The organism is Microcoleus sp. PH2017_09_SFU_O_A (assembly GCF_020738625.1).
Taxonomy (GTDB): Bacteria; Cyanobacteriota; Cyanobacteriia; order Cyanobacteriales; family Microcoleaceae; genus Microcoleus.
Genome location: NZ_JAEQCF010000036.1, coordinates 1 through 52,690 on the forward strand (window position 1 = coordinate 1; position 52,690 = coordinate 52,690).

The following is a 52,690-nucleotide window of genomic DNA, read 5'->3' on the forward strand; positions in this document are numbered from 1 at the left end:
TATTCCTGTAGTTTTAGGACTGTGGACTAAAATTACTAACGTAGATGTCTAACATTGACTACTTTTGGGTAGCTTTGTCCAGGTTTTTACGAGCGGTTGGTTAACCAATATCTTCGATTGACATCCAGATATTTGTAAGCCAACCCTTCCCACGCGCTAGATCGAGTGCTTGTGGCTCACCCGGAGCAACTCAAAACTATCGATACTATCCGTTCAAATACTCGTCCACTTCTTGAGCCCGCTCAAAACCTCTCCGCACGCAATCTCCCAAAGCCACACCGCCAAAGTAGTTGGTGCACAAATACAGCCCCGGCAAAGATTTTAAGCCCCGATCGATCTGTTGCAGGCGATCGAAATGACCCAAATTGTACTGAGGAATCGCCCGCTTCCAAATTTTCACAGTCAACACTTTCGGCTGCGCCGCCTCCGGCTTCAGCAAAATCTGAGACAAATCTCGGTGCACCTCCCCAACAATTTGTTCGGCGTCAAGATTGCCAATTCCCGAATCAGTAGCCCCGCCGATATAACTGGTGAGAGTTTGCCAGCCCGCAGGCGCGCGATCGGCAAATAAACTCGATGTCCAAATCGTCCCCAGAGTGCGAATTCCCTGCCCCCTCGGAATTAAATTTCCAAATCCCACTAATTTACCCTTGAGATCCGACATCGGATATGCCAATACAACGGAGGCAACCGTAGGATAAGTAAAAGCTTGTAAAGCGCTGCTAACGGACGGTTGCAGAGGCTCCAACAACTCGGCTGTAACATAGGCCGGTGTTGTCAAAACTACGGTTCGGGCCTCAACTTCCTGCTGTCCGTCGGGCGTAGAAAATACAGCTATGTAAGTGTCGCGTTCCGTGCGATCGAGTCGAGTCAGGTGCCAGTTGAGTTTCAGTCGATCGCCCAAGTTCGCAGCGATCGCCTCTGGCAGAGCCTGCAACCCCCCTTTAAACGAGCCCAACTCCCCCGGCTTAGTCTTCGGAATATTCGGGTCTGCAACAGTCTTTAGCCCCCCCTTGGTAAGGGGGGGTTGGGGGGGTCTTTTCCTAGCAGAAAGCAGCGCCCCCGCCACCAGCCCGCCACCCGCATCAGCCATCTTTGTTACCCGGCCAAAAGCAGCCGCCGCGCTAAGTTGTTGGGGATCCCCCGCATAAACCCCAGACACAAAAGGTTCCACCAAGCGCTGCATCACTTCCTTTCCCAGATGACGGCGGAAAAATTGAGAAACAGTTTCCTCATCACCCTGCTGCGAAAGTTGAGAACCCATTGCCGGCCCCACAAACCCCAAAGCCCCGAACAGCGCCCGCAGTTTCCCCGGAAAACTCAGCAACTGAGACTGAATCATCGCCCCAGGAGTCATCGGCACCGGTTGCAGCTTCTTTTCCCAATAAACAAAACGAGGCAATTTGCGATCGGCAAAAATCAACTCCTGCTTCAAGCCGACATCCACAGCCAACTTCAGCAACTCCGGCGTCGGCGAAAAACTATTCGGGCCCTCCTCCCAGAGAAACCCCTCCCCTGTCGCAGTCGTGATATTCCCGCCCACACGTCCCTGACTCTCAGCCACCAAAATCGCCCGTGGCGATGCACTCGTTGCTTCTTTTTGAAGTGCGTGCGCCAAACTCAAACCGCTAATCCCCGCACCCACAATCAAGGTATCTAAAACTTCCATGTTACATATATAAAAATATCGCAATCTTTATGTTACATGGGTTTGCACGGCTTTCGCTCTTTGCTGGGCATACCGCAAAACCGCTTGCAGATTAACGAATTGGGAATTGGGAATCGGGAATTGGGAATTGGGAATCGGGAATCGGGAATCGGGAATCGGGAATCGGGAATTGGGAATCGGGAATCGGGAATTGGGAATTGGGAATCGGGAATTGGGAATTGGGAATCGGGAATTGAAAATCGGTAAATTCTCCCGTATTTCTAAAGCATTTTTCTCAAAAATTGTCGATTAATCTTCCCCTCTCCCCCTCTCCCCCTCTCCCTCTCTTTAACTAAAAAGGACTTACATTATTGCTGTGCAAGTCTTGAGGCGATTGAAACAGAGTTTCCAGATAAACCCTGGCAGCTTGGCGGTAGCTGCGGGAAGCTTCCGGCGTACCGCTATCGGCATTCTGCAACAAAAACAGCGACAGGGAGGCGGAGAATACTCGATCGAGATCCCATTCGGGATGAGTTTCCAGGTAAATTTTGAGAGAATCGTGCAGCGTTTCGGGAATTTCGGCAAAAATACTGACTGTTGGGTTCATCATTTTTTAGTCTCGCTAATAAATTGAAAATAGAACCCCCTTTTCGGCCGGATACAGGTACAGGCACAGCCGAAATCAGAGCGCTTTTTTTAGGTCGGTCGCATCATTGTGCGTATCAATAGGTGGGTTTGTCAATGTTGCAAAATATTACAAACTCCTTTATGTAAAAAAAAGATTTACGCAAAAATAAGCCTTTTGAGGCTTTTTTGTTACATAAGTTTACATATGAGAGGTTTATATCAGGGATTTGGCAAGAGGTTAACGAAATCCCCAATTCCGCAGCAAGATCCGACCGTACCGTTAATTTCTGTGGAAAACTTTTTGAAATCTGTGGAAAACCTCAGACTTGCCTGTGGAAACGCTGTGGAATGTTGAGGGAAAAGTCAGGGAAAAAATAAGAATTGCAAAGGCGATTAATGGGTCATGGGTCATGGGTCATGGGTCATGGGTCATTGGTCTTTTCAGGCATTTTCGCCCGATCGAGCCCGATCGAACTTGCACCCCCGACCCGACAATATAGCCTTTCTCAAAAAGATGAGGTACATAAGGCATAGGCCTGGAGTGGCTTCCGTGGGCATACTTTACTTTTTCGAGAACCGCCATAGCCTTTCGAGCGCCAAACGCCAACAGTCATTTTATTTTTGAATCTGAAATTTATCTTTTACTTGGACTGATGGCTGATTGTCAATTAAGGAAATTAATTCGGCTGACTGAGCGCCACTAAAAACAATAAAAGTTTATAGATTTTCAGGTTTTTCTTTGAATTTACTAGAACATAGCATTGATTTCCAAAGATAGGGACACCGACCAGCAAATTTAAAATTAATGTCGGTATATCCTTCTGTAGTCAATAATTTAGTCAGGGTCTTTACTGAAAAGAATTTAATGTGTCCGTTGTCCCAAAGCACGGTAAAATGTTTTTCTAACTTGCCGGAAATAGCTAATATCAGGTTTTTAAAATAGCCGTGATAGGGTGTGGAAATAATTAGCATCCCTCCCGGCTTTAGACATAATTTGGCATTTTTAGCCAGTTCTTTCGGATAAAGTAAGTGTTCGATTACTTCAATGGCTAAGACAACATCAAATGAGTTCAGCATATCGGTATCGGGGAGTTCATAAATATCTGCTTGGATAAACTGACACTCTGGGAAACTTTGACGGGAGATGGCAATTCCGGGTGCAGAAGTGTCAACGCCGACAACTTCGCAGCCGTACTCTGCGATGACGTGACTGAGGCTGCCATTGCCACAGCCGAGATCCAAAACTCGGAGTTTTGTCGGGCTGGCATCCTGAAGTGTCGCCAGCATTTCTAGAAGGGGAGATACCAAATAAGCGTGATGATATCTGGGACGGTTGTTTGTGTAATAATACGTATAATTGGTGGAGTTTTTTTTCATCGCTCTATGAGACTATTGTCGAGGTCGCAAATTGACGTGGCGTGGATGCACTGTTTGGGCTAATGTTCGTCAGAATTACGGTTGTGAGAGTCGATCGGCGACTCGATCGTCTCATTGTTTGACAGGTAAATTATTGTTACCGCATCAATCCTATGTCACAAAAAATCTTTCCCAGGGTGCAAAATCTCGCATCGCCCATTTGATGGGGTATCCCTCGAAGGCATTCGCGACCCAAAGTGCGATCGAGCCAGAAGTCTCTCTCGATCGCTAGCCCGAGACACAAGTTTTTGCCTCTTACCTTCGGTCGCAACCGTGCATCTATGCCATTCTACCTTCAACCCACTGCCGTCTGTCAGCCTGAAAGATTTTACCCCTGGGCGATCGGCTGCAAATCGAGCCGAGAATTGAAAATGGAAGTGTGATTCAAATCACAGCCATTTGCCCAACAAATTGCTGAGCATCTTTAAGTAAAGACTGGTCACCAGACGTGCAAAATTTCTGCCTAAATCCCTCAAATCTCCGTATCTCGCTCCCATTATTGCAGCCATTCATCCAATTTTTGTCTCAGACGGTTGTGCCAATCCCCTCTCGCCTTTATTTTCGATCTCACACCTACTTTTACATTGGCTTGTAGTGGAATTTTATCAAATGGTTCTTCATTGTGTGGGAGGAAACCTAATCTATTGTGCCTTTTGAAAGTCATTGACATTTTCTATTAGCTGTTGATATATTTGCAGATATACCTGCAAATAGGGTAAAACAATGTACAGTCTGAAACAAGAGCTAAAACTGAATAATAAAGAACGCTCTTTGCTAGATGGCTGTGCAAGTTTGGCGAGGCTTGTTTATAACTTGCGATTATCCATACTAACCCAGTCATGGCAATTTGAAGAAATCAAAGCCAGTGATTCTCAACAATTAGCTGATATTCAGAAAGTCTTTACCAATCAGGTAAAAATCAAGCCTGAGTATGCTTGGATAAAAGGCTATCCATTAGCTATCTATCCATCAGCACTGAATAATTTAGGTAAAGCTATCCAAGGGTGGCGACTAGGTAAATCAGGCTTGACTCGATTCAAATTTAAAAAGAAAGGTGATAGTTTCACCAGCAAAAACAAATCAGGAGTATATCCTGCAAAGGGTGAAGCAATGATGCCATTTACTAATCGCCAAGTCCGACTCAAGAGGAAGCAAAGCACAATCCCTGGTTTGGAAAAATTCAGACTCAAGCAACCAATAGCATTTGTGAGTTATAGCAAAACATTCACTATCTCTAGGGCAGCAGACAAAGGGTTGGTCTCCTGGAATCTGCCTGTTGATGACAAAAATTTACACAGAGTGCATCAAGTTCAGACTGTTGGTGTTGACTTAGGTGTCAAATGCTTTGCCACGTTGTCAGATGGCTTATTCACGATCGCACCACAAATCCTGAAAATATCAAAAATCAAGTCGATCAAGAATCGGTGGTACAACCGCAACCAGAAATCAGGGAACCGTACTCAAACAATTAGAGCATCTAACAATGGCTGGAAATACTACCAAAAATTACCAATAAAACCCGCAGATATTGCTAACCTCAGACGAATTTTGGGGCAAAAAAAAATAACAACTGATATTATCAGCCGAAAATACTACCAGATTCGGATTGAAGACCTCAATATCTCTGGCACGATCGCTAATCAAAAATTAGCGATCGACCTGGAGAGCTTAGGTATTGATGAATTCCGCAGAATTTTGACCTACAAAGTGGCATTTTGGGGAACCAAGGTAGAACTGGTTGACAGGTGGTCTCCTTCGTCTAAAACCTGTTCTTGCTGTGGCAATATTCAGCAAATGCCTCTCAAGGAACCTGTATATAGCTGCGATCGATGTGGTGTTTCCCTCAATTGCAATCTAAATGCAGCAATAATTCTGGAAAATGCCCGCCAGAGCATTGTACCTGAGGCAAGCGCCCAATTAAGGCCTGCGAACAACAAGATGCCGTCATCCTTGGTTGAAGCAGGAAGCAAACGTCAATTTAAGCCAAATGCTTGATTTGAGTAAGTTTTGTGTTGCACACTTAGAATCGAGATTACTACAGTGGCTTCTATAATTGTGTTTAAATGTTGTTTTGAAGCTGTGTTGTCTGGTCAGCAGGGCACCCTAGACCGATTCGCGCTTTCCGTCTGGTTGATTGCACTATGGTCGCTGTTGGTGTTGCACCTTAATTTTGATATGTCCTATGGTTAAGTTAGGTCAATCCTCCTTTCGCCGTATTTTACTGTCGCGGATTTTGTTGCTCAGCGTACCTGTTCTACTGGTGGGGGAGTATGTTACCTATCGCAAGGCACGCTCGACGCTTCTGGAAACTGCTCGTCTAAACTTGACAGAAAGTGCAGTCAGAAAAGCAGAAACTATTGAACAGTGGTCGAAATCGCTGAAGTCCAATCTGATCGGCGCTTCGGAAAACTCAATGTTGCAGTCTGTAGAGCCGAAGGATTATCAAAAGTTTATCGCGCAATTAGGGCAGCGGTTGCCAGCCCAGGTTGATTGCTTGCAATTGACTAATGTACAGACAAATCAAGTGATAGCTAGCACTTGCGGGCAGCAGCCGATTCAGTCGCTACCTGCCAAGTTTTGGCCGCCTGTGCAGCAGCAGCAAACTCTGCTGGATGACAAGAGCGTTTACATCAGTCTGTCGTGGCCTCTCCAGCGACAGGGAAAAGCCAGCAGCAAGAAGGTGGCTTCGGGTGGTGAGGATTTTCCAGATGCGAGTAAAGAAGCTCGCGACAGCCAAGTTAGTTTGGTGCTGAGCGCTCCAGTTTACACTCGTCGGGGCAACACCCGGCAGTTGAGTTATGCTTTGAGTTTGCAGTCGGCCCTGCCGGTGCAAACCAGTGCTCCGAAGGGTTCTCTAGCTGGCTATACGGTGGCGATCGACCAAGATGGGACGATTTTGGCGCATCCGAATATCAACCGCGTGGGCCGCAATATCGATGCTGAGGCAGATGCCGATCGACTAAAAAGTATTCTCAGAAGGGCGATGGCTGGCGGACAGGCTTTTCTCCACCTATTTTCCTTTGAAAGAAATGGCGTAGAGTTGCTAGCAGGATACGCTGCTATCCCGAGTCCTTCAACTAGAAAGGAGAACAGCAAGTGGATTATTTTAGCTGTCTCTCGTTTAGATTATGCTCTGTCAGGTTTGGAAGAAATTCAGCAAGTTTTATTTAATTTAATTGTGGGTTTGGTTGCTGCTAGTATCATCGCGACTTTATATCTGTCTCGCGACTTAGCGCGTCCTTTGGAAAAACTGAGAGACTACGCGCAGACAGTGGATACAGCAGAAGCGCCCCTAGCAGTGCCGGAAAATTTTCAAATTAGAGAATTTAATCAACTATCAGAAGCTCTCAACAGCATGGTGCAGCGCCTCAGAACCTGGGCAGGAGAATTGGAAATCGCAACCAAGGAAGCGCAAGTTGCCAATCAGTTAAAAAATGAATTTTTGGGAAATATTTCTCACGAATTGAGAACGCCACTCAACGGAATTATTGGTTTTATTCAAATTGTGCGTGACGGCTACTGCGATGACCGAGATGAAGAGATGGAGTTCTTGCAGCGCGCCCATGACTCTTCAATGCAATTGCTCAATATTATTAATGATATTTTGGACATTGCTAAAATAGAATCCGGCACTTTCTCCCTGATGTTAGAAGTAGTTGATATTACTCAGGTACTTGAAGACGCGATTGATTTGCAAGCGGCTCAAATTGAGGAAAAAGGTTTAAAATTAAACTTGCCACCTGCTCACGATCCGATTATTGTTCATGCGGATCCGGAGAAGCTAAAACAGGTATTTTTAAACGTGTTGAGCAATGCCGTTAAGTTTACAGAGTCGGGCAGCATTAGTATATCTGTGCGGTTAGAAGCCAGGACTAATTCTGGTAGTTTTAACGGGAGTGTGCCGGAAAATGCGTTAGCGCAGCCCTCGGAGAGGATCGCCAACAACACCCAAAGCGATTGGGTTGTGGTGACAATTAAAGATACCGGAGTTGGTATAGATCCCGAGCAGCAGCAGAAATTGTTTCAACCTTTTGTGATGGCGGATGGTTCTACAACTCGCAAGTTTGGCGGTAACGGTTTGGGCTTGGCTATCTCCCGAAGGATCATGGAATCTATGATCGGAAGCATTACCCTGCACAGCGCGGGTGTGGATCAAGGTACTGCGGTGATGATTTCTTTGCCTGTCAATCAGCAGTCAAGTTTTTATTTTCACAGCCCGGACTTGGTAAAGGAAAAGGGAAATTTCAAAAGTTATGACTGATATTATGTCTGGTGAATTACAAAAAATGTTGGTAGTGAGGAATGGGAGTCCTCGGATTTTTATGAGGACTCGCATTCCTCACTACAAACCAATTTTAGGGCGATCGTTCCAACGGACATATAGCCTTTCTCAAAAAGATGAGGTATGACTGACATCTTGTATAACCACTAAACTAAGAGGGCTGAAGCCCAACAACGTACCTCATCTTTCTGAGAACCGCTATAATATAATTTTCTTAATCTAAAATCTAAAATCTAAAATCTAAAATGGTATCAGGGGCTGTCCGCCAAGTTCGAGGGATTTGCTCAAAGTGCTGAGAATGCGGATTAATTCGACGGAAGCCGCACCGGAAGAGCTAGGACAAGGGGTATTTGTTTGCACGCAGTTGAGGAAACGATCGCACACTCGCCGCAGTGGCTCTGCTGGTTCTAAATTTAACACTTCCCGGTACCTGAGATTTGTGGGTGGCGACGCGATCCTCTTCGTTGGCGTAGCCCCCGTAGGGGCGGGCTTCGCTAACGCACTTTCGCCAAAATTATCCTCATCGCCCCCCCGATTTGAACCACCACGCTGCAAAATTAGAGGAGTTTCCGGCGACATTTCATCAAAAATCAAAGTTCCCAAACTGCCAACAACTGTTAAGCGCCGCTGTTTGTCGGGATTTAGCCAGCACAGGTGAATGAATGCTTGAAATCCGTCGGGATAAGTCAGCGTTACCCAAACTAAATCTGCTAATCCTTCTGCTTGATTTATTGCTTCTTCCCCCTGACTTTTGACTTCTGACTTCGGAAATACAGTACCAGTCGCCCTGACTTGAATAGGGGTTTGTTCCAGCCAAGTATTGAAAATAGCGATATCGTGAACGGCCAAATCCCAAAGGGCATCAACATCATGCCGCACGGGTTCAAAATGGGTGCGCTGGGCGTAACCGTAGCGCAAGGTTCCGAGTTGATGCTGCTGAATAATCGTTTGGCCGCGATCGACTGCGGGATGAAACAGATAAGTGTGATCGACGAAGAGTTGTCGCTGCTGTTTTTGGGCTAATTTACAGAGTTCTATTGCTTCACTGAGGTTGAGGGCGAGGGGTTTTTCTACTAAGACGTGGTAGCCTTGTTGCAGCGTGGCGGTTGCGAGGGTGTAGTGTGTGGAGGCTGGAGTGGCGATCGCCACAGCATCTAGTCCCGGCAATGCTTCTATTTGTGACCAATCGGTAGCTAGAATCACCGAGGGATGCAGATGAAACTGTTTTTGGACAGCCACCAATGAATCTCGATTCGGGTCTACCACCGCTAAAACTTCGCTGTTGGGATGTTCGAGAAAGTTGCGAATTAGGTTAACTCCCCAGCGTCCGGCACCCAATACAGCTATTCCGATTTTCATTGATGATAATTTCAAGAATCGCACACCCATTATAGCATTATTGGTAATAATTGGATCTCTTTGAATCCTAAAAAATGCCAATTCCAATCCCCAATCCCCAAGGGTGCATCTGGTTTTTGAAGAGGGTGAAGCATGACCGCATATAATTTATTAGTTATAATCTCATATTGACGGAGGTCATGCGATCGCCCCTACAAACATATTTGCTTGCACAAGCCGCTGCACCCAATCCCCAATTACCAATTACCAATTACCAATTACCAATTACCAATTACCAATTACCAATTACCAATTACCAATTACCAATTACCAATCCCCAATCCCCAATTACAACTGTCAACTGTCAACTGTCAACTGTCAACTCACTACTGACTAATTTATTGAAAGCTGCCTGAGCCGCTGCTTGTTCGGCCGCTTTGATCGATCGACCTTTTCCCTCTGCTACCAACTCTCCCTGAATGTGAACCTCGGCGGTAAAACGATCCTCGCCGCCCTGTACTGTCCCGGTTTCTCGCACGCTATATTTGGGCAAAGTTTTATATTTGCCTTGAGTCAACTCCTGGAGGGCAGCTTTGTAGTTTTGGCGGGCGGGATCGCTGCGAATTTCCGCCGCTAGGCGCTGAAAGTGAGGATCGAGCCAAGGGCGAACTAATTCTAACGTCTGGGCACTCAAATAAAGGGCGGCTAGCAAGGCTTCCAAAGAATCTGCCAGCCTGGGCACTGCGCCTGTTTTGTCCGAGGCGGCGCTGCTGGAAACGATTAAATAGCGATCGAACCCGTAACTGTCAGCGATTTTAGCAAGGATGCGATCGCTCACCAAGATCGATCGAATAGCAGCAAATTCCCCCACCGCACAGTCAGGATAAATTTCAAACAACAATTCCGAAGCCGCCAGCCGCACCACAGCATCGCCGACAAACTCTAATTGCTCGTAATTTGCCTTAGCAGACGCACTAGCATGAGTCAAAGCTAAATCTACAAGATGCCATTTGATCGAAGCATCCTTCGGTAGCCCCAATTTTTCAATTAATATTTCAAGTTGCTTTTGGCGACCTGGATAAATCATACGATTTTAGATTTTAGATTTTAGATTTTAGATTTTAGATTTAGGATTTAGGATTGGGGATTGGGGATTGGGGATTGGGGATTGGGGTGCATCTGGGTTTTGCAAATATGTTTGTAGGGGCGAAGCATGACCGCAGTAAATATGAGATTATAACTAATAATTTATATGCGGTCATGCTTCGCCCTCTTGAAAAACCAGATGCACCCTAGGATTGGGGATTTAGGATTGGGGATTGGGGATTGGGGATTGGGCATTTAGGATTTTATTATAATTGCGAATTTCCTTTGCTGATGACTATCCAGGTTTAGAGCTTGTATAAAGTAGCATGAATTGTTGAAAAGAATATCAAATTCATTTTAAGAAAAAAGCTTGTCATTACAAAACCAAATGTTCCGTTACCCAAATATTTGTGCGGGTGCTGATGGGCGAACCTTACCGAAAAATTGGAGGGGAAAAAGTCGGACATAAGCCGGGTTCTGTTCTCTCAACTGCAAGCAGTTTTCGAGGGCAGTTATCTATCTGGGACGCCTGTTACCAGACGCCTCAAGCGGTACCAAAGAACGGAACCGGTAAAAAACCAACCATAGTCCCTCCGACCTTGCTCCCAACCGGGGTTTACCTAGCCAGCACCTCTCGATGCTGCTGGTGCGCTCTTACCGCACCTTTGCACCCTTACCCCTAACACTTTGCGATTTTTGACGATCGATTTTTGATGCAATCTCCAATCTCCAATCTGCAATCTCTAAATGGGGGGCGGTATCTTTCTGTGGCACTATCCTCACGATCGCTCGCACTGGGCGTTACCCAGCAAGTTTGGTTTTTCGGGAGCCCGGACTTTCCTCAGACTAGCTTTCGCTAATCCGCAACCGCCTGCGCCTACTTTTTCCCCAGATTTATTGTACCTGAACCGAAGCATCTCCCATTAAAATAAATCAGAGCTAACAAACATATCAACACCCTCTCCCGAAAAATGTCCTGGGTGGCGATCGCATTCTATCGAATTCCTGGGTTCAGTCATCCTTAAGAGTAGAAAAATTCTCAAACCATCCGCGCCGCCAAAAGAAGTAAACTAAAGTAGAGGCGATCGCTAGCATCAGCCCCCAACAAAGTGGATAGCCAAAATACCAATTCAGTTCCGGCATATTCAACGGTGATTTCTCTGTATTGAAATTCATCCCGTATACTCCCGCCACAAAAGTAAGAGGAATAAAGATACTCGAAATCACCGTCAGCAATTTCATGATTTCATTCATTTTATTCCCCACTGAAGACAAGTAAACGTCCATCAAACCCGAAGACAACTCCCGATAAGTTTCCACCATATCCATCACCTGCACCGTGTGATCGTAACAATCGCGCAGATAAATTCGCACCTCAGGACTAATCAAATCGCTGCTATCGCGAATCAAAACATTAATTGCATCCCGCTGCGGCCAAATGGCGCGGCGCAGCGTCAGCAATTCTCGCCGGATTTTATAAATTTTTTCAAGAGTTTTTCGCGTTGGGCGCACCACCACTTCATCCTCTAACTCTTCAATCCGCTCTCCGTAAACTTCTAATACAGGGAAAAATCCATCTATAATCGAATCTAGGAGAGTATAAGCCAGATAATCTGCTTTGTGCTTGCGAATAGTTCCTTGTCCTTTGCGAATGCGAACTCGCACCGGGTCAAAACAATCATAATCCGGTTCTTCTTGAACAGTTAGTAGGTAATGCTTGCCCAAAATAAAACTTACTTGTTCTTTATGAAAATTATCTGAATTTGGTTTAATCATCACCATCCAAGCAATGATTAAAAGGTGTTCTTCATAGTCTACAACTTTCGGTCGTTGAGGAACATTAACTACATCTTCCTGAGCCATAACGTGCAAATTAAATACTTCGCCCATTTGTCTCCAGGTTTCTTTGTTTCCCAATCCCAACATATCCACCCAAGAAACAGATTCTGTATCTAAATAGGCAGCAGCTTCTCTAGGATTTGCCAATTGGACTCGGGTAGCTCCTGTCTCGCAATAGTCAATTAATACAATCTCAGGAGGTGGCGCATCGGGTTCTAAATCGAGAGTTCCCGGTAGCGCTCCCGGATCGTCATAAAAATAGTCAACGTAGGAATCATCATCATCTTTAATTGGTTTGGTGACGGCACTAGAAGTATGTATGCTTTTGTATACCATGTTGATATTCCTTACTTTTAGTATCTTTAATTAGGTTATCATTTTTTTTGGATAATTACCAATTAAATCTGGCATGAATAAGTTTGAAAGTGACTTATTAGGGAGGTATCGAAAACCAGTTTTTTTTGTATAATTATCGCAGCCAAATAAATGTTTTATAATAAATCTGTTGTTTTGCCTCCGCTATATTAAATAACCAATCACCAATCACCAATCACCAATCACCAATCACGGGTGCATCTGGTTTTGGAAGAGGAAGAGGGCGAAGCATGACCGCATATAAGTTATTAGTTATCATCTCATATTGATTGCGGTCATGCTTCGCCCCTACGGATATATTCGCCTTGCGCCAGATGCACCCCCAATTACCAATTACCAATTACCAATTACCAATTACCAATTACCAATTACCAATTACCAATTACCAATTACCAATTACCAATTACCAATTACCAATTACAATTACCAATTACCAATTACCAATTACCAATTACCTTTGCTTAATAGGAATCTCGATCGCAAATTCAGTGCCACCACCGGGCGCGGAAATACAGTCCAGCTTGCCCCTGTGTCTTTCCACCACAATCTGATAGGAGATGGACAGTCCCAAACCAGTACCTTTACCGACGGGTTTAGTAGTAAAAAACGGGTCAAATATCCGAGATTTAACAGACTCTGCCATTCCCGACCCGTTATCCGAAATTGCGATCGCCACTCGATTGTTATCCAACACCTCCGTGCGAATCCGAATCAAAGGAAATGCGTCACAAGCCAAAGGTAAAGTAGGAAAGTTTTGCCGTTCCCCATCCGTTGCACTCGCGAATTCCAATTTTCTATTTCTAACATTTGCCAAAGCATCAATTGCATTACTTAGTATATTCATAAACACTTGATTTAACTGTCCGACATAGCACTGTATCGGTGGCAGTATTCCATATTCTTTGACTATTTCAATCTGGCGATTTTTACCATTTTCTTTGATTTTGTGTTGCAAAATTAACAGCGCGCTGTCAATTCCTTCGTGAATATCAACACGCTTAATATCAGATTCTTCCAGCCGGGAAAAATTTCGCAAAGACAGAACAATTTCGCGAATGCGATCGGCTCCATTTTCAATTGAATTCAGCAGGTTCGGGAAATCCTCTTGCATAAATTCTACTTCTATTTCTTGAGCAAAATTCGCGATTTCCGTCACTGGTTGCGGGTAATTTTTTTGATACAAACTACACAGTTGCAGCAAATTTTTTGCATACTCGTTAGCGTGAATAATATTGCCGTAAATAAAACTAACAGGATTATTGATTTCGTGAGCAATTCCGGCTACTAGCTGTCCCAAACTCGACATTTTTTCTGCTTGAATTAATTGAGCTTGAGTCCGGCCTAATTGTTCCAAGGTTTGCTCTAGTTCGCGATTTTTATCTTTTAATTCTGATTCGGCTTGTTTGCGCTTGGTAATATTGCGGGCGATAACTATTGCCTGATTCGAGTTAAAAGGTAGCAATCTCGCTTCATAGGTTTCTTCCCCAGACGGCATGGATAGGGAATACTCTAGACTAACTGGAGTTCTATTTTTGGCAACTTCCAGTAGAGCCTGTTCTAGCTGGCTAGCGGCGGTTGTTGGCAATATATCGGTCACTTGTTTGCCAAGAAAAGAGTCGGAATTCAGGTACAAATCCCCTGAATTTCCTGACAAATAATCCAAAATAATGCCGTCAGCATTGAGGCGGAAATACAGATCCGGCAATGCTAGAAAAACAGATTCCAACTCAGAAGTTTTTTGGCGCAATGCTTCTTGGGCGTAGTAGCGATCGCTAATATCCAAAATTACCCCATCCAAACAGGAAACGCTCCCATCGGCGTCGAACACTGGAGAACCTTTATCCCACACCCATTTAACGGTGCTGTCTGCTGCTAGCAAGCGGTATTCTAAATTATAAGACTGTTTATTTTCTATTCCTTGCCGAATAGTTGCTTCTACTTTTGCCAAATCTTCGGGGTAAATAATGCTAGCAAAAGTTCTGCCTTTGCTGTCCAAACGCGAAATAAAATCCCCAGCCGGGTAGCCCGCTATTAAGTAAATTGCCTCGCTAATAAAACTTGTTGAAAAATCGCACTGCCAGCGATAAACCACCCCGGGAATATTAGCAACCAAAGACCTAAATCTGGCTTCACTCCTACGCAAAGCTGCTTCCGATTCATGGCGTTTTGTAATATCGTTAGTAAAACCTAGCACTGCAAATATATTACCTTCAGTATCGCGCAGAGGGACTTTTTTGGTATCTAAAATATGTATTGAACCATCAGCAACTGTTGCGGCATCGCAGGGATTGTGGATGATTTCGCCTGCCAGTACAGCAGAGTCGTCTGTGCGAAATCCTCGGATATTTTGTGCGGAATTTCCAAATACTAGCTCTTCTGAGAATCCTAATTCTAAATCTGATTTGCCAATTATTTCTTCGACTGTTTTACCGATCGCTTCGGCTAAACTGTTGTTGGCCAAAATGTAGCGAAATTGTTTATTCTTGGCAAAAATCCAGTCACTGGTTTTGTCGATTACCGTCCGCAGAAGTTGTTCCGAACGTTCGGTTTGTGCCAATGCTACTTGCAGTTCTACTTCCAGGCACTTGCGATCTGTAATGTTTTCAAATGCCACGCCTACGGAGTTGTTAGGTAACGGAAAAGCTTTAATAGAAAAAGCACGAGTTATTTTTCCCGATTCGTCGCTGTCAATATCTTCAACTTCTACAGCTTTTTGGTTGCGAATTACTTCAGCAAATGCTTGGGGAATGTTTTTCGATCGCAAATGCGGAAAAATCTCGTCGATTGTCATGCCCAAAACGTCGGCCATTTCTAGCCCGGTAAACCGCGTAGCAGCGGGATTCGAGGCGATCGCCCTCAAGGTGCTATCATCGTCTATATTTTCCAAATGGTAGACGTACAAACCAATTTGCATATTCTCGACAATTTGGTCGTAGAGGCGCACGCTTTCGTCTACCTGCCTGCGTTCGGTGATATCTTCTGTAATCCCCAAAACGTACTGAGGCTCGCCCTGAGCGTCGAGAATTGGCACTTTGCGGGTGTGCAGTATTCTCATACCTTTGTGGCGAGTTTGGATCGGCTCTTCGGCTATTTCTTTAACCAGAGATTGGTTGTGATGGCTGGTCAATATTTCCCTGTCTTGAGCGGTAAAAACGTCAGCTTGCTCTTTCGGGTAAATATCGTAGTCATTTTTGCCGATCGCCTCTTGAGATGTCACACCTGCGATCGTTTCCCCCGCCTTATTCCACAGCACGAATTTTAGCGAAGAAGCATCTTTAGCAAAAACTCCCAACGGCAGATTTTCTACTACGGAATTGAGGAACCCTCTAGCTGATTTTAATTCAGCTTCTGCACGCTTGCGTTCGATGCCTAAAGCGATGACATCGGCAACGGATCCTAAAGTTTCTTCAAAGGGTACTGTCAGCGACTGGTGGCTGACAATTACCATGACTCCCACTAGCCTTTCTTCGACAATTAAAGGATAGCCGGCGAAGGTAAGAATTTGCTTGGGGATTTGGCAATTTCCCCGATTGTGACTGCTGTCGATAATTGCTAATTGCGAACTGTGTGCTGGCGTGGCTTCCCCGCATTCTTGCTCCTCTAGCCCCAAATGATTCAGTTCAAATCGGCAGTCAAATAGTGGTTTTTGCTGTTCGGCGATCGAGTTAACCTTATTTTGAATAAATCTAGCAACCTCGTCTGTGCGGCTGTAGATTCCAGAGGTTGCTTGCAACTCGCAAATATTGTATTGAGAGTTAAAAGTCCAAATTTCAGCAGAGGCGACATCGAGATTTCGTACCATTGCCTCGCAACAGGGAAGCAGGATATCTTGAGGGTGTTTGGTGAGGGCAATACCGACATCGGCTACCATTGCTGTGAGGCGAGAAGCTTGGGCTTTTTCTGCTTCCAGCCGTTTGCGATCCGTGATATCTTCCACCAAAGAAAGCACTGTAAAAGTGTCGCCGCTGCGAATAATCGAGTTGAACCAACGACACCAAATAACTTGTCCGCATTTGGTTTTATTTTGATTGATTGAAGTATTGCCGTTACCGGAGGCTAGTTCGAGTTCGATCGCACTTACAGCCTCTCGATCGTCCTCGCAAACCAAATCCAAATCGCCGAAATGCTTGCCCAGCATATCATCGGAAGTCCAGCCAAATATTTCTTCAGCACGTTTCGACCACTGAACGATCCGAAAATTCTCATCCCAGCCTACCATTGCCAGGGGACTGTTAGCTGCATTCAACCACAGTAAATGATTCGAGCGACGCAACTGTTGAGTTTTCTGCTGCTGCCAGCGGTAGTGCCTGGTTATATCTCTACCGACACCCAACACCCGCATCTGATTGTTAGCGACATCCAGCGCTGGCGTGTAAGCCGTTTCGTAAATTTTAATCCCGCCATCTGCCGCCGTCACCTCGTGAATTGCCAGCTTTTTTTCCCCTGTGATAAATACTTGTTGCAGGCAGGAATCAATCTGAGAGATTATATTTTTTAGAGCTGTATTATTGGGATATAATTTCAACAATTCCCGATTCGTTTTGTTGACTGCTTCAGCCGGATCCAATCCCATCCAAGCAGCAGCTACAGGATTAATCGATATGTACTTTTGCTGTCGATCGCACTCTAGGAAAGCATCAACAGAGTCAGAGAAAAAAGACTGTAACGAGTTGATAACTTCCTGCATGGGTATTTTTTGATCACTTGCAAGTTAAGCTTTAAATTTTTCCTAAAGTTAGTTTAACTCACTCAAATATTTTTTCGCACTTTACTGCTGGCGTTCCCGGTACAATTTTCGGCCCGTTCCCTATAATACAAAAAATTTCAGGAAATAGTATGTTTTGGAATATAACTTAATTAGAGCATCTGCTCTTTTTTTCAACAAGACGCATCGGATACAAAAGGAGAAGAGGGAGGGGGAGAGGGAGATGGGGAGAGGGGGAGATGGGGAGAGGGGGAGAGAGGGAGAGGGGGAGAGGGGGAGATGGGGAAAGAGGCGTTTGCTTGGAAAAATCTTTAATAGCTTCAGGTGGGCAGTGCGCACCCGAAAGACGCTAGAGACATTTTTGGGATCAAAAGCCAGCAGTCACCAGGCAGTTTTTAGCTGCTAACTGATGACTGATGACTAATAACGTTCGCTCGGGAGCATCTCATTTTTGCAAAAAGCATTTTTTCTTTCAGTGCTGTCCCCGCTCGCGTGCTTTATAAAGCACGCGAGCGGGACAGCACTACAAATGCAAAACCCAGATGCTCCCCGTTCGCTCGGGGGGGGGACGTTCGCACTAATGACTGATGACTAATGACTACATCATGCCCATGCCGCCCATGCCGCCCATGCCGCCCATGCCGCCCATGCCGCCCATGCCGCCCATGCCGCCCATGCCGCCCATGCCGCCCATGTCGCCCATGTCGCCACCAGCTTTTTTCTTCTCGGGTTTTTCGACAATTACAGCTTCAGTGGTCAAAACCATGCCAGCAATGGAACCGGCATTTTGTAAAGCCGATCGCACTACCTTAGCCGGATCGATAATTCCAGCGGCAATCATATCTTCGTAAACGTCGGTGAGAGCGTTGTAGCCAATGTTCAGCTCGCTAGCCCGCACTCGCTCGATCGCGATCGAACCTTCAACACCGGCATTATCAGCGATTTGACGCAAAGGTGCTTCCAAAGCTTTTGCAACCAAATCAGCGCCAATTTGCTCTTCAGCGTCTAAAGTGCTTCTGATGGCATCAATTTTTGTAATCAGGTGAATCAGCGTCGTACCGCCTCCAGCGACGATACCTTCTTCCACAGCAGCTTTAGTAGCGTTGAGGGCGTCTTCAATGCGGAGTTTGCGATCCTTGAGTTCGGTTTCGGTAGCTGCGCCTACTTTAATTACAGCAATACCGCCAGCAAGTTTGGCAATGCGTTCGGTTAATTTTTCCTTATCGTAGTCAGAATCCGTCGCTGCTAGCTGCTTGCGGATTTGCTCGATCCGTGATAACACGTCTGCTTTGTGTTCGTCGCCAGCGACAATGATGGTGTTTTCTTTGTCGATCGTAATTTTGCGGGCGGTACCGAGCATTTCTAGTGTTGCGGTATCAATGCTGAGTCCGACTTCTTCAGAAATCAGTTGACCGCCGGTCAGAACGGCGATATCTTGTAGCATGGCTTTGCGTCGCTCGCCAAAACCAGGAGATTTGGTAGCTGCGATATTCAATACACCGCGTGCTTTGTTGATGACCAAAGTTGCCAAAGCTTCACCTTCAATATCTTCGGCGATAATGATCAGCGGTGAACCGGTGCGGGCAACTTTTTCAAGAAGCGGAATTAGTTCTTGAATGGAGTTAATTTTTTTGTCGGTAATCAGGATGCGAGCGTTTTCGTACTCAACTTCCATGCGATCGTTGTTGGTGACGAAATACGGGGAAAGATATCCGCGATCGTACTGCATCCCTTCGACAACTTCCAATTCTGTCAACAGAGATTTCGACTCTTCAACAGTAATGACGCCATCTTTGGTGACTTTTTCCATTGCTTGAGCAATCATGTCGCCGACTTCTTCGTCGTTACCGGCGGAGACAGTGGCGACCTGAGCAATGGCAGATCCTTCGACTGGTTTCGCTAATTTAGCGATTTCTAGGACTAAATGGGCGATCGTTTTTTCAATCCCGCGGCGCAGTGCGACTGGATTGGCGCCTGCTGCGACATTCTTCAAACCTTCGCGAATGAGGGATTGGGCAATCACGGTAGCGGTGGTGGTGCCGTCGCCTGCGATATCTTTAGTTTTGGAGGCGACTTCTTGAATTAAGCGAGCGCCAGCATTTTCTAGAGGATCTTCGAGTTCGATTTCCCTAGCAACGGTGATACCGTCGTTAACGATTTGGGGAGTGCCGAATTTCTTTTCGAGTAGGACATTCCGGCCTTTGGGGCCCAAGGTAATGCGGACTGCATCGGCGAGTTGATTGACGCCGCGTTCCAGTGCCCGCCGAGATTTGTCGCTAAATGCAACTATTTTGGTCATGTTTGTCTCCTTGCGCTTACATTAGCAAATTTAGCACTCTCTGACTCTGAGTGCTAAGTCGATCGACTTTAGATTGTAGCGTGTCCCTCAGAAGTGTGGGGCTGGCGGGGGCGGATTTGGGGAAAAGGGCGGGCCCCAACGGTGGCCCAGGACACGTCACTGCCGTGTCCCTACATACCCGCTGTAGGGACACGGCACTGCCGTGTCCTCATAGATATAATGTGGTTTGTGACATATCGCCCGATCGGATATTGGAGTGCCCCCTGTCAACTGTCAACTGTCAACTGCTATACGCATCAACGGTTAAATTCGGTACTAACTGTCAACTGTCAACTGTCAACTGTCAACTGTTATACCTATGGCTCGTTATTCTCGACTGCAAAAACTCATTTCTTATATGCGCCCGCACTGGAAACCGACATTCTGGGGCGTTTTTTCCTTATTAATTGTCAATGCTGTGGGCGTTTACATTCCCCTACTGATTCGGAATGCAGTTGACACACTCCAAGTGGCGACTAAATTTGACCAAGTTTTCAACTACGTGATACTGATTCTCGTACTAGCTTCAATCATGTGGGGAATTCGGATGGCATCGCGGATTCTGCTGTTTGGCGTCGGGCGTCAAGTAGAATTTGACCTCAAACAGCAAATATTTAATCATTTATTAACATTAGAACCGTCTTATTTTGCTGCCAATACTGTAGGGGATTTAATTAATCGCGCTACTTCCGACTTGGACAATATTCGCCGCTTGGTGGGTTTTGCAGTGCTGAGTTTGGCGAATACAGCCTTTGCTTATGCTTTGACTTTGCCGGTGATGCTGGGGATTAATGTACGGCTGACGCTGTTGGCGATCGCAGTTTATCCATTAATGCTAGTTTTGGTACAGTTATTTAGCGACAAACTTCGCATCCAGCAACTAGCAGTCCAAGAAGAACTATCGGCGATGAGCGATTTAATTCAAGAGGATATGAGCGGAATGTCCGTAATTAAAATCTATGCTCAAGAAGAAAACGAACGTCGAGCTTTTCGCGATTGTAACGCCAAGTTGCTATCAGCCAATTTGACATTAGCCCAAACTCGAAACTTTATTTTTCCACTGTTAGGCGGTTTAGCCAGCATCAGTTTGTTGGTACTACTTTCAGCAGGTGGCGGAGCAATTGCTAAGGGCGAAATTAGCATCGGCGATTTTGTGGCATTGCTGATTTATGTCGAGCGTTTGGTATTTCCCACGGCGCTGTTGGGTTTCACCATTACTGCTTACCAGCGCGGAGAAGTCAGTGTCGATCGCATAGAATCAATTTTGACTGTGGAACCGCAAATTAAGGATGCTCCCGATGCAGCGGACTTGCCAACTCCTGTCAAAGGTGAAATAGTCGCTCGCAATTTGAATTATACCTATCCAGGCGCTAAGATACCCGCGCTCAAAGATGTCAATTTTACCATCAAACCGGGCGAAACAGTCTCGATTGTTGGGGCGATCGGTTCTGGCAAATCAACCTTGGCTAATGCCCTGCCGCGCTTGCTGAATATCGATGCGGGTGAGTTGTTTGTAGACGGGCAGGATATTACCGAGGTGAAGTTGAGGGAGTTGCGCGGGGCGATCGCCTACGTGCCCCAAGAAAGCTTTCTGTTCGGTACTACCATCAAGAATAACATCCGCTACGGCAATCCTTTAGCAGAAGAACCCCAGATTGAAGCAGCCGCCAAACAGGCACAAATCCACCCCGAAATCCTCAACTTTCCGCAACAGTACAAAACAGTTGTCGGCGAGCGCGGCATTACCTTATCCGGCGGACAAAGGCAGCGAACAGCACTAGCTAGAGCCTTGTTAGTTGACGCTCCCGTGCTAATTTTAGATGACGCTCTTTCCAGCGTGGACAATCAAACTGCTACCGATATTTTGCAGAACTTGGCAACCGGAACCGATCGCAAAACCGTAATTTTCATCTCGCACCAAATGTCAGCAGCCGCGAGTGCCGATCGCATATTCGTCATGGAAAAGGGAGAAATAGTGCAAAGCGGCACTCACGCAGAATTGGTAAAGGAAACAGGGCTTTATCAGTATTTGTGGAACCAGCAAAAACTAGAAGAATTGCTGCATTGACAGGTTCGTAGTGAGGACTTTAGTCCTTCTTCATCCAGGTTCGTAGTGAGGACTTTAGTCCTTCTTCATCCAGGTTCGTAGTGAGGACTTTAGTCCTTCTTCAGACAAAGGGAAAAGGACTGAAGTCCTCACTACAAACTGAAGCGTAGTTAACTTAGTTATTCATCAAAAATTGTCGTGGAAAATCAAAATCCCGATCCTTCAAGCCTCTCCAGCAACACTGATTCACCGGGAAATAGTCCCATCAAAATCATGCCCCTAGGCGACTCAATTACCGATGGATACTTCGTACCAGGAGGATATCGCATCGACTTACAGCCTGCAATGGAGAATCGAGGCTATGCTATTGAGTTTGTCGGTTCCCTAAGCAATGGCCCCGATACCCTACTCTCTCAGCATCACGAGGGACATTCCGGTTGGCTGATCGAAGAAATTTGCGATCGGGTTGTGGAGTGGCTGCAAACCTTCCAACCCGATATTATTTTGCTCCTCATCGGCACCAATAATATCGGACAATGGTATCAAGTACAAACTGCAAGCTATCGCCTCAACCAATTAATCGATCGCATTTTTCAAACTGCACCCAATGTTAAACTCTTTGTCGCTGCAATTCCGCCAATGTCTGAACCCACCTTAAACCAGCGAGTTAAACTATACAATCAAAACAGCGAGGAGTTAGTCAAGGAAAAACAACAAGCAGGGAAGCCCATAGATTTTGTTGATTTATATAATATCCTCAGCCTTGACGATCTCCCCGATGGCGTTCATCCCAACCGAGAAGGATTTCGGAAAATTGCTGGTGCTCTTGAAGCTTGTCTGTCAGCGCACCTAAGTTAACAAATTCCTCGTCTGCGATTCCACGCAGTCTACAATCGTCGTCAAGAAAAATAGTATAATGAATATATCTAGTCCACCCCAATAATCCCCAATCATGCTCGCAGAAGCAAACGCCACACTCTGGCCTAGTCTAATAACTGTTTCAGCATTAATTCTATACTTCGTTGTTACCATCAACGTTGGCAGAGCCAGATTCAAATACAAAGTTTCTCCCCCGCAGATGACAGGAAACCCGGACTTTGAACGAGTAGTGCGAGTTCAGCAAAATACCCTAGAGCAAATGATTCTATTTTTGCCCTCGCTATGGCTGTTTTCGCAATTTGTCAGCCCAATTTGGGCAGCCGGTATCGGTGCAGTTTGGATAGTTGGACGCATTTTGTTTGCTTGGGGTTATTACCAAGCGGCGGAAAAACGAGCCGCAGGATTTGGTATTAGTACCTTAGCTACTTTAACTTTGCTTGGCGGTTCATTGATTGGCATCATCATGTCGCTGGTAAAAGTTTCACAGCTATAACTAATATTAGTAGGGTGCAGCATCAGCACCTTACGACGCAAATACAACTCTTTCAATTACCTTCACGAGTCAATATGTCTGAAACTAACAAACCTGTATTTCAAATTAACCAGCAACTTTTTCAACAGCTTACCGAGTGGCAAGAAAAACTCGCACTAGAAGATGAATTAGCCAGCGAGTCAGAAGACGAGAAACCAATAGAGGTAAAAAGTCCTCCCGATAGTGATGAACAGCATTCTCAAACCAATAATTCCTAGCTTGTGGCTGGCAGTATTCTTTTTTGTATTTCCGGCTGCTGTCTCCGCTCAATCGCTGACAATTAACCCAATTCAACAAGTTAATAGCGGTTTATTTCGTTCTAACTCTCAAGATTTCTTCGAGCAAGGAAATCGCCAACTGGAACGGGAAATCGCAGCTTTGTTGGGAAAAACTGCCACTTCCGAAGGCAAGATTCTGGAGATTGATGAAAAATTGCGCTCTCAGCTTTGTCGGGAAGATTTTTTAATCTCCTCGCGGTATCATGATACAATCAGTGCTGCTGAGATTGCCAGTTTTCAGCCAAAATTAAATGAGATTTGCAGGCAGAAATAAAGTCAAAGTGAGGTCAAGATTAAAGTTTTAGCGTTAATGGATAAAGAAGTAATGACTAAATTGAAACTAGCGCTGCTGGAAGCGAAAACGGTGGCTCAGTTGGCTGCGATTATTATTGATTACACTCATGAGGAAATGATGCTAGTTTTTGATGAGCTGGAATGGGAACAGCAGGCAAAAATTAAGGATATTTGGAAGAGTGTTTGAGGGATGGCCTGTTTATAAAGTTGTAGGTTCCAGCACCGGACACGGCATTGCCGTGTCCCTGCGGATATCGCGTAATGCAGCCCTACTTTTTGGGAAGCGATTCGAGACACAATTGACGGAAATGATCGCCGCGTTGCTCGAAGCTTTGGTATTGATCGAAGCTGGCGCAAGCTGGCGAAAGCAGTACGACTTTAGCTTTGTTTTGTTTGCCTAATTCTGCGGCTCTGGGAATGGCTCTTTCCATTGTTTCGACGATTTCCCAAGCGTTATAATCTGCTTGTTCTAGCCGATCGCTAAAAAGGCCCGCTGCATCCCCAATTAACAGCACTGCAACAGCCTTCGCCTTGATTGTATCAATCCAAGCGTTATCATCGCCCTCTTTGGGATCGCCGCCCGCAATCAAAATCGCCGGCGCGCTGACAGCAGCTAACCCAACTTCCGCCGCATCATAATTAGTCGCTTTGCTGTCGTTGATGAAATCTATGCCTTCCCAGGTGCGGATGTGTTCGAGGCGGTGCGCCACTCCGGGGAATTTCGCGATCGCCCGGGCGATCGCACTTTTATCTATCCCCGCCAAATTAGCAGCCGCCACCGCCATCAACAAATTTTGCAAATTGTGTTCGCCCACCATCCGCAAAGACTCAGCAGGCAAAATTTTATCACCTTGAGCGATTACCCAACCGTCTTCGATGTACGCTCCAAAAGCGTGTTTTCCCAACAAATCTTTTTCACCTTTGACACTCGTCCAACACGCATCCGGCCAAATGTCAACTCCTTGCTGCCGCAAACCAGGATCGTCACCGTTGATGATTTGCAATTCCGAATTTTTTAGCAAATGGGCTTTAATGTTGTAGTAATTTTCTAAAGTTTTGTGGCGGCTGAGGTGATCCGGCGTCAAAGTCGTCAAAACTCCGATGCGCGGCGCTACCGACGGCGATGATTCTATCTGATAGCTGCTGATTTCTGCGATTACCCAATCCGGCGGTTTCTCGGAAGCAGCTAATTCGCACGCAGCATAACCAATGTTGCCACAAGCGGGAGCATGAAGCCCTGCTTCGGCAAAAATCGCAGCAATTAAAGCAGTAGTTGTAGTTTTGCCGTTAGTACCAGTAATTGCTACCCAAGGAGATTTGAGATAGCGCCATGCGAGAGCCATTTCTCCGATTGTTTCAATTCCCAATTCTCGGGCGCGTACTAATGCTGGAATATCCCAGGGAACGCCCGGACTTACTACTACTAATTCTATGGATTTGTCAGGTTCAAAAGATTTACCTAATTCTAGGTTGATGCCTTCGTTAGCTAGTTCCTGTTGTTGTTCGAGCAAGTTTGGGGCCGATGAGCGATCGCTCAGCGTTACTTCCCATCCTTCGCGTTTGAGCAGTCTGGCGGCGGCAATCCCTGATTTTCCTAATCCAATTATATGAGCGATCGGCATACGTTATGTGTGTGATGGAGCGAATTTCCCTGGTTTTCTAAGTTTATATCTTAACCTTGCATGAATTTTTGCCTATTGGCCATTATGCTTAATTTACGAAAAAAGGTATGTTGTTGCGCTTAAGCGCTCTTATTTATATAGATGAAAGAGCGCTGAAGCGCAACTACGTACCTCGTCTAAAATCGATTGACGATCGCCCTAAAGTCAGCCAACACCCGCTATATAAGAAAGAGCGCTGAAGCGCAACAACGTACCTTTATGTATGAAAGAGCGCTGAAGCGCAACTACGTACCTCGTCTAAAATCGATTGACGATCGCCCCAAAGTCAGCCAACACCCGCGCGTGATTCCGCAACAAACCCAGTAAATTCAAGCGATTGCGCTTAATTTCCGGGTCAGAATCCATCACCAAAACGCTTTCTGGCCCGTCAAAAAAGCTGCTCACAGCCGGAGCAATCTCCGTCAAACTATCTACCAACTGTTGGTAATTGCGAGTTTGCTTCGATAGCAGCGTTTGCGGCACTAACTGCACCACAGCATCGTAAAAAGCTTGTTCGGAAGACTTTTGAAATAACTCGGGTTTCACCGCCGTTTTCGGTTCCAATTCTACCTTATCCAAATCACCTTGAGCCGCCAAACGAGTCGAACGGTTGACTGTTTCGTAAATCAGATCCAAAGTCTTGTCATTGCGGATTTGTTGCAGGAAAATTGCTCTTTCCAGCGCGTCCAACAAATCTCTCAATGCTCGTTCAGTATATTCTGGGTCGTTTTCTCCCAAAACTGCATTCACCAAATCATAATCTACATTCTTTTCTTCTTGCAGCAAAGTGCGAATTCTTTGCAGGAAAAACTCGTATAATTGCGATAGCAACTCCGCCGATGTTTGGGGGCGCACCGCGGTAAATTCTGCGACAACTTCTGCAAGTAGTTGGTGCAAATTGATTGGCAACTGAGCCGCCCAAATAATGTTAGTTATTGCATTGGCGGCGCGGCGCAGGGCGAAGGGATCGGAGGAACCAGTCGGCAGCATTCCTAAGCCGAAGATGCTGACTAATGTATCTAATTTGTCAGCGATTGCGACAACTTGACCTGTGAGAGTTTGCGGCAAATTATCGCCCGCACCTTTGGGCAAATAATGCTCGAAAATTCCTGTTGCTACGGCTTCCGGTTCGCCGCAAGCTAAGGCGTATTTCTGCCCCATAATTCCTTGCATTTCGGGAAATTCGTAAACCATTTGGGTTACAAGGTCGGCTTTGCAAAGCAATGCTGCTCTTTCTATGTAAGCTTGTTCTGCGGCGGTGATTTGCAGTTGCTTGGTGATGAGAGAGGCAATCTTGCACAGTCGATCGACCTTGGCGCGCACTGTACCCAAATCTTCCTGGAAAGTGACCGTCTCCAACTTTGGCAAATAATCCTCTAGAGGCTTTACCAAGTCTGCTTTGTAGAAAAACTGACCGTCTGCCAATCTCGCCCGCACGACTCGCTCGTTACCTGCGGCAATAATCGCCGATTTTGCCGGATCGCCGTTGGAAATTGTAATGAAATAGGGTAGGAGTTCGGGGAATTCTGGGCTTTTGAGAATTGGAAAATAGCGCTGGTTGGTGACGATAATTGTGGTGATTACTTCCGGCGGTAACATCAAAAAACCGTCGTCAAATTTGCCGACTACGGCGTTGGGCCATTCTACTAAGTCGGTAACTTCTTCTAACAAATCTTCGGTAATGTCGGCGTAACCGCCTTGTTTGGTGGCGGCGGCTTCTACTTGTGCTTTAATTTGAGTTTTGCGCTGTTGTCGATCGACTTCCACGCCAGCAGCCCGCAGACACTCGACATAATCCTCGGCTTGCGGAATCGAGACCCCCCCCATCTCCGGTGTAGGGGGGGTGTGCAACACCCGATGTCCTTGGGAAATGCGATCGCTCTTGACGGTATCTGAACCGCTGACCAATGCGATCGGCAGTACAGTATCATCAAACAGCGCTACGATCGATCGAATCGGGCGCGGAAACTTCAAATCTCCGTCAGCCCACCGCATAAATCTTTTGCCTTCTAACTTGTTAATCCACTGCGGCACAAGTTCGACCAAAATATCCGCCGTCATCCGCCCCGGAATCTGTTTGAGAACAAACACAAAATCGCCTTTATCGGTAGCGCGAACTTCCAAAGCATCGATTTCTACGCCTTGTTTTTTCGCAAAACCTTCGGCTGCTTTCGTCGGTTTGCCATCTTTAAAAGCCGAACTTGCGGGCGGCCCTTTTACCTCTTCTTCTCTGTCTAATTGCTTGAGTGGCAGTCCTTTAACAAGAACGGCCAAACGCCTCGGAGTTGCGTATACATTAATTGATTCATTTGTCAAAGATTGTTCTGCCAGAGTTGCAGGTACGAGTTCCTGCCACTGTTGGACGCTGCCTGCGACAAAAGATGCGGGCAATTCTTCGGTGCCGAGTTCTAATAAAAAGTTAGGCATATAGAAATTGTGAAGTGAGGGAGCTACGGATTGGTAATGGGTAATGGGTAATTGGTAATTGGTAATCGGTAATTGGTAATCGGTAATCGGTAATCGGTAATTGGTAATTGGTAATTGGTAATTGGTAATTGGTAATTGGTAATTGGCTGGTGAGTGCGTTAGTTGACCTAAAATTTTTACATAACAAAGTTTGGTGTTTTTGTCAAGAGGCAATTCATCTCCCGATTCGATCGTTACAAAAGTTATGGATCGGCCGTCAAAATAGCCTGGAATTGCGATCGCGATAATAACATCACAGAATTATTTTACCGGTCACAGGTCTGATTAGAGCTAAAAAACACTCAAATGATCAGCATAGCACTTAAAATCGGGGGTGAAAGATATTCTCAGCAGCTCATGACCTTGGCGGAAAGACTAGCAGAAGATTGGAAGTCGCGACTCGAACAAGATTGCCCCGACGAGAGCTCTAGCACTCGCGAGAGTGTTGTTCGCTGGCTGTTGGGAGACAAGCCAGAAAGATTTGACACTCTAAATCCGACTCAACTCGCTGTCGCTTCTGGGGCGATCGACTTTTTATATCGAATTTTGCAGCAGCGGTATCTGGGAGTAGCGCCAGAAAGAGCTTACCGCAACTTGATCGGGCGCCTGGGCGGCTTGGTGGTGCTCCGGCAAAAAATCCAAGCGTGGGTTTCATTGAGTCGCGACAGACAGCGCAGTGCGGTAGAGGTACTGCAAGAAGTGATTCAGGAAATGCTGAATTCCGATCGCTACCTCCAGCAGCAAGTCGCCTGGATTGCCGAATGCACAACAGATAAGCGCTTGCGAAATGCTTTGCTGCTAGCGAGCACAGAAGAATACTGCTTGCGGCCGATCCGCAACCAGCCGCTGCTGGTGTACCGCTTCGTCAACTACCTGCGGCGTTCCCAGCGGGGCGGGTTGACGCAAGTCCCGGCGGGAGATTGGGTGCGGCTGGTGTCGGAACAGGTTCTGCCTGACGATACAGACGAACCGCTCAGCTTGCTAGACGAACAGGCGATGTCGGATTATCGAGAACATCAAGCTTGGGAAGAACGGCAAACTCAGCGGCAGATTGTCCAACAAGAATTTGAGAATTACTTGACTGCTGAAGTCGATCCGCTGGCTTCGCGATGGCTGCGGCTTTACCTGCAAGGCCGTTCCCAAGAGGCAATTGCTGAGGATTTGAAGGTGCCAGTCAAACAAATTTACCGCTTGCGAGAAAAAGTCAGTTACCACGCGATTCGGGTGTTTGCAGTCAAACAAGCACCAGAATTAGTCGCTAACTGGCTGGAAATTTCGCTCAAAGAACACAGTTTGGGCTTGACTCCCGCCCAGTGGCAGCAATATTTACAAGATCTCACGCCGGTGCAGCGACAGTTGATAGAATCGCTCAAAGCAGGGAAAAGTGTAGAGACGATCGCCTCTGAATTAAAGTTAAAAACCAATCAAGTCATCGGCGAGTGGAGCAAACTCTATTTAGCTGCTCAATCCCTCCGAAACGAGTAGATTGGTAATGAGTGGCGGGCGAAGCGTAGCGGAGGGAATTGCTAATTGTTAATTGGCGGTAGGAATTTTCCGAATTCGCGCTACAAATCAATTCCCGAACAGCCAGATTTGCTGCGAGTTTCCCCGTGGAAACCGCGATCGATCGTTCGATCGCAACTGCTACCGCGATCCCGGCAAAAAGGATACTGTACGATCTACACTCACGATCGTCGAGCCCCAAATTTGAGACCAAAGATCCAGCTTCCAGATTTATATAGAGGAGTTAATCTAAAATCTAAAATCGTTCGACGCGATCGAAGCCGTCGAAGTCTAAAATCTAAAATCTAAAATCGGCTCGCGATCGGGGATGCTCACCGTGAACTTTGTGGAGTAAGATATTAGTAGGACGATCGAATGAATCAGGATTTTTGAACCAATCCTCAATTCAGCAGTTACCTGTCAATCATCGGTTGTGGTGTATCTCTCAAACTTGGGCATTCAGACACAATTTTATCTTTGCCAGCCGCGGGAATCAATCTGGGGCGATAGATGATATTTCGTCGATAGTGCGCCCGCCATTATCTAGCTGTCAATCCTTCTGTATAATTTGAGACTGGAATACAGCACGGGGAAAATTCTGAGATTCAAGATTTTTCTTTCATCAAATCTTCCGGTTTTCATGCGAATACCTCCGTCAGGGAAGTTGCAGAGTTTAATTGTATAAATCAGGTTGGCGTGGCGCGATCGATCGCGCTTCCGACTACAGAGAAGCTAATGGTACATACATCTTCAACAGACTCGGCGACTACAATGGACTCCGATCGAATATTTCAACTAATCGATACAGTTGTTCCCTTTGAAGCTTGCCTTTACTATCAAGTTTTGCCTTTATCTCTAGAAGGCAATCTATTTAAATTGGGCGTAGTCGATGTGCAAGATGACTCCGCTTTGGACTACGTGCAGCGGATTTTAGCATACATGAATTGCTCGGTGACAACGGAGCAAATTGCCCCGGAAACTCAGCGTTCGATGCTCTCAGCTTACTTGCTCCACGGGAACCAAGTCAGAGAACCCAGCCTGACAGAAACCACACCAGCCCCAACACCGATACCAGCCCCAACACCAATAAATCCCGCACCAACAACATCAAGCTCCGAAGCAGACACCCTGCTGTCTGTACCCGAACCCTCCATTCGGGTTCCCGATCGGTTGAAACCTCCCGATGCTGAGGTTTTGCTGACGCCGACAGAACTTTCGGTTTTGGATGTCGAGGCCGTGCACTTGTCAAGCCCCGTCGAAGTTTTGGCAACTTTACCCGCGCCCCAACTGCTGCAAGAATTGCTCGGTAGAGTGCTCGTAGACGGTATCGGTAGGCTGTTTTTTGAGAGACACCAGTCCCAAGGTAGGATTCTTTGGAGTCAAGACGGCGTTTTGAAATCGATCCTCGAAGGTCTCTCTCCCTTCCTGTTTCAAGAAGTCATCGACGAGTTGAAACGGCTGACAGATATGCCTGTTTCCCCGGTGGAACATCCCAAACAAGTCGAAGTAGAACGCATCTATGGAAAAACTCATTTGCTGTTGCGCTTGCGAGTAATGCCCGTGGGTGGCAAGGAAGAAGCAACGCTGCAAGTCTTGCGGGGAGCAGCTTTGAGGTTTTACCAGCAGCAGCAATTGTCTACTCTGAGTCGAGATGCACTGCAACTGGCCAAAGAATTGCAGCGGAAAGTGAATCAAATTCGCGATCGCACTCGGCTTTCTCCTTTACCTTTGGAAGGTTTACCCGCTTTGGAACAAGTTGTCAGAAATGTTGACGACCAACTTGAAGCTTTGATGCAGGAACAGAATCCCGAGGATTTCTAATTAGAAATAGTTGTAAGTTTTGAACTTTCTTTAACTCAAATCTAGCCCGATCAAATAAATAATAATAATTAGGTTCGTAGTGAGGACTTTAGTCCTTCCTTATCCAAAATCTGAAGAAGGACTCGCATTCCTCACTACAAACCTTTGTGAGTGCAGTTGTGCGATCGCACCTAAGATGAACCGTGCTCGAAAATCTTATCGTACTGCAACAAATCCAAACTTACAAAAACTGGCAAACACCCAAAACATTGCTGTGCAACTTCCCAGCGTTCCTCTCGCTGCAACATAGCAGTCAACTTTTGTTTAGCGCCCAGCAAATATCGGACATCGTTAGCAGCGTAGCTCAATTGGTCATCAGAAAGATGCTCGGAATTTCCCCAATCCGAACTTTGAGAAGTTTTATTGAGTTCTACTTTTTCCAACTCTTGGATTAACTCTTTAAGTCCGTGTCTGTTAGTATAAGTTCTGGCTAACTTGCTAGCTATTTTTGTGCAGAAAACAGGTGCAATGTCAATACTTAAATTGTAACGCATTGTTGCCAGATCGAAGCGCGCAAAGTGAAATACCTTCTCAATATTTTCAGCTTCCATGAGCTTTTTCAAATTTGGCGCCGCCGTCTGGCCTTTAGCAATCCGCACCGCCGCCACTTTACCTTGCGGATCGCACAACTGCACCAAACACAGGCGATCGCGCCAGGGCATCAAACCCATCGTTTCCGTATCAACGGCGATCGCCTCCGCCGTCAAATAATAAGATAGCAGATCATCGGAGATATCGCGATCGCACACTTGAAAATCTGGAAATTCCATTCTTGGTTATTGGTAATCGGTAATTGGTAATCGGTAATTGGTAATCGGGCATCGGTAATCGGTAATCGGGCATCGGTAATCGGGAATCGATAATTAATCTTTCCTTCTTTCCTCTTCCTTCTTCCTTCTTCCTTCTTCCTTCTTCCTTCTTCTTATCGACTACGGACAAAAAGCTGAGTAAAATAATACTCCCCTTTGGCATTTTTGGCAATCGCAATACCAGTCAAATTAAATTGACTCTCGATATTCTTGCGGTGGCCCTCACTTTTAATCCAACCCTCAACAGCATTGCCAACCGGGTCGCTGTAGCCAAAATTGTAAGCAACATTTTCAGCTACACTTTGATAGGGAACAGTAATTGCTTTCGCCCGCCCTTCAAATCCATCGTGGCTAAATTTAACTTTCCCACTCGCCATATTTTCGCTGTGAATTCTGGCTATCTGACTAATTCGCGGATCGACAGTCAGCGGCGGCAACTTTTTCGAGGCTCGATATTGATTGATCTGTTGGTTAACAGCTTTTTCTAACTCAGCAATTGAACTCGTAGCAGCAATATTAGTATTCATGGAAGTTTCTGGGAGCGATTGTGTAGGAATGAGTTGAGTACAATTAGGTAGGATTGCCAGGAATCCTAGAGACATTAAAATCAAAGGTTTGTACATGAACTATTAAAGATAAAGAAGACCGGGCGGTTGAAACCGCGGCTACACAGACAAAACCCGCCTCCGCGGGTTGAAGAACGGATGATGAAAATTACGTTATCTTCTAAGTCGGCGGAGGCGGACATCATTTATATAGACGCGGTTGAAACCGCCGTCTGACCATTCCTACAGGGCGATCGCCCGAAATTCCGGTAAACTAGATATTCAGAACCTTCGCCACAGTGTTCACATCTTTGTCACCCCGTCCCGAACAGTTGAGGACAATGCGCGGACTGCCAGTTAACTGCGGACAGAGAGTTTCCAAATAGGCGATCGCGTGAGCAGTTTCCAAAGCCGGAATAATCCCCTCCAACTGCGACAACCGTTGAAAAGCATCCAAAGCTTGCTGATCGGTTACACTGTAATATTCAGCCCGGCCAGCATCCTTCAAATAACTGTGTTCCGGCCCCACACCAGGATAATCCAAACCCGCACTAATCGAATGCGGCTCGATGACTTGACCCTCATTATCCTGCAACAAATAACTCATAGCCCCGTGCAGAACACCCACAGTTCCCTTAGTCAAAGTAGCAGCGTGTTTATCCGTATCCACACCTTCTCCCGCCGCTTCAACACCAATTAACCGCACAGTTTCTTCCCCAACAAACTCATGAAAAAGACCCATAGCATTAGAACCGCCGCCCACACAAGCTAATAAGATATCTGGCAAACCATTCCATTTTTCTAGACACTGACTGCGAGTTTCTTGACCGATAATTGCATGGAAATCGCGCACCATCATCGGGTAAGGATGCGGCCCCGCCACCGAACCAAGAATATAATGAGTTGTTTCAACATTTGTCACCCAATCGCGAATCGCTTCAGAAGTCGCATCTTTCAGCGTTCCCGTACCCGCCGCCACGGGTCGCACTTCAGCACCCATCAAGCGCATTCTAAACACATTTAAAGCCTGTCTTTCCATGTCATGAACGCCCATGTAGACAACGCATTCTAAACCGAAACGAGCGCAAACAGTGGCAGTAGCAACGCCATGTTGGCCAGCACCAGTTTCAGCAATTACGCGCTTTTTACCCATGCGTTTTGCGAGCAATGCTTGAGCCAAAGCATTATTGATTTTGTGAGCACCAGTGTGGTTTAAATCTTCGCGTTTGAGGTAAATTTGGGCGCCAGTGCCGTCTGGTTTAGCATAATGCTCCGTGAGGCGTTCGGCGAAATACAATGGGCTGGGGCGGCCGACATAATCCTTAAGTAATCCTTGGAGTTGCTGTTGAAATTCCGGTTCGCTGCGGTATTTGTGGAAAGCCGCTTCAAGCTCAAATAAAGCCGGCATCAGGGTTTCGGGGACGTATTTGCCACCGAATTTGCCGAATCTACCGAGGGAGTCGGGGCGTTGGGCGGTGGTTTCGGTGGTTTCTGTGGTGAGACGCAGGGGTGTGACAGTCACGGACTTTGTGGGGATAAGGGGACAGATTTTATTATATCTAGTCGATGTGGCGGGGCGGTGGGCGATCGGGTAATTTTGCGAGGGCTGCCAAAAATCGCTAGGATGGCGGAAGTTCGTCGGAGCCTTCGAGATATTGCCCTGTAAGGGTTTCAGGGATTTTTTCTGTAGATGAGAGGTTGTTTGTACAGAGATTTTTGGGAGTCCTCGCAAATAGCCTCTGGACACGTTGCGCTGTATGGGGTTTATAATCGAGGGATCCCCACTCGCTGGGGAAACTAATTGAATGGAAACTAGAATCTCCCGACCTTTACTTTTGGTAGGTTGACGTGTTCCCGCTCGCTGGGGAAACTAATTGAATGGAAACTTCGTAATGGTGAACAATTATGAATTCAAATCAGCAGTTTCTGCAAAATTTATACGATGCTTTTAACAAACGCGAAATTGAAACAATCATCTCGTTGATGCGCCCAGACGTGAAATGGGCGAACGGAGTGGAAGGCGGTTTCGTTTATGGACGCGATGCGGTGCGCGAATATTGGACAAATCAATTTAAGGATATTCAACCGGAGCTTGAAACGTTAAAATTCGAGACTGACGAAAACAATCGGAACATTGTCACCGTTCATCAAATTATTAAAGATTTGCAATGCAATGTGCTTGCGGATGCAACAATTCATCAAATCTTTACCATTGAGGATGGTCTGATTTGTCTTTATGAAATTGGCGAAACCGAAACAATAGAGGAGATGATTCAAAAGACAAAAAGTTCCAACTAGCAATGATGTCCTTGGGCGGGGGCGGGTTTTACAAATAATATTTAATACCAACAAACAATCTACATAAACCCGCCCCCTTATGCAATATGTTAAAATTATTGAAGAACGCAACAGTTGGCTCATTCAATCGTAGTAAACTAAAAGCGTAGACCTACAATTCTCACTTCCTTTAGTTATTGTTACACAACAGGAAACCAAAATCGTGGATATCGACATTCGTTATAAACCTTCCTTTGCCACAATTTTTCTTACACTCGAACCTGGAGAAAGCATTATTGCTGAATCAGGAGCGATGATAGCAATGGATGCAGCACTCACAATGAAAACAGAATTTAATGGAGGTTTTTTGTCAGGTGTATTGAAAAAGTTTTTTGGTGGTGAATCGCTGTTCGTCAATCGATTTATCAATCCAACACGGCAGTCTCTCCAAGTCGTTCTTTCTCAATCTACAATCGGAGATATTGCCGAAGCTCAAGTCTATGAAAATAACCTCTGTTTTCAACCCGGTGCTTATATTGCCAGTACCCCCGATATCAAATTAGGCGTGCGCTGGGCTGGATTTGCCAGTTGGTTTTCGGGAGAAGGCTTATTTAAATTGCAAGCCAGCGGACAGGGAACAGTATTTTTTGGTGCCTATGGTGGTTTGACTAGCAAGCAAATCAATGGTGACTTCATTGTCGATACAGGGCATTTAGTAGCTTACGAATCGGGAATGAAAATGTCGATAAAAATGGCAGGCGGATTATTAGGTTCGATTACATCCGGGGAAGGGTTTGTGAATAAAGTGACGGGTAAAGGAACAATTTACTTGCAATCCAGAAGTATCGATGGTTTGGTGCAATTTTTATCAAGTAAAGTTTGACTTGCGAGCGAATATATCCATTACCTAGTACCTACTTATGAAAATTGAACTTTTACAACAACCCGACAGCACGATCGCCCGAATCACTCTAAATGCCGGTGAAGAAATCGTTGCTGAGGCAGGTGCAATGGTGGCGATGAGTGGCAATCTACAAGCAAGTACGACATTGCGCCAAGGCAAAGGTGGCGGTATTTTCGGCGGACTCAAACGCATGATTGCCGGAGAGTCGCTATTTTTAAGTGTATTTCGATCGCCAACACCGGAAAATACCTTGTTTTTAGCACCCAAAATGTTGGGCGATATGCTGCACTATCAAATGGGCAAAAGTGGCTTAGTAGTACAAGCAGGTTCTTATTTAGCTAGCACACCAGATGTTAATATTGACTTGGGTTTTCAAGGCTTCAAATCGATGTTTTCTGGAGAAAGTATTTTCTGGCTAGATATGGGGGGTCAAGGAGATGTACTATTGAGTTCCTTCGGCGCAATTTACGAAGTTCCAGTCAAAGGAGAATACATTGTTGATACAGGTCATATTGTCGCCTTTGAGAAAAGTTTAAAGTTTGAAATTACTAAGCCCCCAGGAAGTAGTTGGGTGAGTGCATTTCTCGGTGGAGAAGGTTTAGTTTGTCGATTTAAAGGTAACGGTCGCCTGTTCTGTCAAACCCACAATACCACAGCATTCGGTCAAGCCGTCGGCAATCGTTTACCTCCCAGGTAGCAAGCGTGGAGACTCGCGATATGCAAAACATAAACGGAGATTGCTTTCATAAAAGGGTGCATCTGGTTTTTGAAGAGGGCGAAGCATGACCGCATATAAGTTATTAATTATAATTTCATATTGATTGCGGTCATGCTTCGCCCCTACAGACATATTTGCCAAACTGAAATACACCCTCATAAAACATCGCATTCATGTAAAGTGTTCCTCGCAACGATCATTCTAACTGAACGTTATTGAGCTATCAACTGCCAACTGTCAACTGTCAACTGCCAACTGCCAACTGTCAACTGTCAACTGTCAACTGTCAACTAACTTATATGCCTAAAAACATCTCATATACAATCGAACATTCTCCATCCTATGCCCAACTAAAACTCAAAATTCCTGCCAACCAAACGGTGTTGGTAGAATCTTCGGGAATGGCAGCAATGGATAGTCACATCACCCTGAAATCAAAAGTCAAAGGAGGTTTGATGAAAGGCCTCACGCGAATGTTAGCAGGTGAGTCTTTGTTTATCAGCGAATTTACTTCGCCGGAACGTTCTGGAATACTTTACGTTTCCCCTGGAGTTCCTGGCGATATTCAACATTATCACCTCGATGGCAATAGCTTGATGCTGCAATCTTCTGCTTTTGTGGCATCGAGTTCTACTGTAGACCTTGATACTAAATTTCAGGGATTAAAAGGTTTCTTTAGTGGCGAATCATTGTTTTTTCTCAAAGCAACTGGACAAGGCGATATCTGGTTTAATTCCTATGGCGCAATTCTGGAAATTCCAGTCAATGGAAGTTATATCGTGGACACCGGTTATATCGTTGCCTTTGAGGATACGCTGAAGTATGATGTTGAAGTCCTGGGCGGACTATCCTGGAAAAATTTGAGAACGGGAATTTTAGGTGGAGAAGGCTTAGTTTGTCGTTTCAGTGGACAGGGGAAACTGTGGATACAGTCTCGCAATCTGTTTCCTCTGATTAATTTTTTAAATCCCTTCCGACCGACAAAGAACAATTAGTTTGGTGCTTTTATATACAGCATATTCCATGTATATTTGGTACACACAATTTTGGGAAATTCCGTGTAAGGTGCGTCGCCATATAATCTGCCACTGCTATTCAATAACTCGTAGCGATGCACCCTACAAACTCACGCAAGTCAATCCAAAATCTAAAATCTAAAATCTAAAATCGAATGACCGATCGCAATCCACCCACAAGCAACAGGCAACTGCTAACCTTATTAGGAATCTTTTTAGCCATAGGATGTTTATTGCTTTGGGGAAGCCTCAAACTGGTAGATGGGCTGATTTTATTAATTCCCCCCGAACTCGAACAGCGTTTGGGGGCGTTAGTTATCCCAGCTTATGAAAGTCTTGCGGAATCTTCTCCAGCACAAGATACCCTCAATCAACTTCTCGATCGCCTGGAAACTAAATTACCTAAACAAAAAAATATCGATCGCAATTATCGCCTACTTTACATTCCCGATGATACTGTAAACGCGCTAGCCTTACCTGGAGATACAATTGTTGTTTATCGGGGTTTAATAAAGCAATTGGAATCGGAAAACGAGTTGATGATGATCTTAGGTCATGAGTTGGGTCATTTCGCCAATCGCGATCATTTGCGGGGAATTGGACGGGGATTGGCGCTACAGTTTGTGGTGGCGGTGTTCGTAGGCGATGGAGGTGGGTTGGTGAATGTTGCCGCTGCGATCGCTTCCAATTTAAGCAAAGCCCAATTTTCGCGCAGTCAGGAAGCCCAAGCCGATGAATTTGGCTTACAACTCCTGGTTTCCCATTACGGGCACGCGGCGGGCGCAGCAGACTTTTTTCAGCGATTAGCGCGACAATCTGGTTTAGATTTTGCTTTGTTATCGACTCATCCGGCACCTGGCGATCGCAGTTTAACGTTAACACAAACGATCGCCCAACGTCGCTATCCGATTCAAGAGCGATCGCTTTTACCCGCAACACTCAAAAGCGATCGATAACAATCAGACACTTAATAATTCCCGCTCTCCCTTGATGGGCTAATACAATAGGTATAATATCAGAGTCTCAACGAGCGATCGCAACCTTACACCAATCCACTAAAACTAGAAATACCCTTCAACAGTTGACAGTTGACAGTTGACAGTTGACAGTTTGAGAGCGACCTCTACCTAGAAGGAAGAGGATTGGAGTAATGAATAGTCTGATTTGTATTTCTCCCGAGCAGGCTTGGGGCTTTCAACCAATTATTTCTGGTAAAACAAGTTCAGGCAGTATAACATATGGCAGCATCCAAACGCAAAAGTTCTGACAACAAAACAACCGACGGAAAACGAGTAGTTTACTCCGAGTTTGGTAACTACGAAAACTCGGCTGCTCTCGAGCGAGGAACCCCGGAAGTTCCCCAGAATCAACAAACTTTGAAAGTAGAAGCATCCCGAAAAGGACGCGGTGGCAAAACAGTTACAGTCATCAGCGGATTTCAAGAAAAACCCGAAACTTTAGCAGATTTAGCCAAGCAGCTAAAAGCCCAATGCGGCACGGGCGGCACAGTTAAGGATAATGAAATTGAAATTCAAGGCGAACACAAGCAAAAGCTACTCGAAATTCTCAAAAAATTGGGCTACAAAGCTAAAATTAGCGGAGGTTAATTGGGTGCATCTGGGTTTTGAAGAGGGCGAAGCATGACCGCATATAACTTATTAGTTATAATCTCATATTTACTGCGGTCATGCTTCGCCCCTACAGATATATTTTCATGCGCCCCAGATGCGCCCGGTTAATTTCTGTTATTCTTCCCTCTTCCCTCTTCCCTCTTCCTTCTTCCCTCTTCCTTCTTCCTTCTTCCCTCTTCCTTCATTTTATGTACACTCGACCCTTAGCCCGTTTGATCGAACAATTGCAGCGCTTGCCCGGAATCGGCCCAAAAAGTGCACAGCGACTCGCTTTACATATTTTAAAGCGACCGGAAGAAGACGTGCAAGCCCTAGCTCAATCATTGATTGATGCCAAAAAACAAGTCGGTTTTTGCAAAGTATGCTTTCACTTATCCGCTGAACCTGTTTGCGAAATTTGCCGCAACACTAACCGGGACGGTTCTACTATTTGTGTTGTGTCAGAATCCCGCGATGTAATCGCCTTAGAAAAAACGCGGGAATACATCGGCAAATATCATGTTGTCGGCGGTGTCATCTCGCCGATGGATGGAATTGGCCCGGAACAATTGAACATTCAGCCATTAGTCCGCCGCGTCAGCCAGCAAAAGATCGCTGAAGTTATTATTGCGATTAGTCCTAGCGTGGAAGGCGAAACTACTACTCTTTATATCGGTCACTTATTAAAGCCTTTTACCAAGGTTACGCGAATAGCTTTTGGTTTGCCGATGGGGGGAGATTTGGAATATGCTGATGAGGTAACTTTGGCTCGTGCTTTGGAAGGAAGGAGGGAATTGGATTAGGTGAATTGAAAGAGAAGAGAAATGAACCGCGAAGACGCTAAGGACACGTTCGGCGAAGCCGTTCCCGAAGGGTAGGAAGATGGGAGAGAAGAAAGTGCGATTGCTTTATTGAGGTTCGCAATGACAATTTTGTAAAAAAGGTTAAACTGAATAAAGTTACTGAGAGTGAAAAATATGACTCAATTCGATCGCCCTTTAAGCTACCCCACAACCCGCAAAGCCGAGCAAACAGACGATTACCACGGCGTCCAAGTATCCGACCCCTACAGGTGGCTGGAAGACCCGGATTCAGAGGAAACTCAAGCCTGGGTGGAAGCTCAAAACGCAGTCACTTTCGGCTACCTCAGCCAAATTCCGGCGCGGGAAAAAATCAAACAGCGCCTGACTAAACTGTGGGATTACGAGAAATACGGCATACCTTTTAAACAGGGCGATCGCTATTTTTACTACAAGAATGACGGTCTGCAAAATCAATCCGTACTCTACACTTTAACATCTCTCGACGGCGAACCAAAAGTATTAATTGACCCGAACACTCTCTCAGAAGACGGAACCGTTGCTCTCGGCGGCATAGCTCTCAGCGAAGACGGCCAACTTATGGCCTACGGTTTGTCAATTTCTGGCTCGGATTGGCAGGAATGGAAAGTTCGCGATGTGGAAACTGGGGAAGATTTATCAGACCATTTAAAATGGCTGAAATTCTCAGGTGCAGCCTGGACTCACGACGGTAAAGGTTTTTTTTACAGCCGCTACGATGAACCCAACGAAAAAACCAAACTCGAAGATGTTAACTATTACCAAAAGCTATTCTATCACAAGCTCGGTACTCCGCAATCTGAAGATGTATTAATTTGCGATCGCCCTGACCAAAAAGAATGGGGATTTAGCGGTGGTGTTACGGAAGACGGCAAGTATTTGATTATATCAGTCTGGCTCGGCACTGACCCGCAAAACCTGATTTTTTACAAGGATTTAACCGCGCCGGAATCAAGCATTGTCGAACTGATTAACAAATTCGAGGCTGAGTACAGTTTCATTGATAACGAAGGCTCATTGTTCTGGTTTCAAACCGACTTGAATGCACCGCTGGGCCGCGTAATTGCGATCGACACTAACAACCCTCCTCCTTCATCCCTAGCGGGCGCTGACACCCCCCTGAATCCCCCCCTTACCAAGGGGGGGTTCACCGAAATCATCCCCGAAGCAGCCGAAACCCTGGGAGGCATTAGCCTTCTCAACAATCAATTTGTCGCTTCTTACCTGAAAGACGCCTACACTCAGATTAAAATCTTCAACTTAGATGGCTCTTTTGCGCGAGAAGTAGCCTTGCCGGGAATTGGTTCGGCAGGAGGTTTTGGCGGCAAGCGGCACGACACCGAAACCTTTTATGCTTACACCAGCTTCACGACTCCGAACACAATCTACCGTTACAATATGCTGACTGATGAAAGTAGCATTTATCGGCAGCCAAAGGTTGATTTTAATCCAGAGGATTACGAGACAAAACAAATATTTTATCCCAGCAAAGACGGTACGCAAGTACCGATGTTTGTCACGCACAAAAAAGGCTTGCAGCTAGATGGCAATAACCCCACTTACCTGTATGGTTATGGTGGTTTTTCTATCTCGCTGACTCCAAGTTTTTCTCTTAGCAGGCTGGTTTGGTTGGAAATGGGCGGAGTTTATGTGACAGCTTGTTTGCGGGGTGGTGGCGAGTACGGCGAATCGTGGCACCAAGCTGGGACAAAGTTGAACAAGCAAAATGTGTTTGATGACTTTATCAGCGCTGCGGAATGGTTGATCGAGAATAAGTATACGAAACCTGCTAAATTGGCGATCGCAGGTGGTAGCAACGGCGGCTTATTGGTGGGGGCTTGCATGACTCAGCGGCCAGAATTGTTCGGTGCAGCATTGCCCGCCGTCGGCGTCCTAGATATGTTGCGCTTCCATAAGTTTACCATTGGTCATGCTTGGGTTCCTGAATATGGTTCGTCGGACAATCCCGCAGAGTTTCCCACAATTCACGCCTATTCTCCGCTGCACAATCTGAAAGCGGGAACTGCTTATCCGGCGACAATGATTACAACTGCGGATCATGACGATAGAGTGGTTCCAGCCCACAGTTTCAAGTTTGCTTCGGCTTTGCAAGCAACGCACGCAGGAGAAAAACCCGTGTTAATTCGGATTGAAACAAAAGCGGGACATGGGGGTGGCAAACCTACCGCTAAAGTCATTGAAGAATTGGCAGATGAATGGGCTTTTTTGGTGCGCGAACTCGATATTAACGTTTAACCAGCGCGGGATTGGGTGCGCCTATTCCCTAGGCGCGCACCCGCACTCCTCTCTTCAACTGCTGGTGAACACCACTTACCTGATGGTATGATCTGACACATCTTTTGCTGCTAACCTGATGTTCAATGTGGAAATTGTGCGATCGTTTCATGGCCTGTGGCTGCGGACAACCGATCGCTACAGCATAAATTAGTGTAACTTGTCAACTCCCACTTGTCTTAATTTGCCTGACATTCTGTAACTTTTTGTATGGTTTAGCCTTGGTTCTGAGCTTTTTAGAGATGAAACCCTATTAAGTAAAGTTCGTGGCAATGTCAACTCCCACAAGTAGTAAATCCAAGCTACAATCAAAAAATTTTCTAATTCTCGGAAACGTTTTTTTCAGTGGATTTACGGTCAAGATTTCAGAAAAAATTACACTCCCAACTGTACTGAGAAGCATCCCGTTACCGGAATCACTGCCTTTTTGTCAGCAATACGTAAGTAAGTGCCGATCGCAATCTCAAGGTTATGAGATTAACTTTTTTTCAATAAAAAATACTTGAGTGGCGCAATCAAAACCAGATAATGCTTGCATATCTAAGGGTGTAGTGATTTATTACCTAGGTTAATGCGCGAAGCTGATACAGCATTGTCTATCCAATCCTTCCCTCACATCTTAACTTCAACAAAACACGTAAGTGTTTAATTTATTTCGTAAATATAATTTACAGTAAATTTATATTTCCGTGTATATCGAATGTTCTCAAAGGGGGTAGTTTAAAACTAAGTAACTAAATCAGCGAACTATGAAAACGAGCCCCAATACGTCGAATGTGTCAGCCGTAAAAATACGCAAATCTACTAATATTACCACTACCAACAACTTATTTTTTAAGCCAGCAAACTCTACAGCGTATCTAGAATCGAAAACATATCTAGTCGTTGTTGACTCCCGAGTAGAAAACTACGAGGAATTGATCCGTGGAGTCAAACCCGGAAGCGAAGTATTGGTGCTCGATCCAACCAGAGATGCGATCGCACAAATCACCGAATTTTTGGGGCATTACCACAGCATCAACAGCCTGCACGTAGTTTCTCACGGCCGAGAAGCAGCAGTCGCGATCGGTCGGACAGAACTGAATATTGATAACCTAGAAACCTACAGCAGTCAATTGCAGCAGTGGGGAAAAGCCCTTAACAAACCCGGTAGCATTTTACTTTATGGATGTAACGTAGCTGTCGGCGAATCGGGCATTAAATTCATACAAAAACTCAGCGAATTAACTGGAGCAAATATTGCTGCTTCTAACAACTTAACTGGGAGTGCAGCACTAGGCGGCGACTGGGAATTAGAAATTACCACAGGACAAATCGATGCCGAACTAGCCTTTAAACCAGAAGTCTTAAAAACCTACAATCATGTCCTCGGAACATTAGTTACCGAAAGCTTTCAAAATCCCACAGCATTAGGGCCTTGGATCTACGGAACTAGCGGCGGTGCAATTCAACCGGGATTAACCTCAGGTAGCGGCCCCGGCATCATTCCCAGTTTAGGGCTGGGCGATCCTCCGGGCAGTGGCGCTTTAAGATTAACATCGAATGCGAACAACCAAGCAGCTTTTGTCATCTACAACAACCCAATTTCTTCGACTGACGGCATCAGAGTTGCCTTTGATTTATTTGCCTATGACGGCACCGGTGCCGACGGCATTAGTTTCTTCTTAATTGACGGGGCTGCTACACCAACTCAAGCAGGTGGATTCGGCGGTTCTCTCGGTTATGCTCCCAACAACAGTTCTGGTATACCGGGGATTGTCGGAGGTTATTTAGGTGTTGGATTTGACGAATATGGCAATTTTTCAGATCCGAGTGAAGGGCGTTTAGGTGGCCCGGGATCGATACCTGATGCGGTAGGAATTAGAGGCAGCCAAACCGGAGGATATCAGTTTTTAACTAACAATGTAATTCCCGGCGGCATAGATAATCCTACCGTTACCGATCGCACTCTTGCCAGAAAAAGAGTTCAAATTACTTTACAACCGTCTACTCCCACAATACCCAGCCGTTTTTTCGTTAACATCGACTTAAACGGCGACAACTTATTTAACGGCCCGGGCGAAAGTGCGATCGACATCCCAAATTTGGCGGCTGTAAATGGCACAATTCCGCCGACTTTCAAATTTGGTTTTGCTAGTTCGACAGGGGCAGTGACCAACATTCACGAAATTCGCAATCTCAGCGTTGAAACTGTCACAGCACCTACCATCTCAGCCGATATTGCCACGGTTAAAACTGGCCCCGCATTTGCCCTACCCAACAGCAGTATTACTTACACCATTACGTCCACCAATAACGGGCCCAACGACGCTACCAACGTCCTAATTCAAGATCCCCTGCCTCCGGGCTTAACTTTCAGCAGCGCCGATAATGGTGGGATTTTCAACCCGACAACGCGGAGTGTCAGTTGGCCAGTGATTTCGACTCTGGCTAACGGTGCCAGCGTTACCCGCAGTATTACCGTGACTGCACCTGCCACAATCGGATCGGTAACTAACCTGGCATTTAGCAGCAGCAGCACTTTCGATCCCAACCTGATTAACAACACCGGTGAAGGGGTAGTATCTCAAGCTACAACTGCGATCGTTCCCGCTACAGCCGACATCATCACCTCAAAAACAGGCCCGACAACAGCCGTGGCTGGATCGACGGTCACCTATACAATTACCTCACAAAACAGCGGGCCGAGCAGCGCTACCAATGTGACGGTAACAGACGCTTTGCCCGCAGGCTTAACTGGAGTGACAGCCTCCGACGGGGGCAGTTACAATCCTGCCACAGGTGTTGTCACTTTCCCGGCGATCGCAACTTTGGGCATCGGTGCGGCTAACGCCGTCAGCCGCACAGTCAGCTTCAGTACCCCAAATACCGGCACTGTCATCGACATTGCCAGGAGTACAGCCGAAACTCCCGATCCCAATAGTGCCAACAACAACGGCACGGCTGCGATCGCTCAAGTCAGCACCACGATAACGAGCAGCGCCGACGTAGTTACCACCAAAGCAGGCCCGGCATCTGTCACGCCCGGAGCCACTGCCACTTATACGATCACCGCCCAAAACGTCGGCCCTTCGGCAGCCGCCAACGTTTCCATCACCGATACCCTGCCTGTGGGCTTAACCGGAGTGACAGCCTCCAACGGCGGCACTTACAACCCAGCCACAGGTATTGTTAGCTGGACGGCGATCGCAAGTTTGGCAAGCGGGGCAGCCAACGCCGTCACCCGCACAGTCAGCATTGTTGCTCCTGCCAGCGGCACAGTTGCCAACACCGCCAGAAGCACCTCCGACACCGCCGATCCCAATACTGCCAACAACAACGGCACGGCTGCAAACGCGCAAGTCACCACCACGATCACTCCCAGCGCGGACGTAGTTACCACCAAAGCAGGCCCGGCATCGATCGCGCCGGGAGCCACTGCCACTTATACCATCACCGCCCAAAACGCCGGCCCTTCCAGCGCCACCAACGTCGTCATCACCGATACTCTGCCTCTGGGGTTAACGGGAGTGACAGCTTCCAACGGTGGCAGTTACAACCCTGCCACAGGTGTTGTCACTTGGACGGCGATCGCAAGTTTGGCAAGCGGGGCAGCCAACGCCATCACCCGCACTGTCAGCGTTGTTGCTCCTGCCACTGGCAGCGTTGTCAACACTGCCAGAAGCACTGCCGCCACCGCCGATCCTAACAGTGACAACAACAACGGTACGGCTGCGAACGCTCAAGTGACAACTGCGATCGTTGCCGCGAACCAACCTCCGGTAGCCAATAACGCCAACAGCGCGATCGCACCCAGCAGCACCGTTTTACTGACCGGATTGGGAGGCACAGATCCCGACGGGACGATCGCCTCCTTCACCATCAACACCCTACCGCCAGCAGCCCAAGGAACCTTGTTTCTGGGCAATCCCGCGTCTGGGGGAATTGCCGTCACAGCGGGTCAAACTCTCACACCCGCTCAAATCAATCAATTATTTTTCCAAGCGACCAACTCCTTTGCAGGAGCGAACTTCACCTACAGCGCTACCGACAATCAAGGCCTCACCAGTCCCGGCACCGCTACCGTCTCTGCGGTACTGCCGACACCCAACAAACCTCCTGTAGCCAACAACGCCAACATCAGCCTACCTCCGAACAGCACAGCCAACATTGTCGGACTCGGAGCAACCGACCCCGACGGAACGATCGCCTCCTACACAATCAACACCCTGCCGACAGTCGCTCAAGGGGTGCTATTTTTAGGCAATCCCGCCTCTGGGGGAATTGCCGTCACCGCAGGTCAAATTCTCACGCCCGCTCAAATTAATCAATTATTTTTCCAATCTACAGGCACTTTTACCGCAGCCAACTTCAGCTACAGCGCCACCGACAATCAAGGCGCTACCACCCCCGCCAGCGCTAGCGTTGCCGCCGCCATTCCAGTACCATCGCCAACACCCGCACCGGTCAACAAACCTCCGGTTGCCAATCCTGTCAACAGCAGCCAGCAGCCCAGCAGCACCGCTTTATTGACCGGATTGGGAGGCACGGACTCCGACGGGACGATCGCCTCTTTTACGATTAACACCGTGCCACCTGTCTCTCAAGGGCAGCTATTTTTAGGCAATCCCGCCAGCGGAGGCGTAGCGGTGACACCCGGCCAAGTTCTGACTCCGGCACAGATTCAGCAACTATTTTTGCAAGCCACAGGCAACTTTACGGGAACCAACTTCAGCTATACCGCCACCGACAACGGCGGTGCCACCAATGCTGCTACCGCAACTGTAGCGGCAATCCCTCTGCCAGTGCCGACACCAACTCCTGCACCGGTGCCGACACCAACTCCTGCGCCAGTGCCAACACCGACTCCTGCGCCAGTGCCAACACCGACTCCTGCACCGGTGCCAACACCAACTCCTGCACCAGTGCCGCCTCCCAACCAGCCGCCAGTTGCCACAAATGTCAACTTCACTGTTCCCCCCAACACCAGCCCGCGAGTTCCGGGATTGGGAGGAACTGACCCCGACGGGACGATCGTCTCTTTCACCATCAACAGCCTGCCCCCAGCAGACCAAGGACAGGTATTTTTAGGAGATCCGGCCAACGGAGGCGTTCGACTCACACCCGGTCAAGTTCTGACTCCGGCACAGATTCAGCAAATATATTTCCAAACGACGGGCAGCTTTACGGGAGCCAATTTTACCTACAGCGCCACCGACAATCAAGGCGCCACCAGTCCCGCCAATGCTACAGTTACCGCTTTGGTTCCGGTGCCGAACCAACCGCCAGTTGCCACAAATGTCAACTTCAGCACTCCGCCCAACAGTAGCAGGTTAGTCACGGGATTGGGCGGAACCGACCCCGACGGATCGATCGCCTCTTACACCATCAATACTTTGCCCCCAGCAGACCAAGGAGTCCTATTTTTAGGAGATCCCGCCAACGGAGGCGTTCGCGTCACAGCCGGCCAAGTTCTGACTCCCGCACAGCTTCAGCAAATATTTTTGCAAACGACGGCCAACTTTACAGGAGCGAATTTTAACTACAGCGCTACGGACGATCGCGGTGCTACCAGTCCCGCTAATGCTACAGTTGCTGCCATAGCTCCAGCTCCGGCACCGACTCCAACTCCGACTCCGACTCCGGCGCCAATTGTTCTCAACCAACCTCCAGTTGGCATAAATGTCAACTTCAACATTCCGCCCAACAACAGCGTGCGGGTTCCAGGATTGGGAGGAATTGACCCCGACGGGACGATCGCCTCTTTCACAATCAACACTTTGCCACCGGCGAACCAAGGAACACTGTTTTTAGGAGATCCTGCTAACGGTGGGATAGCGATCGCACCCGGTGAAATTCTCACTCCCGGACAGATTCAGCAACTGTTTTTCCAAACGACGGGCGAATTTACGGGAGCCAATTTCACCTACAGCGCCACCGACAACGGCGGCCTGATTAGTCCCGGCACCGCTACTGTTGCTGCGATTCGCCCGACGACCAACTTACCGCCATTGGTGAACAATGCTAACTTCAGTATTGCTCCCAGTGGCAGCGCCCAGGTTCCGGGATTGGGAGGCAGCGATCCCGACGGGTCGATCGCCTCTTACACGATCGACACCCTGCCCCCAGCCAACCAAGGAGTTCTATTTTTAGGAGATCCAGCCAACGGCGGCGTTCGCGTCACACCCGGCCAAGTTCTAACTCCGGCACAAATTGAGCAATTATTTTTCCAAACCACAGGAAGTTTTACGGGAGCCACTTTCAGCTACAGCGCTACAGACGATCGCGGCGGCATTAGTCCCGCTACCGCTACTGTCGCTGCAATCTTGGGGCTGGTGGCGCCAACACCAACCCCAATATCAAATCCGATCGCCGAACCAGATACCGACTGTCTGTGCGAACCCATTGTAGAAAAACCAGGAATTAACTTTGCACCGCCGCCACCAGCGCCCGGAGTTCGATTTGTCCGGCCAATTTCGCAACTGGGAGAGGGACAAACCACCAAAGGTACAGACGGCAATGACTCGATCGCAGACAACAAAGGCAACCAAAAAATCATCGGTTTAAAAGGGAACGACCTGATTTTAGGCAAAGACGGCGCCGACGAAATTTACGGCAATGAAGGCAATGACAGGATTTTTGCGGACACTGACACGGATATTGCTTACGGCGGCGAGGGCAACGATATCATCCATGCCGGCAAGCAGAACGACTGGATTGCAGGCGACTTAGGCTCTGACACCCTGTTTGGAGATGAAGGTGCCGATACGATTTTGGGAGATAACGGCCGCGATAACTCTAGCAGCGCTGCGGACGATCGCGATTTGATCTTCGGAGGTAACGGCGCAGACATCATTAACGGCAACGAAGGCGACGATACCATCCATGCCGGCAAAGGTAACGATCTTGCCCTTGGAGGCAAAGAAAATGACATCATTTCGGGCCAAATCGGCTCCGATACGTTGATTGGGGGCACCGGCAATGACACCTTGTTTGGCGGTTTCAACGGCAACACAGACTTCGATTCCCAGGGACGCGACTTGCTCTATGGAGGCGACGGCAACGACTTCCTCAGCGGCCAAGAAGCCAACGATACCCTGGTTGCAGGCAAAGGTAACGATCGCGCTTACGGAGGTAAAGGCAATGACCTAATCTACGGTCAATTAGGCTCTGATACCCTCTACGGCGGCGCAGGCAACGATACTCTGCTAGGCGACAAAGGCGGTTCCAACTCAGTTAACGGTGCTAGCGAAGGAGATTTAATCTTTGGCGACACCGGCAACGACATCATCGCCGGTGGCAACGGCAATGACACCGTGCAAGCAGGCAAAGGCAATGATTGCGTTTGGGGCGGCAAAGAGAATGACTTGATTTGGGGCGAATTAGGCTCCGATACCCTTGTCGGCGACAGTGGCGATGACACGATATACGGTGGCGCTCGCAGTCGAGCTCAAGATATCAACGGCCAGGACTTGATCTTTGGCAACATTGGTGCTGACGTACTCTTCGGCGATGAAGCTGACGATACCATCAGTGGCGGTGAAGGCGATGACAGCATTTACGGCGGTAAAAATAACGACCTCATCCACGGAGATCTTGGCAACGACAAGATTTACGGCGGTGACGGGGGCGATGAGCTCTGCGGTGGCGAGGGCAACGATACCATTTATGGCGATCGCTCCGATAACCGGGCTGTCTCGGTGGGCGCAAACGACCAGCAAGACTGCATCAATGGCGATGCTGGCGATGATTTGCTCTACGGCAATGAAGGGGAAGATACCCTGAATGGAGATGCTGGCACCGATACCCTAATTGGCGGTAAGGATAACGACTTGCTCAATGGGGGTGATGGTGATGACTGGCTGTTTGGTGGCTTGGGCGACGATACTTTAATCGGAGGTATTGGGAGCGATCGATTTGTCTTGGGTGCTGACAGTGGTACTGATACTGCGATCGGTTTTGAGGCCGGTGTCGATAAGTTTATTTTGATTGGCCTGAGTTTTCAGGAGTTGCAATTGAGCACCACTCCCGAAGGTACGTTGCTGCGAGTCGCAGGAACCGATCGGGTTTTAGCGAATCTGGTGGGGATTAATGGGGCGATCGGATCCTCGGATTTCCTGTCATCAATTATCTTGCCTTCTTAGGGTGAGAATTGGCGGCGAAAGTCCCCTATTCTCATAAGAAAACGCCACAGCAACTTACAAGTTCTGTGGCGTTTCGATAATTTTCAATAATCTAAAACTCGACTGTAGCAAGGTTTGTAGTAAGGACTTTAGTCCTTCTTGCTTGCAAGGTTTGTAGTAAGGACTTTAGTCCTTCTTACTTGCAAGGTTTGTAGCAAGGACTTTAGTCCTTCTTGCTTGCAAGGTTTGTAGTAAGGACTTTAGTCCTTCTTACTTGCAAGGTTTGTAGTAAGGACTTTAGTCCTTCTTGCTTGCAAGGTTTGTAGTAAGGACTTTAGTCCTTCTTGAATGTGGGCTAAAGTCCTCACTACAAACCAAATTCGATCTGATAGAACTCAGAAGTTTACTTGCACATGATCAAGTTTCCAGCCGAGATGAATCCCGGAACAGGGGCTGAAATCTCAACCCAATTGCGGTCTTCTCCATTCTTATCTTTGACTAACTGGAAATTCGGCACAAGCGTTACTTGACCGTTAGCGGGTACGCCGCCTTTAACTGTCGCAGTCTTTGAAGGCTCCGCACGAATAGCCAGACCTTTCGGTGCTACGCGAGGTTCTACTTGGCGGCACAGGCTGACGGGGCCCGTTGTTGGTGCGGGTGTTGGCGCAGGTGCTGGCGCAGGTGCTGGCGCTGGTGTTGGCGCAGGTGCAGGTGCTGGTGCAGGTGCTGGTGCAGGTGCAGGTGCAGGTGCAGGTGCTGGTGCTGGTGCTGGCGCTGGTGCTGGCGCTGGTGCAGGCGCTGGCGCTGGCGCTGGTGCAGGTGCTGGTGCAGGTGCTGGTGCAGGTGCTGGTGCAGGCGCAGGTGCAGGTGCTGGTGCTGGTGCTGGACTTGGGGAAGGAGCTTGACTAATTGTGCACGAAGCTAAATTAGCCTCGTTGTTCGGGTATCCGGTAGCTATATACCCTTTTACGGGAGCGGTAATTTGAATCCAGAGGCGGCCGTCGGAGGCTTTAACAGAAGTAGCGCCTTGGAACAGCGTTACCTGAGTATTCATGGCTACACCGCCAACTCTCACGGATTTGGGGTCTGGGTTCTGGCGAACTGTCAAACCTTCTTTGGGAGTTACTTTGCGGCAAAGGGTGTCAGCTTGGGCGATTTGAAAGGTGGCGCTATCTTCAAAGGAAATTTTTTCAGCATCCTGACTGGTAGTGGATGCTGGTGAGGTGGCAACACCGATCGCAGTCGCCTGCACACTTCCGGCTACAATGGCGATCGCACCCAGCAATGCAGCGGGTTTGTTCCAGCAATTCAAGTTTTTCATCCGTTCAACTCCTCAATCTAATCAAAACCATTATCTTTATTGCTGGTCAATATAGCAAAAAAAGCGATTTGTCTTCCAGAAAAATACTGTCTATAACAGAATACTGCCTGCAAGTCAATTTTTATTTGTATAAATTAATGCAGCGTAAGATTTAAGCGAGGAAAAATTAAGCTGCTGCACCTGTAAATTGCTCGTTATGGTAGAACCCGAGAAGGCGAGAGGGAGAGAGGGAGAGGGGGAGAGGGGAAGAGTCAACCGTCTACAGTTCACATGTGTGGCAGGCGATCGCACTTTACCTTAAAATTACCGCAAAGAGCGCCAATCGCTAGCATTAGTTGAAGTCCCCTAATCGCGGCTGTGGAGTCAATTTTTGAATAGCAAATAACAAATCTAAAATAGAGTGTTGAATCCCCAAATCTCGGCTGTGGAGTCAAATCTCAAATCTCAAATCGACTGACGTTTTTTGCTTCAATCTATCAAAAGACGGATTTTTTCTAAGAAGTGGGCGCAGGATAACCTCTATCTGGAGAATGGTTTAGCCGATCGCGCCAATCGAGTACAAATAGGATGTTATATCTCATTTTGTACTCTATGAAACTGAATTATTTTACCAAACGGCTTTCGACTCTCGGGCGCTATCTGGCTGCAACTGTGCTTTGCGTGTCAGCGATGGCATTTGCTTGGCAGGGTGCATTTTTCTCGAACACCGCAGCAATGGCCTCTCTTGCTGTAAGCTCGATCGCAGCAGCAGATATAGGCGATAAAGTTCAAGACAAAGCCAGCACAGATGCCGGAAGAGCCAAGAACTTCATCCGAGATACAGAAGAGAAGGTGAAGGAAACAGCCAAGACAAATGCTGCTAAAGTCGATCGAGCATCAGAAGATGGTAGTGTAGTCGAGCGCAAAGCCAAGAAAGATGCAGCTACAATTGAGAAAAGAGCAGAAGAAGATTCAGCTCGCACACAGAAAGCAGTAGATAACACGGCTCTCCAGAACTTATGGTGATAATTTTATCTAATGCAAGAAACAAGCTAATACGCGATTTCTAAAATTATCAAAATTAGAAAAGCCATACCCTTG

The 52,690-nt window shown here is 47.0% G+C and carries 40 protein-coding genes and 1 other RNA gene; 25 read left to right on the forward strand and 16 right to left on the reverse strand.

Annotation, left to right across the window (positions count from 1 at the left end):
* Window positions 1-205: 205 nt before the first annotated feature.
* Window positions 206-1,669, reverse strand: coding sequence for a protoporphyrinogen oxidase (gene hemG / locus JGK16_RS15170; RefSeq protein ID WP_293191236.1), 1,464 nt, complete (start codon window positions 1,667-1,669; stop codon window positions 206-208).
* Between the two features lie 36 nt (window positions 1,670-1,705).
* Between hemG and JGK16_RS15175 the strand changes: the two genes are divergently transcribed.
* On the forward strand, window positions 1,706-1,915 hold the full coding sequence (locus tag JGK16_RS15175; RefSeq protein WP_293191233.1) for a hypothetical protein: 210 nt from the start codon (window positions 1,706-1,708) through the stop codon (window positions 1,913-1,915).
* 85 nt (window positions 1,916-2,000) lie between these two features.
* Here the strand turns inward: JGK16_RS15175 and JGK16_RS15180 are convergent, their stop codons facing one another.
* Both JGK16_RS15180 and JGK16_RS15185 read right to left on the reverse strand, forming a co-directional pair.
* Window positions 2,001-2,255 carry a DUF2811 domain-containing protein gene (locus JGK16_RS15180; protein WP_293152247.1) on the reverse strand — a complete coding sequence of 85 codons (255 nt, stop codon included), beginning with the start codon at window positions 2,253-2,255 and terminating at the stop codon, window positions 2,001-2,003.
* A 737-nt stretch (window positions 2,256-2,992) separates the two neighbouring features.
* Window positions 2,993-3,652: a class I SAM-dependent methyltransferase gene (locus JGK16_RS15185; protein ID WP_293177949.1), complete on the reverse strand. Its 660-nt coding sequence runs from the start codon at window positions 3,650-3,652 to the stop codon at window positions 2,993-2,995.
* Between the two features lie 31 nt (window positions 3,653-3,683).
* On the opposite strand from JGK16_RS15185, the gene JGK16_RS15190 reads away from it, so the two are divergent.
* From JGK16_RS15190 to JGK16_RS15205, 4 genes are all read left to right on the forward strand, one after another.
* Window positions 3,684-3,923: a hypothetical protein gene (locus JGK16_RS15190; RefSeq protein ID WP_293177946.1), complete on the forward strand. Its 240-nt coding sequence runs from the start codon at window positions 3,684-3,686 to the stop codon at window positions 3,921-3,923.
* Between the two features lie 491 nt (window positions 3,924-4,414).
* Window positions 4,415-5,686, forward strand: coding sequence for a transposase (locus JGK16_RS15195; RefSeq protein ID WP_293177943.1), 1,272 nt, complete (start codon window positions 4,415-4,417; stop codon window positions 5,684-5,686).
* A 187-nt stretch (window positions 5,687-5,873) separates the two neighbouring features.
* Window positions 5,874-7,952, forward strand: coding sequence for an ATP-binding protein (locus JGK16_RS15200; protein ID WP_293177940.1), 2,079 nt, complete (start codon window positions 5,874-5,876; stop codon window positions 7,950-7,952).
* On the forward strand, window positions 7,945-8,100 hold the full coding sequence (locus tag JGK16_RS15205) for a hypothetical protein (RefSeq protein WP_293191230.1): 156 nt from the start codon (window positions 7,945-7,947) through the stop codon (window positions 8,098-8,100). Before JGK16_RS15200 ends, JGK16_RS15205 begins: the two co-directional genes overlap by 8 nt.
* A gap of 113 nt (window positions 8,101-8,213) precedes the next feature.
* Here JGK16_RS15205 and JGK16_RS15210 read toward each other — a convergent pair whose 3' ends face one another.
* Window positions 8,214-9,332 carry a Gfo/Idh/MocA family oxidoreductase gene (locus JGK16_RS15210; protein WP_293191227.1) on the reverse strand — a complete coding sequence of 373 codons (1,119 nt, stop codon included), beginning with the start codon at window positions 9,330-9,332 and terminating at the stop codon, window positions 8,214-8,216.
* A gap of 179 nt (window positions 9,333-9,511) precedes the next feature.
* Between JGK16_RS15210 and JGK16_RS15215 the strand changes: the two genes are divergently transcribed.
* Window positions 9,512-9,727 carry a hypothetical protein gene (locus JGK16_RS15215; RefSeq protein WP_293191225.1) on the forward strand — a complete coding sequence of 72 codons (216 nt, stop codon included), beginning with the start codon at window positions 9,512-9,514 and terminating at the stop codon, window positions 9,725-9,727.
* Here JGK16_RS15215 and rnc read toward each other — a convergent pair.
* The 5 genes from rnc to groL form a co-directional block, all read right to left on the reverse strand.
* On the reverse strand, window positions 9,676-10,398 hold the full coding sequence (rnc, locus tag JGK16_RS15220; RefSeq protein ID WP_293177931.1) for a ribonuclease III: 723 nt from the start codon (window positions 10,396-10,398) through the stop codon (window positions 9,676-9,678). The two genes, JGK16_RS15215 and rnc, sit on opposite strands and share 52 nt — an antisense overlap.
* A 449-nt stretch (window positions 10,399-10,847) precedes the next feature.
* An RNA gene (gene rnpB, locus JGK16_RS15225) (RNase P RNA component class A) lies at window positions 10,848-11,282 on the reverse strand.
* Window positions 11,283-11,408: 126 nt separating this feature from the next.
* On the reverse strand, window positions 11,409-12,572 hold the full coding sequence (gene corA / locus JGK16_RS15230; protein WP_293177927.1) for a magnesium/cobalt transporter CorA: 1,164 nt from the start codon (window positions 12,570-12,572) through the stop codon (window positions 11,409-11,411).
* Window positions 12,573-13,062: 490 nt separating this feature from the next.
* Entirely contained in the window at window positions 13,063-17,298 is a 4,236-nt protein-coding gene (locus JGK16_RS15235; RefSeq protein ID WP_293177921.1) for a PAS domain-containing protein, read from the reverse strand.
* A gap of 616 nt (window positions 17,299-17,914) precedes the next feature.
* Complete coding sequence (gene groL / locus JGK16_RS15240) at window positions 17,915-19,615, reverse strand: chaperonin GroEL (RefSeq protein ID WP_293152181.1); 1,701 nt, start codon at window positions 19,613-19,615, stop codon at window positions 17,915-17,917.
* Window positions 19,616-19,973: 358 nt separating this feature from the next.
* Between groL and JGK16_RS15245 the strand changes: the two genes are divergently transcribed.
* From JGK16_RS15245 to JGK16_RS15270, 6 genes are all read left to right on the forward strand, one after another.
* Complete coding sequence (locus tag JGK16_RS15245; RefSeq protein ID WP_293177918.1) at window positions 19,974-21,722, forward strand: ABC transporter ATP-binding protein; 1,749 nt, start codon at window positions 19,974-19,976, stop codon at window positions 21,720-21,722.
* A 177-nt stretch (window positions 21,723-21,899) separates the two neighbouring features.
* Window positions 21,900-22,559, forward strand: a complete 660-nt coding sequence (locus JGK16_RS15250; RefSeq protein WP_293191223.1) for an SGNH/GDSL hydrolase family protein — start codon at window positions 21,900-21,902, stop codon at window positions 22,557-22,559.
* 94 nt (window positions 22,560-22,653) lie between these two features.
* A complete protein-coding gene (locus JGK16_RS15255) occupies window positions 22,654-23,073 on the forward strand; it encodes an MAPEG family protein (protein ID WP_293177912.1) in 420 nt (139 codons plus the stop codon).
* Window positions 23,074-23,147: 74 nt separating this feature from the next.
* Window positions 23,148-23,330, forward strand: a complete 183-nt coding sequence (locus JGK16_RS15260) for a hypothetical protein (protein ID WP_293177909.1) — start codon at window positions 23,148-23,150, stop codon at window positions 23,328-23,330.
* Window positions 23,299-23,664: a hypothetical protein gene (locus JGK16_RS15265; RefSeq protein ID WP_293177906.1), complete on the forward strand. Its 366-nt coding sequence runs from the start codon at window positions 23,299-23,301 to the stop codon at window positions 23,662-23,664. The genes JGK16_RS15260 and JGK16_RS15265 overlap by 32 nt, the downstream gene beginning before the upstream one ends.
* Before the next feature lie 51 nt (window positions 23,665-23,715).
* Entirely contained in the window at window positions 23,716-23,871 is a 156-nt protein-coding gene (locus JGK16_RS15270; RefSeq protein ID WP_293177903.1) for a hypothetical protein, read from the forward strand.
* A gap of 82 nt (window positions 23,872-23,953) precedes the next feature.
* Here JGK16_RS15270 and murD read toward each other — a convergent pair whose 3' ends face one another.
* Complete coding sequence (gene murD, locus JGK16_RS15275; RefSeq protein WP_293191221.1) at window positions 23,954-25,306, reverse strand: UDP-N-acetylmuramoyl-L-alanine--D-glutamate ligase; 1,353 nt, start codon at window positions 25,304-25,306, stop codon at window positions 23,954-23,956.
* Between the two features lie 297 nt (window positions 25,307-25,603).
* On the reverse strand, window positions 25,604-27,985 hold the full coding sequence (glyS, locus tag JGK16_RS15280) for a glycine--tRNA ligase subunit beta (protein WP_293191218.1): 2,382 nt from the start codon (window positions 27,983-27,985) through the stop codon (window positions 25,604-25,606).
* Window positions 27,986-28,117: 132 nt separating this feature from the next.
* Between glyS and JGK16_RS15285 the strand changes: the two genes are divergently transcribed.
* The 3 genes from JGK16_RS15285 (at window position 28,118) to JGK16_RS15295 (ending at window position 31,135) form a co-directional block, all read left to right on the forward strand.
* Complete coding sequence (locus tag JGK16_RS15285) at window positions 28,118-29,296, forward strand: HetZ-related protein 2 (RefSeq protein ID WP_293191216.1); 1,179 nt, start codon at window positions 28,118-28,120, stop codon at window positions 29,294-29,296.
* 52 nt (window positions 29,297-29,348) lie between these two features.
* Entirely contained in the window at window positions 29,349-29,522 is a 174-nt protein-coding gene (locus JGK16_RS15290; protein WP_293191214.1) for a hypothetical protein, read from the forward strand.
* A gap of 527 nt (window positions 29,523-30,049) precedes the next feature.
* Window positions 30,050-31,135 carry a hypothetical protein gene (locus tag JGK16_RS15295; protein WP_293177889.1) on the forward strand — a complete coding sequence of 362 codons (1,086 nt, stop codon included), beginning with the start codon at window positions 30,050-30,052 and terminating at the stop codon, window positions 31,133-31,135.
* Between the two features lie 170 nt (window positions 31,136-31,305).
* Here the strand turns inward: JGK16_RS15295 and JGK16_RS15300 are convergent, their stop codons facing one another.
* The 4 genes from JGK16_RS15300 to trpB all read right to left on the reverse strand — a co-directional run bounded on the left by JGK16_RS15300 (window position 31,306) and on the right by trpB (window position 34,050).
* Entirely contained in the window at window positions 31,306-31,944 is a 639-nt protein-coding gene (locus tag JGK16_RS15300) for a ribonuclease D (RefSeq protein WP_293177886.1), read from the reverse strand.
* Window positions 31,898-32,113: a hypothetical protein gene (locus JGK16_RS15305; RefSeq protein ID WP_293177883.1), complete on the reverse strand. Its 216-nt coding sequence runs from the start codon at window positions 32,111-32,113 to the stop codon at window positions 31,898-31,900. Before JGK16_RS15305 ends, JGK16_RS15300 begins: the two co-directional genes overlap by 47 nt.
* The gene (locus tag JGK16_RS15310) at window positions 32,097-32,510 is read right to left on the reverse strand and encodes a CAP domain-containing protein (RefSeq protein ID WP_293191212.1); all 414 of its coding nucleotides are present in this window, start codon (window positions 32,508-32,510) and stop codon (window positions 32,097-32,099) included. The genes JGK16_RS15305 and JGK16_RS15310 overlap by 17 nt, the downstream gene beginning before the upstream one ends.
* Window positions 32,511-32,802: 292 nt before the next feature.
* Window positions 32,803-34,050: a tryptophan synthase subunit beta gene (trpB, locus tag JGK16_RS15315; protein WP_293177876.1), complete on the reverse strand. Its 1,248-nt coding sequence runs from the start codon at window positions 34,048-34,050 to the stop codon at window positions 32,803-32,805.
* Between the two features lie 383 nt (window positions 34,051-34,433).
* On the opposite strand from trpB, the gene JGK16_RS15320 reads away from it, so the two are divergent.
* The 9 genes from JGK16_RS15320 (at window position 34,434) to JGK16_RS15360 (ending at window position 50,310) form a co-directional block, all read left to right on the forward strand.
* A complete protein-coding gene (locus JGK16_RS15320) occupies window positions 34,434-34,826 on the forward strand; it encodes a nuclear transport factor 2 family protein (protein WP_293177873.1) in 393 nt (130 codons plus the stop codon).
* A 202-nt stretch (window positions 34,827-35,028) separates the two neighbouring features.
* Window positions 35,029-35,688, forward strand: coding sequence for a TIGR00266 family protein (locus JGK16_RS15325; RefSeq protein WP_293177870.1), 660 nt, complete (start codon window positions 35,029-35,031; stop codon window positions 35,686-35,688).
* 37 nt (window positions 35,689-35,725) lie between these two features.
* Window positions 35,726-36,406: a TIGR00266 family protein gene (locus JGK16_RS15330; protein WP_293177867.1), complete on the forward strand. Its 681-nt coding sequence runs from the start codon at window positions 35,726-35,728 to the stop codon at window positions 36,404-36,406.
* A gap of 320 nt (window positions 36,407-36,726) precedes the next feature.
* Window positions 36,727-37,422 (forward strand): TIGR00266 family protein, encoded by a 696-nt coding sequence (locus JGK16_RS15335; protein WP_293177961.1) that lies wholly within the window; start codon window positions 36,727-36,729, stop codon window positions 37,420-37,422.
* A 176-nt stretch (window positions 37,423-37,598) separates the two neighbouring features.
* Window positions 37,599-38,399, forward strand: coding sequence for a M48 family metallopeptidase (locus tag JGK16_RS15340; protein ID WP_293191209.1), 801 nt, complete (start codon window positions 37,599-37,601; stop codon window positions 38,397-38,399).
* A 282-nt stretch (window positions 38,400-38,681) separates the two neighbouring features.
* Window positions 38,682-39,050, forward strand: a complete 369-nt coding sequence (locus JGK16_RS15345) for a translation initiation factor (RefSeq protein WP_293191206.1) — start codon at window positions 38,682-38,684, stop codon at window positions 39,048-39,050.
* Window positions 39,051-39,262: 212 nt separating this feature from the next.
* Window positions 39,263-39,856 (forward strand): recombination mediator RecR, encoded by a 594-nt coding sequence (recR, locus tag JGK16_RS15350; RefSeq protein WP_293177858.1) that lies wholly within the window; start codon window positions 39,263-39,265, stop codon window positions 39,854-39,856.
* Window positions 39,857-40,030: 174 nt separating this feature from the next.
* Window positions 40,031-42,148 (forward strand): prolyl oligopeptidase family serine peptidase, encoded by a 2,118-nt coding sequence (locus JGK16_RS15355; protein ID WP_293191239.1) that lies wholly within the window; start codon window positions 40,031-40,033, stop codon window positions 42,146-42,148.
* A gap of 788 nt (window positions 42,149-42,936) precedes the next feature.
* A complete protein-coding gene (locus tag JGK16_RS15360) occupies window positions 42,937-50,310 on the forward strand; it encodes a DUF4347 domain-containing protein (RefSeq protein WP_293191203.1) in 7,374 nt (2,457 codons plus the stop codon).
* Window positions 50,311-50,692: 382 nt separating this feature from the next.
* On the opposite strand, the gene JGK16_RS15365 is transcribed toward JGK16_RS15360, so the two are convergent.
* Complete coding sequence (locus tag JGK16_RS15365; RefSeq protein ID WP_293191201.1) at window positions 50,693-51,610, reverse strand: SH3 domain-containing protein; 918 nt, start codon at window positions 51,608-51,610, stop codon at window positions 50,693-50,695.
* A gap of 591 nt (window positions 51,611-52,201) precedes the next feature.
* Here JGK16_RS15365 and JGK16_RS15370 point away from each other — a divergent pair.
* On the forward strand, window positions 52,202-52,615 hold the full coding sequence (locus JGK16_RS15370) for a hypothetical protein (protein WP_293191199.1): 414 nt from the start codon (window positions 52,202-52,204) through the stop codon (window positions 52,613-52,615).
* The last annotated feature ends 75 nt before the right edge of the window (window positions 52,616-52,690 follow it).

Coding starts and splice junctions, on each gene's coding strand:
- JGK16_RS15330 (WP_293177867.1), top strand. CDS start 35,726: ATGAAAATTGAACTTTTACAACAACCCGACAGCACGATCGCCCGAATC.
- JGK16_RS15335 (WP_293177961.1), top strand. CDS start 36,727: ATGCCTAAAAACATCTCATATACAATCGAACATTCTCCATCCTATGCC.
- groL (WP_293152181.1), bottom strand. CDS start 19,615: ATGACCAAAATAGTTGCATTTAGCGACAAATCTCGGCGGGCACTGGAA.
- JGK16_RS15185 (WP_293177949.1), bottom strand. CDS start 3,652: ATGAAAAAAAACTCCACCAATTATACGTATTATTACACAAACAACCGT.
- JGK16_RS15320 (WP_293177873.1), top strand. CDS start 34,434: ATGAATTCAAATCAGCAGTTTCTGCAAAATTTATACGATGCTTTTAAC.
- JGK16_RS15340 (WP_293191209.1), top strand. CDS start 37,599: ATGACCGATCGCAATCCACCCACAAGCAACAGGCAACTGCTAACCTTA.
- JGK16_RS15175 (WP_293191233.1), top strand. CDS start 1,706: ATGGGTTTGCACGGCTTTCGCTCTTTGCTGGGCATACCGCAAAACCGC.
- JGK16_RS15210 (WP_293191227.1), bottom strand. CDS start 9,332: ATGAAAATCGGAATAGCTGTATTGGGTGCCGGACGCTGGGGAGTTAAC.
- JGK16_RS15195 (WP_293177943.1), top strand. CDS start 4,415: ATGTACAGTCTGAAACAAGAGCTAAAACTGAATAATAAAGAACGCTCT.
- rnc (WP_293177931.1), bottom strand. CDS start 10,398: ATGATTTATCCAGGTCGCCAAAAGCAACTTGAAATATTAATTGAAAAA.
- JGK16_RS15180 (WP_293152247.1), bottom strand. CDS start 2,255: ATGAACCCAACAGTCAGTATTTTTGCCGAAATTCCCGAAACGCTGCAC.
- JGK16_RS15260 (WP_293177909.1), top strand. CDS start 23,148: ATGTCTGAAACTAACAAACCTGTATTTCAAATTAACCAGCAACTTTTT.
- JGK16_RS15205 (WP_293191230.1), top strand. CDS start 7,945: ATGACTGATATTATGTCTGGTGAATTACAAAAAATGTTGGTAGTGAGG.
- JGK16_RS15370 (WP_293191199.1), top strand. CDS start 52,202: ATGAAACTGAATTATTTTACCAAACGGCTTTCGACTCTCGGGCGCTAT.
- JGK16_RS15285 (WP_293191216.1), top strand. CDS start 28,118: ATGATCAGCATAGCACTTAAAATCGGGGGTGAAAGATATTCTCAGCAG.
- JGK16_RS15245 (WP_293177918.1), top strand. CDS start 19,974: ATGGCTCGTTATTCTCGACTGCAAAAACTCATTTCTTATATGCGCCCG.
- JGK16_RS15215 (WP_293191225.1), top strand. CDS start 9,512: ATGCGATCGCCCCTACAAACATATTTGCTTGCACAAGCCGCTGCACCC.
- JGK16_RS15300 (WP_293177886.1), bottom strand. CDS start 31,944: ATGGAATTTCCAGATTTTCAAGTGTGCGATCGCGATATCTCCGATGAT.
- hemG (WP_293191236.1), bottom strand. CDS start 1,669: ATGGAAGTTTTAGATACCTTGATTGTGGGTGCGGGGATTAGCGGTTTG.
- murD (WP_293191221.1), bottom strand. CDS start 25,306: ATGCCGATCGCTCATATAATTGGATTAGGAAAATCAGGGATTGCCGCC.
- JGK16_RS15200 (WP_293177940.1), top strand. CDS start 5,874: ATGGTTAAGTTAGGTCAATCCTCCTTTCGCCGTATTTTACTGTCGCGG.
- JGK16_RS15310 (WP_293191212.1), bottom strand. CDS start 32,510: ATGAATACTAATATTGCTGCTACGAGTTCAATTGCTGAGTTAGAAAAA.
- JGK16_RS15270 (WP_293177903.1), top strand. CDS start 23,716: ATGACTAAATTGAAACTAGCGCTGCTGGAAGCGAAAACGGTGGCTCAG.
- JGK16_RS15265 (WP_293177906.1), top strand. CDS start 23,299: ATGAACAGCATTCTCAAACCAATAATTCCTAGCTTGTGGCTGGCAGTA.
- recR (WP_293177858.1), top strand. CDS start 39,263: ATGTACACTCGACCCTTAGCCCGTTTGATCGAACAATTGCAGCGCTTG.
- JGK16_RS15235 (WP_293177921.1), bottom strand. CDS start 17,298: ATGCAGGAAGTTATCAACTCGTTACAGTCTTTTTTCTCTGACTCTGTT.
- corA (WP_293177927.1), bottom strand. CDS start 12,572: ATGGTATACAAAAGCATACATACTTCTAGTGCCGTCACCAAACCAATT.
- JGK16_RS15355 (WP_293191239.1), top strand. CDS start 40,031: ATGACTCAATTCGATCGCCCTTTAAGCTACCCCACAACCCGCAAAGCC.
- JGK16_RS15295 (WP_293177889.1), top strand. CDS start 30,050: ATGGTACATACATCTTCAACAGACTCGGCGACTACAATGGACTCCGAT.
- JGK16_RS15255 (WP_293177912.1), top strand. CDS start 22,654: ATGCTCGCAGAAGCAAACGCCACACTCTGGCCTAGTCTAATAACTGTT.
- JGK16_RS15345 (WP_293191206.1), top strand. CDS start 38,682: ATGGCAGCATCCAAACGCAAAAGTTCTGACAACAAAACAACCGACGGA.
- JGK16_RS15365 (WP_293191201.1), bottom strand. CDS start 51,610: ATGAAAAACTTGAATTGCTGGAACAAACCCGCTGCATTGCTGGGTGCG.
- JGK16_RS15360 (WP_293191203.1), top strand. CDS start 42,937: ATGAAAACGAGCCCCAATACGTCGAATGTGTCAGCCGTAAAAATACGC.